This is a genomic window from Roseobacter sp. FCG-D35 (assembly GCF_033436665.1).
In the GTDB taxonomy this organism is placed as follows: Bacteria; Pseudomonadota; Alphaproteobacteria; order Rhodobacterales; family Rhodobacteraceae; genus JAWQFO01.
Genome location: NZ_JAWQFO010000001.1, coordinates 841,353 through 892,249 on the forward strand (window position 1 = coordinate 841,353; position 50,897 = coordinate 892,249).

50 protein-coding genes and 1 tRNA gene (1 of these 51 only partly in view) are annotated in these 50,897 nt (G+C 64.9%); 23 read left to right on the top strand and 28 right to left on the bottom strand.

The window, feature by feature from the left end; all coding sequences use genetic code 11:
* The 3 genes in view from R5H30_RS03895 to R5H30_RS03905 are tightly spaced (each overlapping or abutting the next) and all read left to right on the top strand, a layout consistent with a single transcriptional unit that may run on beyond the window.
* Nucleotides 1-417: the 3' portion of a bifunctional riboflavin kinase/FAD synthetase gene (locus tag R5H30_RS03895; protein WP_318326701.1), read on the top strand. 516 nt of this gene lie to the left of the window's left edge; 417 of the gene's 933 nt are visible here — the last part of the coding sequence; its start codon lies beyond the left edge, outside the window; the stop codon is at nt 415-417.
* Nucleotides 414-884, top strand: a complete 471-nt coding sequence (locus tag R5H30_RS03900; RefSeq protein WP_318326702.1) for a YcgN family cysteine cluster protein — start codon at nt 414-416, stop codon at nt 882-884. Before R5H30_RS03895 ends, R5H30_RS03900 begins: the two co-directional genes overlap by 4 nt.
* A complete protein-coding gene (locus tag R5H30_RS03905; RefSeq protein ID WP_318326703.1) occupies nt 884-1,924 on the top strand; it encodes a threonine aldolase family protein in 1,041 nt (346 codons plus the stop codon). The genes R5H30_RS03900 and R5H30_RS03905 overlap by 1 nt, the downstream gene beginning before the upstream one ends.
* On the opposite strand, the gene R5H30_RS03910 is transcribed toward R5H30_RS03905, so the two are convergent.
* Nucleotides 1,907-2,677 carry an alpha/beta fold hydrolase gene (locus R5H30_RS03910; RefSeq protein WP_318326704.1) on the bottom strand — a complete coding sequence of 257 codons (771 nt, stop codon included), beginning with the start codon at nt 2,675-2,677 and terminating at the stop codon, nt 1,907-1,909. The genes R5H30_RS03905 and R5H30_RS03910 overlap by 18 nt on opposite strands.
* 35 nt (nt 2,678-2,712) lie before the next feature.
* Nucleotides 2,713-3,312: a 2-hydroxychromene-2-carboxylate isomerase gene (locus tag R5H30_RS03915; protein ID WP_318326705.1), complete on the bottom strand. Its 600-nt coding sequence runs from the start codon at nt 3,310-3,312 to the stop codon at nt 2,713-2,715.
* Nucleotides 3,313-3,429: 117 nt separating this feature from the next.
* Here R5H30_RS03915 and R5H30_RS03920 point away from each other — a divergent pair, with 117 nt between their 5' ends.
* A complete protein-coding gene (locus R5H30_RS03920; RefSeq protein ID WP_318326706.1) occupies nt 3,430-4,452 on the top strand; it encodes a ribose-phosphate pyrophosphokinase in 1,023 nt (340 codons plus the stop codon).
* Between the two features lie 71 nt (nt 4,453-4,523).
* Here the strand turns inward: R5H30_RS03920 and efp are convergent, their stop codons facing one another.
* Nucleotides 4,524-5,087, bottom strand: a complete 564-nt coding sequence (gene efp, locus R5H30_RS03925; protein ID WP_318326707.1) for an elongation factor P — start codon at nt 5,085-5,087, stop codon at nt 4,524-4,526.
* 220 nt (nt 5,088-5,307) lie between these two features.
* On the opposite strand from efp, the gene R5H30_RS03930 reads away from it, so the two are divergent.
* A complete protein-coding gene (locus R5H30_RS03930; protein WP_318326708.1) occupies nt 5,308-5,628 on the top strand; it encodes a DUF6280 family protein in 321 nt (106 codons plus the stop codon).
* An 86-nt stretch (nt 5,629-5,714) separates the two neighbouring features.
* Entirely contained in the window at nt 5,715-7,178 is a 1,464-nt protein-coding gene (locus R5H30_RS03935) for a cobyric acid synthase (protein ID WP_318326709.1), read from the top strand.
* Between the two features lie 9 nt (nt 7,179-7,187).
* On the opposite strand, the gene R5H30_RS03940 is transcribed toward R5H30_RS03935, so the two are convergent.
* The 3 genes from R5H30_RS03940 to R5H30_RS03950 all read right to left on the bottom strand — a co-directional run bounded on the left by R5H30_RS03940 (nt 7,188) and on the right by R5H30_RS03950 (nt 10,244).
* On the bottom strand, nt 7,188-8,009 hold the full coding sequence (locus R5H30_RS03940; RefSeq protein ID WP_318326710.1) for a hypothetical protein: 822 nt from the start codon (nt 8,007-8,009) through the stop codon (nt 7,188-7,190).
* 83 nt (nt 8,010-8,092) lie between these two features.
* Entirely contained in the window at nt 8,093-9,514 is a 1,422-nt protein-coding gene (locus R5H30_RS03945; RefSeq protein ID WP_318326711.1) for a TolC family outer membrane protein, read from the bottom strand.
* Nucleotides 9,515-9,590: 76 nt separating this feature from the next.
* Complete coding sequence (locus R5H30_RS03950; protein ID WP_318326713.1) at nt 9,591-10,244, bottom strand: protein-L-isoaspartate O-methyltransferase family protein; 654 nt, start codon at nt 10,242-10,244, stop codon at nt 9,591-9,593.
* Between the two features lie 170 nt (nt 10,245-10,414).
* On the opposite strand from R5H30_RS03950, the gene R5H30_RS03955 reads away from it, so the two are divergent.
* Nucleotides 10,415-10,488 (top strand) — tRNA-Cys (locus R5H30_RS03955).
* Nucleotides 10,489-10,716: 228 nt separating this feature from the next.
* Here R5H30_RS03955 and R5H30_RS03960 read toward each other — a convergent pair.
* On the bottom strand, nt 10,717-11,796 hold the full coding sequence (locus tag R5H30_RS03960; protein WP_318326714.1) for a hypothetical protein: 1,080 nt from the start codon (nt 11,794-11,796) through the stop codon (nt 10,717-10,719).
* 350 nt (nt 11,797-12,146) lie between these two features.
* On the opposite strand from R5H30_RS03960, the gene R5H30_RS03965 reads away from it, so the two are divergent.
* On the top strand, nt 12,147-13,271 hold the full coding sequence (locus R5H30_RS03965; protein WP_318326716.1) for an efflux RND transporter periplasmic adaptor subunit: 1,125 nt from the start codon (nt 12,147-12,149) through the stop codon (nt 13,269-13,271).
* A 33-nt stretch (nt 13,272-13,304) separates the two neighbouring features.
* Nucleotides 13,305-16,445, top strand: a complete 3,141-nt coding sequence (locus tag R5H30_RS03970; RefSeq protein ID WP_318326717.1) for an efflux RND transporter permease subunit — start codon at nt 13,305-13,307, stop codon at nt 16,443-16,445.
* 49 nt (nt 16,446-16,494) lie between these two features.
* Here the strand turns inward: R5H30_RS03970 and R5H30_RS03975 are convergent, their stop codons facing one another.
* Nucleotides 16,495-17,169 (bottom strand): ankyrin repeat domain-containing protein, encoded by a 675-nt coding sequence (locus R5H30_RS03975; RefSeq protein ID WP_318326718.1) that lies wholly within the window; start codon nt 17,167-17,169, stop codon nt 16,495-16,497.
* 108 nt (nt 17,170-17,277) lie between these two features.
* Here R5H30_RS03975 and R5H30_RS03980 point away from each other — a divergent pair, with 108 nt between their 5' ends.
* The gene (locus tag R5H30_RS03980) at nt 17,278-18,228 is read left to right on the top strand and encodes an ABC transporter transmembrane domain-containing protein (RefSeq protein WP_318326719.1); all 951 of its coding nucleotides are present in this window, start codon (nt 17,278-17,280) and stop codon (nt 18,226-18,228) included.
* Nucleotides 18,229-18,237: 9 nt separating this feature from the next.
* On the opposite strand, the gene R5H30_RS03985 is transcribed toward R5H30_RS03980, so the two are convergent.
* The 5 genes from R5H30_RS03985 to R5H30_RS04005 form a co-directional block, all read right to left on the bottom strand.
* The gene (locus tag R5H30_RS03985; protein WP_318326720.1) at nt 18,238-18,921 is read right to left on the bottom strand and encodes a fumarylacetoacetate hydrolase family protein; all 684 of its coding nucleotides are present in this window, start codon (nt 18,919-18,921) and stop codon (nt 18,238-18,240) included.
* A 105-nt stretch (nt 18,922-19,026) separates the two neighbouring features.
* Nucleotides 19,027-20,229, bottom strand: a complete 1,203-nt coding sequence (locus R5H30_RS03990; protein ID WP_318326721.1) for a CaiB/BaiF CoA transferase family protein — start codon at nt 20,227-20,229, stop codon at nt 19,027-19,029.
* Nucleotides 20,226-21,002: an enoyl-CoA hydratase/isomerase family protein gene (locus tag R5H30_RS03995; protein ID WP_318326722.1), complete on the bottom strand. Its 777-nt coding sequence runs from the start codon at nt 21,000-21,002 to the stop codon at nt 20,226-20,228. The genes R5H30_RS03990 and R5H30_RS03995 overlap by 4 nt, the downstream gene beginning before the upstream one ends.
* Before the next feature lie 75 nt (nt 21,003-21,077).
* The gene (locus R5H30_RS04000; protein ID WP_318326723.1) at nt 21,078-21,770 is read right to left on the bottom strand and encodes a GntR family transcriptional regulator; all 693 of its coding nucleotides are present in this window, start codon (nt 21,768-21,770) and stop codon (nt 21,078-21,080) included.
* A 9-nt stretch (nt 21,771-21,779) separates the two neighbouring features.
* Nucleotides 21,780-24,653, bottom strand: a complete 2,874-nt coding sequence (locus R5H30_RS04005) for an FAD-binding and (Fe-S)-binding domain-containing protein (RefSeq protein WP_318326724.1) — start codon at nt 24,651-24,653, stop codon at nt 21,780-21,782.
* 137 nt (nt 24,654-24,790) lie between these two features.
* Here R5H30_RS04005 and R5H30_RS04010 point away from each other — a divergent pair, with 137 nt between their 5' ends.
* The 4 genes from R5H30_RS04010 (at nt 24,791) to R5H30_RS04025 (ending at nt 28,925) form a co-directional block, all read left to right on the top strand.
* Nucleotides 24,791-25,978: a pyridoxal-phosphate-dependent aminotransferase family protein gene (locus R5H30_RS04010; protein ID WP_318326725.1), complete on the top strand. Its 1,188-nt coding sequence runs from the start codon at nt 24,791-24,793 to the stop codon at nt 25,976-25,978.
* Between the two features lie 37 nt (nt 25,979-26,015).
* Nucleotides 26,016-26,996, top strand: coding sequence for a TRAP transporter substrate-binding protein (locus tag R5H30_RS04015; RefSeq protein ID WP_318326726.1), 981 nt, complete (start codon nt 26,016-26,018; stop codon nt 26,994-26,996).
* A 106-nt stretch (nt 26,997-27,102) separates the two neighbouring features.
* Nucleotides 27,103-27,645, top strand: a complete 543-nt coding sequence (locus R5H30_RS04020; RefSeq protein WP_318326728.1) for a TRAP transporter small permease — start codon at nt 27,103-27,105, stop codon at nt 27,643-27,645.
* A complete protein-coding gene (locus R5H30_RS04025) occupies nt 27,645-28,925 on the top strand; it encodes a TRAP transporter large permease (protein ID WP_318326729.1) in 1,281 nt (426 codons plus the stop codon). Before R5H30_RS04020 ends, R5H30_RS04025 begins: the two co-directional genes overlap by 1 nt.
* A gap of 130 nt (nt 28,926-29,055) precedes the next feature.
* On the opposite strand, the gene R5H30_RS04030 is transcribed toward R5H30_RS04025, so the two are convergent.
* On the bottom strand, nt 29,056-29,631 hold the full coding sequence (locus R5H30_RS04030; protein WP_318326730.1) for a hypothetical protein: 576 nt from the start codon (nt 29,629-29,631) through the stop codon (nt 29,056-29,058).
* Nucleotides 29,632-29,679: 48 nt separating this feature from the next.
* On the opposite strand from R5H30_RS04030, the gene R5H30_RS04035 reads away from it, so the two are divergent.
* From R5H30_RS04035 to R5H30_RS04060, 6 genes are all read left to right on the top strand, one after another.
* Nucleotides 29,680-30,336, top strand: a complete 657-nt coding sequence (locus R5H30_RS04035) for a Crp/Fnr family transcriptional regulator (protein WP_318326731.1) — start codon at nt 29,680-29,682, stop codon at nt 30,334-30,336.
* A gap of 132 nt (nt 30,337-30,468) precedes the next feature.
* The gene (cueR, locus tag R5H30_RS04040) at nt 30,469-30,870 is read left to right on the top strand and encodes a Cu(I)-responsive transcriptional regulator (protein ID WP_318326732.1); all 402 of its coding nucleotides are present in this window, start codon (nt 30,469-30,471) and stop codon (nt 30,868-30,870) included.
* Between the two features lie 23 nt (nt 30,871-30,893).
* Nucleotides 30,894-31,280 carry a c-type cytochrome gene (locus tag R5H30_RS04045; protein WP_318326733.1) on the top strand — a complete coding sequence of 129 codons (387 nt, stop codon included), beginning with the start codon at nt 30,894-30,896 and terminating at the stop codon, nt 31,278-31,280.
* Nucleotides 31,281-31,291: 11 nt separating this feature from the next.
* On the top strand, nt 31,292-31,639 hold the full coding sequence (locus R5H30_RS04050) for a copper resistance CopC family protein (RefSeq protein ID WP_318326734.1): 348 nt from the start codon (nt 31,292-31,294) through the stop codon (nt 31,637-31,639).
* Nucleotides 31,640-31,645: 6 nt separating this feature from the next.
* A complete protein-coding gene (locus tag R5H30_RS04055; protein ID WP_318326735.1) occupies nt 31,646-32,605 on the top strand; it encodes a CopD family protein in 960 nt (319 codons plus the stop codon).
* On the top strand, nt 32,602-33,990 hold the full coding sequence (locus R5H30_RS04060; protein ID WP_318326736.1) for a multicopper oxidase family protein: 1,389 nt from the start codon (nt 32,602-32,604) through the stop codon (nt 33,988-33,990). The genes R5H30_RS04055 and R5H30_RS04060 overlap by 4 nt, the downstream gene beginning before the upstream one ends.
* Before the next feature lie 231 nt (nt 33,991-34,221).
* On the opposite strand, the gene R5H30_RS04065 is transcribed toward R5H30_RS04060, so the two are convergent.
* From R5H30_RS04065 to R5H30_RS04085, 5 genes are all read right to left on the bottom strand, one after another.
* Nucleotides 34,222-35,352 (bottom strand): C45 family autoproteolytic acyltransferase/hydrolase, encoded by a 1,131-nt coding sequence (locus R5H30_RS04065; RefSeq protein WP_318326738.1) that lies wholly within the window; start codon nt 35,350-35,352, stop codon nt 34,222-34,224.
* Nucleotides 35,349-36,440 carry an extracellular catalytic domain type 1 short-chain-length polyhydroxyalkanoate depolymerase gene (locus R5H30_RS04070; RefSeq protein WP_318326739.1) on the bottom strand — a complete coding sequence of 364 codons (1,092 nt, stop codon included), beginning with the start codon at nt 36,438-36,440 and terminating at the stop codon, nt 35,349-35,351. The genes R5H30_RS04065 and R5H30_RS04070 overlap by 4 nt, the downstream gene beginning before the upstream one ends.
* Nucleotides 36,441-36,469: 29 nt before the next feature.
* Nucleotides 36,470-36,880 (bottom strand): ribbon-helix-helix domain-containing protein, encoded by a 411-nt coding sequence (locus tag R5H30_RS04075; protein ID WP_318326741.1) that lies wholly within the window; start codon nt 36,878-36,880, stop codon nt 36,470-36,472.
* Nucleotides 36,881-37,116: 236 nt separating this feature from the next.
* Nucleotides 37,117-37,779: a lipid-binding SYLF domain-containing protein gene (locus tag R5H30_RS04080; RefSeq protein ID WP_318326742.1), complete on the bottom strand. Its 663-nt coding sequence runs from the start codon at nt 37,777-37,779 to the stop codon at nt 37,117-37,119.
* 513 nt (nt 37,780-38,292) lie between these two features.
* Nucleotides 38,293-39,306, bottom strand: a complete 1,014-nt coding sequence (locus tag R5H30_RS04085; RefSeq protein ID WP_318326743.1) for a hydrogen peroxide-inducible genes activator — start codon at nt 39,304-39,306, stop codon at nt 38,293-38,295.
* Nucleotides 39,307-39,504: 198 nt separating this feature from the next.
* On the opposite strand from R5H30_RS04085, the gene R5H30_RS04090 reads away from it, so the two are divergent.
* The gene (locus R5H30_RS04090; protein WP_318326744.1) at nt 39,505-39,741 is read left to right on the top strand and encodes a YdcH family protein; all 237 of its coding nucleotides are present in this window, start codon (nt 39,505-39,507) and stop codon (nt 39,739-39,741) included.
* Between the two features lie 272 nt (nt 39,742-40,013).
* Here the strand turns inward: R5H30_RS04090 and R5H30_RS04095 are convergent, their stop codons facing one another.
* From R5H30_RS04095 to R5H30_RS04135, 9 genes are all read right to left on the bottom strand, one after another.
* Entirely contained in the window at nt 40,014-40,559 is a 546-nt protein-coding gene (locus tag R5H30_RS04095) for a YdeI/OmpD-associated family protein (protein ID WP_318326745.1), read from the bottom strand.
* 210 nt (nt 40,560-40,769) lie between these two features.
* Entirely contained in the window at nt 40,770-41,534 is a 765-nt protein-coding gene (locus R5H30_RS04100) for a hypothetical protein (RefSeq protein WP_318326746.1), read from the bottom strand.
* A gap of 11 nt (nt 41,535-41,545) precedes the next feature.
* A complete protein-coding gene (locus R5H30_RS04105; protein WP_318326747.1) occupies nt 41,546-41,926 on the bottom strand; it encodes a hypothetical protein in 381 nt (126 codons plus the stop codon).
* A gap of 85 nt (nt 41,927-42,011) precedes the next feature.
* Nucleotides 42,012-42,917 carry a dynamin family protein gene (locus tag R5H30_RS04110; RefSeq protein WP_318326748.1) on the bottom strand — a complete coding sequence of 302 codons (906 nt, stop codon included), beginning with the start codon at nt 42,915-42,917 and terminating at the stop codon, nt 42,012-42,014.
* Entirely contained in the window at nt 42,907-45,003 is a 2,097-nt protein-coding gene (locus tag R5H30_RS04115; protein WP_318326749.1) for a dynamin family protein, read from the bottom strand. The genes R5H30_RS04110 and R5H30_RS04115 overlap by 11 nt, the downstream gene beginning before the upstream one ends.
* Before the next feature lie 117 nt (nt 45,004-45,120).
* On the bottom strand, nt 45,121-46,398 hold the full coding sequence (locus tag R5H30_RS04120) for a GTPase domain-containing protein (protein WP_318326750.1): 1,278 nt from the start codon (nt 46,396-46,398) through the stop codon (nt 45,121-45,123).
* The gene (locus R5H30_RS04125) at nt 46,395-47,309 is read right to left on the bottom strand and encodes a PP2C family protein-serine/threonine phosphatase (RefSeq protein WP_318326751.1); all 915 of its coding nucleotides are present in this window, start codon (nt 47,307-47,309) and stop codon (nt 46,395-46,397) included. Before R5H30_RS04125 ends, R5H30_RS04120 begins: the two co-directional genes overlap by 4 nt.
* Nucleotides 47,302-48,549: an FHA domain-containing protein gene (locus tag R5H30_RS04130; RefSeq protein ID WP_318326752.1), complete on the bottom strand. Its 1,248-nt coding sequence runs from the start codon at nt 48,547-48,549 to the stop codon at nt 47,302-47,304. Before R5H30_RS04130 ends, R5H30_RS04125 begins: the two co-directional genes overlap by 8 nt.
* A gap of 11 nt (nt 48,550-48,560) precedes the next feature.
* Entirely contained in the window at nt 48,561-49,886 is a 1,326-nt protein-coding gene (locus R5H30_RS04135) for a serine/threonine protein kinase (protein ID WP_318326753.1), read from the bottom strand.
* Between the two features lie 513 nt (nt 49,887-50,399).
* Between R5H30_RS04135 and R5H30_RS04140 the strand changes: the two genes are divergently transcribed.
* Together R5H30_RS04140 and R5H30_RS04145 are read left to right on the top strand one after the other, a co-directional pair.
* A complete protein-coding gene (locus tag R5H30_RS04140; RefSeq protein ID WP_318326754.1) occupies nt 50,400-50,579 on the top strand; it encodes a hypothetical protein in 180 nt (59 codons plus the stop codon).
* A 120-nt stretch (nt 50,580-50,699) separates the two neighbouring features.
* A partial coding sequence (locus R5H30_RS04145) for a transposase (protein WP_318326755.1) occupies nt 50,700-50,897 on the top strand: 198 nt, incomplete at its 3' end.

The following is a 50,897-nucleotide window of genomic DNA, read 5'->3' on the forward strand; positions in this document are numbered from 1 at the left end:
GGCCGGCCACGCGACGCCGCGGACATGCTTGGCCACTGGCACCGGATCGAAGGCCCGGTGATCGGCGGCGAGCAGCGCGGGCGCACCCTTGGCTATCCCACCGCCAACATGTCGATCGAAGGACTGCACCCGCCGGCTTTCGGCGTCTACGCAGTGCTGGTCGACGTGCTCGACGGCCCGCACGAGGGCGCCTACCACGGCGTCGCCTCGCTGGGCGTGCGGCCGATGTTCGGCGAGAACCGCCCGAACATCGAGACCTTCCTGTTCGACTTTTCCGGCGACCTCTATGGCACGCACCTCTCGGTCGCGCTGGTCGCGTTCCTGCGTCCCGAGATGACCTTTGGCGACCTGCCCGCGCTGGTCGCCCAGATGGATGACGACAGCGCCCGCGCCCGAGCGATCCTGGCGGCGGCATGAGCGATCCCATCGACCGCAACGGCCTTGCTCCGCGTTTCTGGGACCGCAAGCCGCTCAAGAAGATGAACGCGCGCGAGTGGGAGGCGCTGTGTGACGGCTGCGGCAAGTGCTGTCTCAACAAGCTCGAGGACGAGGACAGCGGCGAGGTCGCTCTGACCCGCGTCGCCTGTCGCCTGCTCGACGACGCCACCTGCCGTTGCGCGCATTACGAGACGCGCCACCAGTTCGTGCCGGACTGCATCGTTCTGCGCCCGGACACCATCGAAAACCATGCCTACTGGTTGCCCCGGACCTGCGCCTACCGGCTGCTGTGGGAAGGCCGCCCCCTGCCCGACTGGCATCCGCTGATCAGCGGCACGGCGCAGAGCGTCCACGACGCCGGCGTCAGCGTGCGCGACGCGACACTCAGCGAGTTCGACGTGCCGGAAGACGAGTGGGAAGACCATATCATTGAGGAGCCGACCTGATGTTTCTTGCCTCCGACAACACCGGCCCGGTGCATCCGAATATCATGCAGGGACTGGCCGAGGCCAACGACGGCTTCGCAATGGGCTACGGAGCGGATGCGATCATGGACACGGTGCGCGCGCAGGTCCGCGAGGTCTTCGAGGCGCCCGAGGCGGCGGTCTACCTCGTCGCCACGGGAACGGCGGCGAACGCTCTGGCGCTGGCGACGCTCTGCGCGCCCTGGCAGACCATCTTCTGCACGCCGGTCGCCCACATACACGAAGACGAGTGCAACGCGCCCGAGTTCTACACCGGCGGCGCCAAGCTGACGCTGGTGCCGGGCGGCGACAAGATGACCCCCGACGCGCTGCGCCGCTCGATCTCGGGTGAGGAAACCCGCGGCGTGCACGGCCCGCAACGCGGCGCGGTCTCGATCACCCAGGTGACCGAGCGCGGCGGCGTGCATTCGCTCGACGAGTTGCGCGGCCTGACGGCGGTGGCGGAGGAATTCGGTCTGCCGGTGCATCTCGACGGCGCACGTTTCGCCAACGCGCTGGTCGCGCTCGACTGTTCGCCGGCCGAGATGACGTGGAAGCTGGGCGTCGACGCGGTCAGCTTCGGCGGCACCAAGAACGGCTGCATGGGCGTCGAGGCGGTGGTCTTCTTCGATCCGGCGAAGGCGTGGGAGTTCGAGTTGCGCCGCAAGCGCGGAGCGCATCTGTTCTCAAAGCACAGGTATCTCTCGGCACAGATGGTGGCCTATCTCGCGGACGGCCTCTGGCTCGAGACCGCGCGGCAGGCCAACGCCAGCTGCGCGCGGCTTGCCGAGGGCCTCAAGGCACGCGGCTGCAATTTCCTGCACCCTGTCGAGGCCAACATGATCTTCGCCGCCTTCCCGCGCCGGATCCACCAAAAGCTGCACGCGGCCGGGGCGCAGTATTACGTCTGGGACGGCAGCCTCGAGGGCGATGACCCGGACGAGATGCTGGCCGCGCGCCTGGTTTGCGACTGGTCGATCACCCCCGAGCGGATCGACGCCTTCCTAGCTCACTTCGAGTAGGTCAGAGATCGCCGCCGCGACGTCTTGTGGATGGGTGATCGGGGCCATGTGCCCCGCGCCCGGTATGGTCACGCGGCGCACGTCCGGAAGGCGGCGGGCAAGTGCTGCGTTGATGGCGTCCACCACGTCGATCGAGGTCTCCCCCGCGATCAGCAGCGACGGCATGGTGGCGCGGGCGAGCACGCCGGGCTTCATCAGCCCCGCGGCATCCTCGTAAAGCACCGGCACCTCGCCCGCGATTACACCCATGCGCGCGGCCATGTAGTCGCGCAGGCTTTCGGGTAGATCCGTCCAGGGCGTACCGTCGCCCCAGAGCCGGTTGAAGAGCCGTGCGGCCAGCATGTCGTCGCCCGCTTCCAGAGCGGCGCGGAAATCGGCGGCCTGCGCTTCGTAGGCGGCCAGCCGTTCCGGTGCATCAGCGATGGCCGCGGCGAAAAACACCGGTTCGATCATCGTCAGGCTGCGGACCCGTCCGGGACAGGTCACGGCCAGCCGCAGAGCGACGGTGGCGCCGAAGGAATGGCCGACGAGATCCATGCGCTCGTCCAGCAGGTCGAGCCCCATGCCTGTGGCGATGTCATGCAGGTCGAGCCCGCCGTCCCAGTCGCCGCTCCGCCCGTGCCCCGGCAGGTCGAAGGCGGTAATGGCCAGCCGATCCGACAGGGCGCCCGCCACCCCGCGCCAGGCCCCGGAATGGGCAAGCGTGCAGTGGATGGCCAGGGCCTGGCGCGGTCCCTGCCCGAACCGCGTCACATGGGTCGGAAAACCTTCAGCGGAGCCGGCCGCCTTCACAGCTTCCCGGAAAGGTGGTCGTCGAGATCGTCGATGCTGTCCTGTCCCCAGAACCGCTGGTCGTCCTCGAGCACGTAGAAAGGCGACCCGAAGACACCCGCCTCGACCGCTTCCTCGAGGTTCGCCGCGTAGGTGTCCGCACCGACCAGAAGCCCGCTGTCGGCCAGCGATGGATCGAACCCGGCCTCTTCGAGGCAGGCGCGCACCACCGCATCCTCGGCGATGTCCTTTTCGTCGGCCCAGACCGAGCGGCAGATGGCGTGCACGAGCTTGCCCATGTCGCCCCCGCCGGCCTTTTGTGCCGCGATCACCGCGTAGGCGGCCGGCGCGCCATTCGTCGGCCAGTGCGCGGGCTTGATATTGAACGGCATGTCGAGCTTCTTGGCCTTCCGGACAAGGTCCTGCGCGCGATACTCGATGCGGTTGGGATGCCGGTCCTTGGGCGGCGTGCCTCCGGTGCGCGCAAACAGCGCCATGATGTCCACCGGCTTGTAGGTGATCGTCGCGCCATGTTTTTCGGCAACCGCCTCGGCACGGGTCCCGGCCAGGTAGGCATAGGGAGATAACGTCGCGAAATACAGATCGATTTTGGCCAATTGGAACTCCCTTGGGCTACCCTGCGTCTTTGCCGATTGGTAAGGCCGTGGTAGGTGGTGTCAACATCACGAATCTGTCACATCCGCCCTCGCTGCTGCCGCCCGGGATTCCGCCACATGCCCCATATCGAAGAACCGAAGCTCATCTCGGGTAATGCGAACCTGCCGCTTGCGCGCGCCATCGCCCGGAGGATGACGATGCACCGGGGCCGGGCCGTCAATCTGGTGGATGCGCGGGTCGAGCGGTTCAATGACGGAGAGATTTTCGTCGAGGTCTACGAGAACGTGCGCGGCGAGGACATGTTCATCGTCCAGCCGACGTCGAACCCGGCCAACGACAACCTGATGGAACTGCTGATCATGGCCGACGCGCTGCGGCGGTCGTCGGCGGCGCGCATCACCGCGGTCCTGCCCTATTTCGGCTACGCGCGGCAGGACCGCCGCACCAAGGCGCGCACGCCGATCTCGGCCAAGCTGGTTGCCAACATGCTGGTCGGCGCCGGGATCGAGCGCATCCTGACGATGGACCTGCACGCGGCCCAAATCCAGGGCTTCTTCGACATCCCGGTCGACAACCTTTATGCCTCGCCGGTCTTTGCGCTCGACATCCGCAGCCAATTCCCCGAGCGGATGGGCGAGATCACCATCGTTTCACCAGATGTCGGCGGCGTCGCCCGCGCACGCGAACTGGCCAAGCGCATCAACTCGCCCCTCGCCATCGTCGACAAGCGCCGCGAGAAACCCGGCGAAGTGGCCGAGATGACGATCATCGGCGACGTGAAGGAAAAGATCTGCCTTGTCGTCGACGACATGTGCGACACCGCGGGCACGCTCTGCAAGGCCGCCGAGGTGCTGCTGGAGAACGGCGCGAAGGAGGTTCACTCCTACATCACCCACGGCGTGATGTCCGGTCCGGCGGTCGAGCGCGTGACCAACTCGGTGATGAAGTCGCTGGTGATCACCGACACGATCGAGGCCACCGAAGCTGTGAAGTCCGCGCCCAACATCCGGATCGTCCCGACCGCGCCGATCTTCGCCCAGGCGATCCTTAACATCTGGAACGGCACGTCGGTCTCGTCGCTCTTCGACACCGAAACGCTGAGCCCGATCTACGACGGTATGTACGCCGCCGCCGAGTAAGCCCCGAGCGCAAGAACAGAAAGGGCCGAAGCCTTGCGGCGCCAGCCTTCTGTCCAATCGTCTACGCTCGATCAGGCGCGTTCGGAATATTCCATGGTCTCGGTATTGACCACGATGTCCTCGTCCTGCGCGATGAAGGGCGGCACCATGACCTTGACACCGTTGTCCAGCAGCGCGGGCTTGAACGAGTTTGCCGCAGTCTGACCTTTCACCACCGGCTCGGTCTCGACCACCTTGCAGGTGACCTTCTGCGGCAACTGGGCGTTCAGGGCCTCGGCATCGTAGAATTCGACCACGATGGTCATGCCGTCCTGCAGAAACGGCCGCCGCTCGCCCAGAAGTTCGGAGGGCAGTTGCACCTGCTCGTAGGTTTCGGTGTCCATAACCACCAGCATCCCGTCATCCTCGTAAAGGAACTGCTGGTCCTTCTGCTCGAGGCGCACACGCTCGACCTTGTCGGCGCTGCGGAAACGTTCATTGAGCTTTGACCCGTTGCGCAGGTTGCGCATCTCGACCTGGGCGAAGGCGCCGCCTTTTCCGGGCTTTACGTGGTCGACCTTGACCGCCGCCCAGAGGCCGCCGTTGTGTTCCAGAACGTTACCCGGACGAATTTCGTTACCATTGATTTTAGGCATGTGACAAAACCTTGGCGAAAGGTTGATGAAGGATTGGCGCCCCCTATATCTGGGTGGATGGAGCCTGACAAGACAACGATATCTCGTGTGCAACCCTTCCTGAGACATGCACCAAGCGCATAGATGCTATGCGAATTCGGGGTACCCGAATCGAGTCTGATCCGTCATAAGAAGCTTCACGCCGAAAATAACAAGAGCAAGAATAACGAAAGGACGACGAATGAAAGATTTCGTTGACGGCACCGCCTTTAACAATGAGCAAGGCAACCGTGCCCGCAAACTCTTCGCGGCCGTCGTACTGGCTGCACTGGACGACGCAATCGCGGACGACAAGAAATACGGTAACGGCCCAGAGCAGATCGCCCGCTGGGCGCGCTCGCGCGACGGGCGCGAGGTGCTGACCTGCGCCGGGATCGATCCCAACGAGCGCGTGGTTTCGGGCCTCATGGAATTCGTCGGCAAGGGTGTCCGGACCTCCGTTGCGCTCTCGCGCGAGGAATCCGAGCGCCGCAACGCGGCGCAACAGGCCGAAGCCGCCTGACCGGTACCATCATCAGTTTCTGAAAATGCGCGCCTTCGGGGGCGCATTTTCCGTTTCGGGCACAGATTTCCGCACGGGACCGCGCCATGACCAAGGCCATCATGCTCCAGGGCACGGGCAGCAACGTCGGAAAATCCATGATCGTGGCCGGCCTCGCCCGCGCCTATGCCCGGCGCGGGCTGAACGTGCGACCCTTCAAGCCGCAGAACATGTCCAACAATGCCGCCGTGACCGTGGATGGCGGCGAGATCGGGCGGGCACAGGCCTTGCAGGCCCGCGCCGCCGGAGTTGCGCCACACACCGACATGAACCCGGTGCTGCTCAAGCCGCAATCCGAGACCGGCGCGCAGGTCGTGGTGCAGGGCAAGGTGCGCGGCACGCAGGACGCGCGCAGCTACGGTCGCCGCAAGGACGAGTTGCTGCCGGCGGTGCTGGACAGCTTCGCACGCCTTGGCAGGGAGTGCGACCTCGTGCTGGTCGAGGGGGCGGGAAGTCCGGCGGAGACCAACCTGCGCCGCGGTGACATCGCCAACATGGGCTTTGCACGCGCGGCCGGGGTGCCGGTGATCCTGATGGGGGATATCGAGCGTGGCGGCGTGATCGCGCAGCTTGTCGGCACCCAGACCGTGATCGATCCGCAGGATGCCGCGATGATCCGGGGCTTTGCCGTCAATAAGTTCCGCGGCGACCTCACCCTTTTCGACGCCGGACGCGACGACATCGCTGCCCGCACGGGCTGGCCCTGTTTGGGAGTGCTGCCGTGGTTCGACGGCGCGCGCCGCCTGCCCGCCGAGGACGTGATGGACCTGCCCGCGCGGGCCCGGTCCGAGGGTTCGGGCTGCCGCATCATCGTGCCACGCCTGCCGCGGATCGCCAATTTCGACGATCTCGACCCGCTGGCCGCCGAACCCGGCGTCGAGCTTGTCGTGATCGAACCGGGCCGTCCCCTTCCCTTGGGTGCCGACCTGATCCTGCTGCCGGGCAGCAAGGCCACGCTGTCCGACCTCGCCGCGCTGCGCGCCGAGGGCTGGGACATCGACATCGCCGCGCACCTGCGCCAGGGCGGTCACCTGCTGGGCCTGTGCGGCGGCTACCAGATGCTTGGAACATGGGTGCGCGATCCCGAGGGCATCGAAGGCCCGGCGGGCGAAGCCCCGGGTCTGGCTCATCTCGAGGTCGAGACGGTGCTGGCTCCGCTCAAGGAGCTGTCGCTGCGCGAGGGAGGCCACCCGTCCAGTGGCAGCACGGTCCACGGCTACGAGATCCACATGGGCCGCACGACCGGTCCGGACTGCGCCCGTGGCTGGCTGGAGATGGGCGGAGAAACGGTTGGCGCCGCTTCGCCGGACGGGCGCGTGCAGGGCTGCTACCTGCACGGGCTGTTTGCGTCCGACGCGTTTCGCGCCGCCTACCTCGCATCGCTCGGGCAGGTCTCGGGGATCTTCTACGACACGCTCGTGGACGACACGCTCGATGCGCTCGCAGAGCATGTGGAACGTCACATGGACCTCGACGCCATCCTGTCGATGGCGGGCAGCCTCGAGGCCTGAGCGTTAGGCCTAGCCGAGATCCTGCGCGGCCAGTGCGCGCTGGATCTCGCGGCGGACCAGCTTGCGCACGTTGCGGGTGATGCGCTCTCCCAGCGGTCCCTGAAGCTCGGACCGGACGATATCGGCCACGAGCTGGCGCAGCATGTCCTCGTCGATCAGATCTTCCTCAGCCACCCTGTCCTGCAGCAACAGCGGCGCGTTCTCGGGGGCGGGATCAGCGCGGTCCTCTGACGCAGACGGCTCGGACCAGTGCATCGGTGGCGCGTCGGTCCCGGCATAGGCGTCGCGTCCGGTATCGTCGGGTTCCCACTGCTGCGGAATCTTCTGGATCGCCGTCTCGAGCGCGGCGATCTTGTCGCTCAACGTGCGCTGGTCCGGGCCGGGCGGCGCATCGGCCTCCCGCTCGAACTCCGGCGCATCAGGAACGGTGTCGGATTCCGCTTCGGCGTCACTCTCGGCTTCGAGATCTTCTCTTCGCGGCGGCACGTAGCCGAACACGAGCGACTCCGCGAACAACGCGCCGCGCGAACCTTGCTCCGGCGGCGTTTCTTCCACCTCAACCGCATCCGCAGCGTCGATTTTCGCCCGGTTGCCTCCAGCCTCTGTCACGGGTTCGCTCTGGCGACCGGCATCGCCGTCGACCGCCGTCGTCGGGCGGACACCCTCCTGCGCCGGTGACGCCGTCGGTGCCGCGTCATCCTCAACGCGCAGCGCGGGCGTCAGCAGAAGCCGGCCCGCGCCGGTATCCTTCCCGTCCGCCTTGGGGGCTCTGTCGTCACTTACCAACCTGCGCACCGAAGACAGCACGTCTTCGATGTCGTTGTTCGTCACTGGGTCTGACATTATTCAACCGCTCTTGCCTTGAAGCGAGGCTAGCCTACCCCGGCTCTCCGCACAACGCCCGGTTAAATTCGTCACCGTTTTTGCAGGCTCTCCAGGACCCTGTCGAGCGCCTGACCGTGCTTGGACTTGCGGACCGGCGCGTCCTTGGCGAGGTTGTAATAGGCCGCCGGGTCGTATTGCGGCAGATTCAGGCGCAGATCGCGCACGGTCAGCTGCCCGGTCGCCGCCAGCACACCATAGGCCGCGACATAAAGCTGGGTCTGAACCTCGATCCGCGTGTTCACGGCATCCAGCAGATCCTGCTCGGCGTTGAGCACGTCGAGCGTGGTCCGCGCACCCAGTGTGGCCTCTTCGCGCACCCCCTCGAAGGCGATGGTCGAGGCCTCGATGCCGCGTTCGGCGGCCGCGACACTGGCTCGAGCGGCGGCGAGCTCGGCATAGGCCGTGCCTACGTTCTGGGCCACGTCGAGTTGCACGGTGTAGAGATTGGCGCGCTCGGAATCACGCAGCGCCATCGCACGGCGCACGTTCGAGGCCAGCGCGCCGCCCTGGTAGATCGGACCGCTCAGGTTCAGCCCGATCGAGCCGCCTCGCGTGAACGCGTCGGAATCGACGCGCTCGGAATATCCCAGCCGGCCGCCTCCGCGCAGGCTGGGCGAGATCTGCGCCTTGGCCCGCAGGATCGCCAACTCCGCCGCCGCGACCTGGTGCTGGGCTGCGCGGATATTGGGGTGCACACGGAGCGCGCCGGCCTTTGCGGCCTCGACGTTGCCTTCGAGGTTCGGGATCGAGGGTGGAACCTCGACGCGCCCAGGCTCGCGCCCGACGGCGTTGCGATATTCCTCGCGCGCGCTGATCAGGTTGCCCTGCGCCTGCGCGAGACCGCTGCGCGCCTGCGCCTGCGCCGCCTCTGCGAGCGCCACGTCGGTCCGCGTGACCTCGCCAACCTCGAACCGATCTTGCGCCGCGCGAAGTTCCTCGGTCAGAAGCCGCAGATTGTTCTGGCGGACGTCGACGAACTCGATGGCGGCGCGCAGATCCATGAAGGCCTGCACCGCCCGGAACAGCACCTGCTGTTCGACCGAGACCAGGTTCTGCCGCGTGGCAAGCACGGTCTCCTTGGCCACGTCGACCCCGAGCCGCGTCGCCCCGTTGTCCCACAACAGCATGTCGAGGGTCAGGTTGATCGCCGCGGTCGTGGCCTCAAGCCCGCGGGTCTGAAAATCGTTCGAGGTCAGTGTATCGCCGAAGTCCCGGGTCAGATCGGCCGACCAGTTCAGGATCGGACGCAAGAGCGCCGTCGCCCCGGCCACGTCCTCGTCAGCGGCGCGCAGAAGCGCCCTGTTCTGGTCCAGAAGCCCGCTGTTGATATAGGCGCCGACCAGCGCGTCGGCCAGCGTGTCGGCGCGCACCGGGGTCCAAGCCGCAAGCGTTCCGAAGAGAACCGCCGTCACCGTGCGGCGCAATCCGCGCCCTCTTGTCACTGCCTTCATGTCACCACCCTTGTTGACCTGCCTGCCCCCGGAGCCGCGACCGTTCAGTTCTTGTTTTCGGCCTGCGCGGGCTTTTTCAGAGTTTGAATGCCAGTTCCTTCTCGAAGCCCGGCAGCACCGGAGCACCTGCGTTGAACGCCTGGCGCCAGGAGATGTGGCCGTCGCGCTTGTAGCCGATGCGCACCTCGCCCAGCGCGCCGATCATAAACAGGCAGGCGATGCGCCCGCCGTCCTTGACCTGATCGGCGATCGTTTGAGGAAATTCCGCAACGCCGCCCTCGATCAGCACGACGTCGTAGGGTCCGTGCTGCGCGGCGCCCTCGGCCAGCGGCCCGGTGTGGACCATGACATTGTCGGCGCCGGCGCCGGTCAGCGCCTCGCCGGCTTCGCGCGCGAGGTCCTCGTTCTCCTCGACCGCAACGACGGCTTCGGCCATGCGCGCAATCACGGCGGCACTGTAGCCCTGCCCCGCACCGATGTGCAGAACCAGCTCGTCATCGGAAATGTCCAGCGCATCCAGCATCTTGGCCAGAGTGCGCGGTTCCAGAAGCACCCGGCCATCGCCAAGGTCGAGGTTTTCGCCGAGATAGGCCGCCTCGCGCTTGGCGACCGGCACGAAATCCTCGCGCGGCACGCTCAGCATGGCGTCGATGATGGGGAACTTCGTCACATCCGAGGGCCGCACCTGGGTGTCCACCATCATCGTGCGGCGCGCCGCGAAGTCAGTCATGGGTCTAAACTCATCCGTTCAGATTTATCGCTTCCAGATGTGCCACAACTTACCCCCAGCGGCAACGACGCGTTTGCCGTTTTTGCCCGGGCTGTGGCATGCCCGCGCCGCGCGCGCCGGCTCTTGCGGCTGGGATACAGATCATATAGCACTTCGCGCACACCATGAGCGGCGAGTTGGCGGAGTGGTGACGCAGCGGATTGCAAATCCGTGTACACCGGTTCGATTCCGGTACTCGCCTCCATGTTGCACTTCCGGAAGCACCCGATCACGTGCCGCTGAAGCGCGTGCGACGCTTGTGGCGGAGACACGTTCGTTTTCCGGTCGCGGGCGCTACGGATCGGCAACGGCTCCAGCACCATTGCAATTGAAGACGCCCGGCAACCTGGAAAGCTGCCGGGCGCGGGTCTTCGGCCGGTCTTCGCGAACCCGCGCGTGTCGCGCACCGGATCCGACGGAGCCGTTCAGCCGGTCAGACGATCGCCAGGTCGTCGGCCGCGAACCCGTAGGCGGTCGCTCCGTCGAGCGTATGCACGTTGTCGAAGATGATGTAGTCGACTGCCGGACCTCCGGTATCGAGGGCAATGGTGAAGCTGTCGTTGTCCATCCCCACCAGTTCGACTCTATCCAGACCGTTGGACCCCGGATTGCCCCAGCTTCCGCCGGACGTGATGGCCTCGAAAATGCTCAGGACCTCGGATTTGTTGAGCTGGCTGCCCGCCACGAGGTCGTTGAATTCGTCCGACACGATCGACTTGTCGCTCGCCCCTCCCCCGAGGAAGAACGTGCTGTCCGCACGCGTGACGTCGAAATAGCCGACCTGCGTCTTGTTGTTCTTGATGTCGATATGCTCGTCCGCAACTGACACGATCGCGTCGGCGGCATCCGCGCCCTTGAAAATGATCGTGTCGCGGGTCGGTCCCGCCGCATCAATCGTCAGCGTGAACTCGTCATCAGTCAGCGTCAGCAGTTCTACGCCGCCAAGCCCATGTGCGTCGGGGTTGGTCCAGCTCGACCCGCTGGTGGCTGCGGCCAAGAGACCTTCCACCTCGTGGTCGTGGATCCGCGACCCTCCCGTAATCTCCGCGAATTCCTCTCCGACGAGATTGCGCGCGTCGCTCTTGCCGCCACCGATCCAGATGCTCGAGACGGCATCGGTATCGAAGATCGCGACCTGGCTCTTGCTGTTCTTGATGTCGATATGGCCGCCGGAAATGGAGGCGATGGCGGTTGCCGCGGCGTCGCCGGTGAAGGTGTAGTAGTCCTTGCTGCCACCGCTTCCGTCGATCGCGATCGTGAAGGACTCGCTGGTCAGCGAGACGATCTCGACGCCGTCGAGACCGGGCACGTCGGACCAGCCGCGGCTGGTCAGGGCTGCGGACAGGATGTCGTCGAGTTCGCCGTTGTCGATGTGTGTTCCGCCCGTGATGTCGGCGAATTCCGCGCCCACGATTGACGCTGCATCGGACATGCCACCGCCGATCCAGATTTTCGAAACCAGATCGGTATCGACAAAGGTAAATTGCGTTTTGGGATTCTTAATATCGCCCATGAGTTCGTCGGCTCCAAATGTTGACACTGGGGCCGCGCGCATCGCGAAGATGCAACAGTTCCAGCCCCGCGCCGACTATGAGGCGCCCCTCCGACTTGGCAATCAGAAAATGAAAAAGGACACAATAATACATTTTTGAGTTGAATCCGACGCATTTGGATGCGCAGCCGATGACCGGCGGCGATGTCGTGCTCAACCGCAGGCAGGACCCGAACACATGCGCGTCGCAACGCGCAACCCGACCAGCGACTAGGCGATTACGGGTCGTTTTCTTCATTCGACAAACGACTTCCGCGACGTAAGTTGTCGTCAGGCGATAGTCCTGTGTGCTGCACAGAAGGAGAACGGGAATGCTTGTGGCCGGGTGGGTTCGAACTGCGGTGACGGTCATCATGCTGTTTCCACTCTGCGCGGCAGCCCAGGATGCACCGCCTCCCACGGTTCTGACGATAGAGGTCGCGCGTGACAGCATCCGGCCGGAATTCGAGCATCCGGCACGGATCGAGGCCGTCCAGACCGCGTCGGTCAGGCCGATCGTCAGCGGCCAGATCACCGCCCTGCACTTCACCGCCGGAGAGATCGTCGACAAGGACACCCTGCTGATCGAGCTCGACGACACCGACTTTCGCATCGCCGTCGCCGAGGCCGAGGCCAATCTCAAGCAGGCCGAGGCCGCCGTGGTGAAGGCCGACGCCGACCTCGACCGGGCCCAGCAGCTGGTCGAGCGCGAGACCGTGTCCGAGCGGGATGTCGAGTTCGCGCAGGCCGACTCCGACGTGGCCCACGCCCAGCGCGAGGTCGCGAGGGCAAGGCTGGACCAAGCGAAAAAGAATCTCGATGACACCAAGATCGCGGCGCCTTTCACCGGGCGCATCGGCGCGCCGAATTATGCGGTGGGCGACCTGTTCGCGATCGGTGATCCGACCCAACCTCCGGCGGTCGCCACGATCGTCTCGCTCGATCCGATCTATGCCGTCGGGCTCGTCGATCAGACCAACTACTTCGATTACATCGCGCGCCGGCTCCGGCTTGACGCGGCCGGGGTCTCGATCCCGCCGCTCGAGCTCAGCCTGGTTCTGCCGGGCGACAGCATCTACGCCGAGACCGGCAAGTTCGAAAATTGGGACAACACCGCCGCCGCGAGCACCGGCACCATCGCGGCGCGCGTGCTGTTTCCCAATCCCGACGGGCTGCTCTTGCCGGGCGAGAACGTGACCCTGCGGGGAGAATTGATCGAGCCGGTCGAGGCCGTCGTCGTGCCGCAGCGCGCTGTCGGATACGACCAGCTTGGGCATTTCGTCTGGATCGTGGGCGCGGACGGCGCGGCGCAGCGGCGCGATGTCGAGGTCGGGATCCGCACCGGCAGCAACTGGACGATCGCGACAGGGCTCGACGGGCAGGAAACAGTGATCGTCGAAGGGCTGCAGAAGGTCCGCGAAGGCGCGCCGGTCACCAGCGAGGCCTGGGAGGGCTGAACGCCACGACTTGCCCGAGGGGGATAACTTGAAATGGGTCCAGCATTCTTCATAGGCCGGCCGAAGTTCGCGCTGGTGATCTCGATGCTGATCACGCTGTTCGGGCTTCTGGCCGTTCAGGTCATGCCCGTCGACCAGTACCCGGACATCTCCTCGCCCAAGGTCGTAGTACGCGCGAACTATCCCGGCGCTTCCTCCGAGACCGTTCTGCAGGCGGTCGGCAGCCTCATCGAGGATCAAGTGAACGGGGCCGAGGGCATGGTCTACATGTCCTCGAAGGCCGCCAGCGACGGCAGCTACACCCTGACCGTGACTTTCGAGGTCGGCACCGACCCGGATCTCGCGCAGGTCGACGTCCAGAACCGCGTGGCGCTGGCCGAACCCGGCCTGCCGCCCGAGGTGCGACAACGCGGGGTCATGGTGCGCAAGCGAAACCCCGACATCCTGATGATCGTCAACCTCTACACGCCTGACGACCGGTTCGACCGGGTGTTCCTGTCGAACTACGCCTCGATCAACGTCGAGGGCGAACTGGCCCGCATCCCCGGCGTCGGCGAGGCGTCGATCATCGGGGCGCTGGACTATGGGCTGCGCGCCTGGCTCGACCCCGTTGCCATGGCCAACCGCAACATCACCGTCGATCAGATCGTGGCGGCGGTGCGCGAGCAGAACGTGCAGGCCGCCGTCGGCCAGCTCGGCGCGGCCCCGAGTCCGGAGGCGACCGAGTTCCAGTACGTGCTGACCACCAAGGGCCGGGTCGAGAACGAGGAGGAATTCGGCGACATCATCCTGAACGCCGACGATGCGGGCTCGGTGATCCGCCTGCGCGACGTCGCCCGGATCGAACTCGGGGCCGAGGTCTACAAGGGCTATGGCGAATTCAACAACGGCCCCGGCGTGTTGATGGCGATCTACAAGCTGAGCGAGGCCAACTCGCTGGCCGTCGCCGAGGCCGTGCGCGACAAGATGGACGAGCTGTCGCAGGGTTTCCCGGAAGGCGTCGCCCACGAGATCGGGCACGACACGACACTCTTCATCAGCGCCTCGCTGGAAGAGACGGTGATCACGATGGGCTTCACCATCGTGCTGGTGATCGCGGTCACCTACATCTTCCTGGGCACCGTCCGCGCCACGCTGATCCCGACCATCGCGGTCCCCGTGTCGATCATCGGCACGCTTGCCGTGCTCTATGCCTTCGGCATGTCGATCAACACCGTGACGCTTTTTGCGCTGATCCTCGCCATCGCGCTCGTCGTGGACGATGCGATCATCGTGGTCGAGAACGTCGAGCGCATCCTGCACGAGAACCACGACATGACCCCGGCCGAGGCCACCAAGGCGGCGATGGACGAGGTGACCGGCCCGATCGTGGCGACGTCGCTGGTGTTGGCCGCCGTCTTCGGACCCACGATGCTGTTGCCCGGCATCACGGGGCGCATGTTTGGCCAGTTCGGCGCCACGCTGACGGTCTCGGTGCTGATCTCGATGGTCAACGCGCTGACCCTCAGCCCGGCGCTGGCGCGCCTGCTGATGAAACCCGGCATGAAGCCGAACCCGGTGATCCGGGTCTTCAACGCGGGCTTCGACCGGCTGACCAGTGGTTACGTGCGTCTGGTCGATCTGCTCTGCCGGGCGCTCTGGCTGTCGCTGCCGCTGATCGGCGGACTGATCTTCCTGCTCTACACGCTTTTCACACAGGTGCCGCAAAGCTTCATCCCCGAAGAGGACAAGGGGTTCTTCATCGTCGACGTGCAGTTGCCTGCGGGGGCCGCGTTGAACCGCACCGAAGAGGTCATGGACGAGATCACCGAGACACTCGGCCAGGACGAGGCCATCGAGAACGTGCTGTCGGTCAACGGCTACAGCATTCTCAACACCGCGTTGCAATCCAACACCGGCATGGTCATCGCCAAGCTCAAACCCTGGGAGGAGCGGCCCGACGAGGAGCAGCATCAGGCGTTCCTGATGCAGAAGTACCAGCAGCTTTTCAACCAGATGCCCGAGGCGCAGACGATCATCTTCGGCGCGCCCGCGATCCCGGGCCTCGGCACTGTGGCGGGTTTCTCCTTCGTGCTCGAGGACACCCAGGGCCGCAGCCCCGCCGAGCTCGAGGCGGCCCTCGGGGCGCTGGTGGCGGGCGCAAACCAGCAGGAGGCGATCGCGCGGGCCTTCTCGACCTACAACGCCTCGTCGCCGCAGCTGAACCTCGACATCGACCGGCTGCGCGCGAAAACGCTGGGCGTGCCGGTGACGTCGGTGTTCCAGACGCTGCAAACGCAGCTTGGCGGTCTTTACGTCAACGACTTCACCCTCTTCGGCCAGACCTACAAGGTGATGCTGCAGGCCGACGCCGAGTTCCGTCAGAGCGAGCGCGACCTCGACCGCTTCTTCGTGCGCAACCGCTCGGGCGAGATGGTGCCGATCAGCGCCGTGGTCACGCCCGGACCCTCGCTGGGGCCCGATGTCATGTACCGTTACAACACCTACAATTCGGCGACGATCACGGGCGTCGCCAATGCGGCAGGGGGGTTCAGTTCCGGCGATGCGATGAACGCGATGGAGGCGGTCGCGGCCGAGCAGATGGGGCCAGGCTACCGTTACGAGTGGACCGATTCGAGCTTCGAGGAACGCGCCTCGGGCAACGCCGTACCGATCGCTCTGGCGCTGTCGCTGGTCTTTACCTACCTCTTTCTCGCCGCGCTCTACGAAAGCTTCCTGACGCCGGTGGCGGTGCTGGTCTGCGTGCCGTTCGCCATCCTCGGGGCGGTCCTGTCCCTGCTGATCGCGGGCGAACCGCTCAGTCTTTACGGCCAGATCGGGCTGTTGATGCTGATCGGGCTCGCCGCCAAGACAGCGATCCTGATCGTCGAGTTCGGCAAGCAGCAGCGCGAGGTCGCGGGGCTGGGGCTGCACGAGGCGGCATTGCAGACCGCGCGCCTGCGCTTTCGCCCGGTGATGATGACCGTTCTGGCCTTCGTCGTCGGGGTCTATCCGCTGGTCATCGCCGAGGGCGCAGGCGCGGCAAGCCGCGTGTCTCTTGGCCTGACCGTCTTCGGCGGTGCCATCGCCGCGGCGGTTGCCGGCACGATCTTCGGCCCGGTGTTGTTCAAGGCGATCCAGGGTCTGCGCGAAAAGATCCACCCTGCCTCGAAGGCCGAGACCCCGGCGGAATAGGCGGAGTTCGGGTTGCCCTGATAACGAAGACACTCCGCCGGGCGATGTATCAGTCGGGACGTTCCAGGCGCCGGACCATCGCGTCATATCCGCGCCGCTGCGCATGTTCGAGCGGTGTCACCCCATCCCTGTCGGCCAGGGTGCGGTCGGCCCCCGCGGCCAGAAGCGCGTCGAGCACGGCGAGGTGGTCCGGCCCGCCGTCGCCGAGCACCACCGCTTCCATCACGGCGGTCCAGTGCAGATTGTTGACATGATCGAGCGGCGCGCCGGCGGCGATGAGGCGGCGCACGACCTCGGCATGGCCGAGGTGAGCCGCGGCTATGAGGGCCGTTCCCTCGTAGGGGCTGGTCACCAGCCCGGGATCGTTGCCGAGACGGATCGCGAGCGACAGAAGTTCGGGATCGTCCGCCACCGCCGCGATTGTGACGGCATCGTAGGCTTGCGCATCGAGGGCGTTCATGTCGGCACCTGCCTCCGCCAGTGCTTGCAGCGCGGCGTCTTGCGACGCGAAGGCGGCGACGTGGACCGGCGTGCGCCCGTTGCGGTCGCGTCGCTCCAGCCGGGCACCGGCTGCGACAAGCCGCCCGATCGTTTCGGCGTCTCCCTCCTGCGCGGCGCGGAAGAGCCCCTCGTAATTCGCGATCTCTCGCGGCGACGGCGGTGTCTGGGCAACCGCGGCGGCGGCGCTGATCAGGGCCGCGAACAGCCCGACGCGAACATGCATGATCCGTCTCCTCAGATTGTGCGCCCATCGCGCCACTGACAGGCAGCAGTTTACGCCGGACGGCTTCAGCCGCTATCCCTGTCGCGACGAAACAACCGGGGGCTGCAGGTGTTCGAACTCTACCGTGCGATCTGGACCATCAGCGGCAGGCGCCAGATCGTGCTGATCGTGCTGTCGGCCATGATCGCGGCACTGGCCGCGGCGCCGCTCAAATTTCAGCAGGAGATCATCAATCACCTCGCGGACGGCACGGCAGAGGCCGGTCGTCTGTTCCTGCTGGGCGGCGGCATGATGGCTGTGGTGGTGCTGAGCCTCGGGCTCAAATGGGTCGCCGGCTACCGCTCGCAGGTGCTTGGCGAAGACGTGATCCGGCTGATCCGGACGCGCCTGATCGCGCGTGCCTCGGACGGGGTGGCCGAGTCCTCGGATGTCCGCACCGGTGCGCTGACGACAGCCGTGTCCTCGGAGGCCGAGGATCTGGGCAAGTTCGCCGGCGACGCTCTGGCCGCGCCTGTTCTGCAGATCGGCACGCTGATCAGCGTCATCGCCTTCATTGCCGCGACCCAGCCGCGCCTTGGCCTGATTGCCGTGTCGATCATCGTACCGCAGGTCATCCTCGTGCTGATGACCCAGCGCAAGGTCAACACGCTGGTCGCCGAGCGCATCCGGATCCTGCGGGCGGCGACCGATCAGATCACCGCGCGGAACGTCGCCTCGGCGGCCACCTCCATCACCGCCGAGTTCGACGAGATCTTCGCGCTGCGCAAGTCGATGTTCCGATGGAAACTTTCGACGAAGTTCCTGCTCAGCCTGATCAACGGTGCGGGCGTGGTCGGCGTGCTGATGCTTGGCGGGTGGCTGGTGCTGAAGGGGCAGTCGGACGTCGGGACGGTTGTCGCCGCCACGGTCGGGTTGGGCCGGCTCCAGGGGCCGACGACCTTCCTGATCGCCTTCTATCGGCAGGTGAGCGCAAACCGCGTCAAGTTCGAGTTGCTGCGCAGCCTCGTGCTGTTCCGACCAGCGGAGCCCGCCTCAGGCCCCGCGACATCCGCACCTTAGCCTGCCCGCTCAAGTCACCTTTACACGCAGCGATCCCACACCCTCGATCGTGGCCTCCATCACGTCGCCGCGCACAACCGCCGCAACGCCGGCGGGCGTTCCGGACATGATGACGTCACCCGGTGCCAGCGTGAAGTACTCGGAAAGGTAGGCGATCATCTCGGGCACCTTCCAGATCATCTGGTTGAGGTCGCCTTCCTGCCGCGGCTCGCCATTCACGTTCAGCGCGATGCGTCCCTGGTCCGGGTGACCGATGTCGGCGGCAGGAACCAGCGGCGCGACCGGCCCCGAGCGCTCGAAGGCCTTGCCGATTTCCCACGGGCGCCCGGCCTTCTTCATCTGCCCCTGAAGGTCGCGGCGGGTCATGTCGAGCGACACGGCGTATCCCCAGACGTGATCCAGCGCGTTTTCCAGCGCGATGTTGCTGCCGCCGGATTTCAGCGCCACCAGCAACTCGACCTCGTGATGCACGTCGGATGAGTTCGGCGGGTAGGGAAAGTCTCCAGAGGCATCGAGGTTGTCGGGGTTCTTCTGGAAGAAGAATGGATCCTCGCGGTCGGGGTCATGCCCCATCTCGACCGCGTGGGCGGCGAAGTTGCGCCCGACGCAATAGACGCGCCGCACAGGAAACGTGCCGCCGTCGCGGGTGGGAATGCTGGGCACCTGCGGTGCCGGTATGACGTGGTCTGGCATGGCCGTCCTCCAAGGTCGGGTCTATCGCGTCGCTGCTTGCGCGTCTCGCGACAGGTATCCGCGGGTTTCGCATCCGATTGCAAGAGCAGGCGGGTCGCGCAGCCGTCAGCCGACGACCAGCGCGCCCTGCCGTTCGAGGTCGTCGATCGCAGCGCCCGAGTAGCCGAGTTCGGCCAGGACCTCGGCCCCGTGCTGGCCCAATGTCGGCGCGGGCCGCAGGACGGCCCCGGGCGTCGCGCCGAACTTGATCGGCAGGCCAATGGCCTTGACCGGACCGGCCACGGGGTGATCGGTCTCAACGATCATGTCGCGCGCCTTTGCCTGCGGATCTTCATGCATCTCGCAGATGTCCATGACCGGCCCCGCCGGAAGACCGGCGGCATCCATGCGCGCCAGCCAATCCTTCGTGTCGCGAGTCTGCAGATGCTGCTCGAGAAGCGGCACCAGCTCCGCAAGGTTGGTCATCCTGTCGCGGTTGGTCGCGAAACGCGGGACCTGCCCAAGCTCTGGTGCTTCGATCACCTCCAGCAGACGCTCCCAGTTGCGCTGGTTGGCGGCACCGATGTTGATCCAGCCGTCCCGGGTTCGGAAGGACTGGTACGGCGCGTTGAGCGGATGGGCGGAACCCAACGCGCCCGGCGCCTGACCGGTGGCGAAGGCGATCGCGGACTGCCAGTAGGTCAGCGAGATGCCCGCCTCGAACAGTGACGTGTCGACGATCTGCCCCTCGCCGCTGGATTGCGCGCGCGCATAGGCCGCGACGCAGCCCAGTGCGGCGAGAAACCCCGCGGTGATATCGGCGATGGGCGCGCCCGGCTTGACCGGCGGACGGCCCGGCCCTTCCCCGGTGATCGACATCAGCCCCGACATGCCCTGTGCGATGAGGTCGAACCCACCGCGCTCGGCATAAGGCCCCGTCCGGCCGAACCCGGAGATCGCGCAGTAGACAAGGCGCGGATTGCTCTGGCGCAGGGTCTTGTAGCCCAGCCCGAGCCGGTCCATCGTATCGTGCCGGTAGTTCTCGATCACGACATCGGCGGTATCGAGAAGCCGGCGCAGCACGGCGACGGCGTCCGGATCCTTGAGGTTCAGCGCAATGCCGCGCTTGTTGCGGTTCATCATCATGAAGGCGGCGCTCTCGCCTTTGATGTCGGGCGGAAGAAAGCGGCGGCTGTCGTCGCCGTCCGGTTTTTCGACCTTGATCACGTCTGCGCCCATGTCGGCCAGCATCATGCCGCAGGCAGGACCGGCCATAATATGGGCAAGCTCGACGACCCTCATGCCCGCCAGCGGGCCCTGCCCGCTCATCTGCCGCTCCATTCGGGTTTCGATTTCGACAGGAACGCTTCGAGCCCGTGTTTGAAATCGGCGCTCATGTAGCACGAAGTGATCAGGTCGCTGTCATCGACGGAGACCGCCTCGCGGTTGCGGCGCATGGCCTCCTTGGTGGCCCGCAGCGTCAGCGGGGCCATGCCGGCCAGCTGATCGGCCAGCGCTTCCGCGCGCGCCAGAACCGCAGCCTCGTCCGGCAGGACCTCGGACACCAGCCCGCAGGCCAGAGCCTCGTCCGCGCCCATCAGTCTCGCCGTGAAGATCACCTCGCGCACCCGGCCCGCGCCCATGAGCTCGGTCAGGCGGGCGATGTTCCCGGCGTTCAGGCAGTTGCCGAGCGTGCGGGCGATGGGAAAGCCGAATTTCAGCTGCGCACTTGCGATCCGGATGTCGCAGGCCGCCGCAATCGACGCGCCGCCGCCGGTGCAGGCGCCGTGGACCGCCGCCACCGTTGGCACCGGGCATCGCTCGACCGCCGTCAGCACGCGGGTGATCTCGTCCTCGTAGTCGAGCGCATCCTGCGCAGTCTCGAACCCGCGAAACTGGGTCATATCCGTGCCCGCTGCGAAGGCCTTGCCCCCGGCGCCGGCGATCACCACCGCGCGGACATCGCCATCCACGGCGAGACCCGAACAGAGCGCCGCGAGTTCCTCGTACATCGCGAAGGTCAGCGCATTGCGCGCCTCAGGCCGGTTGAAGGTGATCCAGAGGGTGCTGTCGGCCTGTCGGGACAGGAGTTCGCTTGCCATGTTCAGGGGTCTCCGGTTGAAACTGTGCTCTGGCTCCGCCGCGCAGTTTGCACCCCGGCGCGGCTTATCGCCGGGTCAGGGATCCGGCGTGTCGCCGGACGCAGGGTCCACCGCGTCGAGCGCCTTCATGTGCGCGGCGTGCTTGTTCATCATGTGACGCTTCATGATCCGGCCGAGCGCCTTGCCGTCGCGCTGCCGCAGCTTTTCCATCATCGACTCGTGCTCGGCGATGGCCTGCGCCCAGCGGTCTTCCGACAGGTTGGCCATGAACCGCGCCCGACGGACCCGCGCGGCCAGCAGCTTGTGATGATTTTCGAGAATGGGGTTGCGCGCCGCCCGGATCAGGGCCTGGTGAATATCCTGATTGGCGTGGAAGTATTCCTGCCGGTCCCGCGCGGCATAGGCCGCCAGCATTTCGGCGTGCCGCCCTTCGATCGCCGCCAGTTCCTCGGGGTCGAGATAGTTGCAGGCCTGCTCTCCGGCAAGCTGTTCGAGCGCCGCGATCACCGGAAAGGTGTTCTCGAGCTCTTCCCGCGTCACCTCGGCCACGCGCGCGCCGCGATTGGCATGCAGGACCACGAACCCTTCCGAGGCGAGCACCTTGAGCGCCTCGCGCAAGGGCGTGCGCGAGACACCGAAGCTTTCGCACAACTCCTTTTCGGGCACCTTCTCACCGGGTTTCAGCGCATCCTCGACGACGAGGTTGCGGAGGCGCTCGACCAGTTCCTCGTGCAGCGTCGGACGCTTGATGGTCTCCATGAGGTTCATGCCTGCATCCTATCCATCGAGAAGCTGGTCCAACAAGCGCGCGACATGGATCGCCCGTCGCGGCGTACCGTCGGCGATCTGGTGACGACAGGAGGTGCCGTCGGCGACGATGATCGCGTCCTGCGGGGCCGCCGCCAGCGCCGGGAAGAGATCGAGGTTCGCCATCTTCAGCGAGACGTCGATGGTGTCGGGCGCATAGCCGAAGGCTCCGGCCATGCCGCAGCATCCGCTGTCGATCAGGGTGACGCTGGCTTTGGGAATACGTTCCAGCAGCGCGATCATCGGCGACACGGCATCATGCGCCTTCTGGTGGCAATGGCCGTGAACATGAATGGGCTGCCGGACGGGTTTCAGCGGCAGATCGGGTTGCTGGGACAGAAACTCCTCGAAGGTCATCGTCGCCTTGGCCAGCGCCTCGGCCTCCGGGCCGGGACAAAGTGCCAGAAATTCGTCCCGGAAGGTCAGGATCGACGAGGGTTCAAGGCCGATCACCGGCACCCCGCGCGCGACTGCATCCCGTGTCGCGTCGATGACGCGCCAAGCCTCCGCGCGGGCCTCCTCGACGCAGCCGACCGCCAGCAGCGTCCGACCGCAGTCGAGCGCCCGGCCCGACCCGTCCCGCGCCACGACGATGCGCAGCCCGGCGGCGCGCAGAACGCGCAGGGCCGCGCGCAGGTTCTCGGGCTCGAAATGCCGGTTGAAGACGTCCGCGAACAGCAGCACGTCCGGGATGTCGTCCTGCGCCTCGGCGTCGCGGAACGGATCGGGCGACCAAACCGGCAGGCTGCGCCGGCGCGAAACGCCGATGGGTCTTTCGGCAAGTGCGCGCAGCGATCCGATCCGGTTGCGCAGGTTCATCATCCCAGCGACCTTCGCCGCATAGGGTGCATAGCGCGGAAGGTACCCCACCAGCTTCTCGGCCAGCGTTAGCCCGGATGCCTTACGCCGCGCCGCCAGCACCTCGATCTTCATCCGCGCCATGTCGACGCCGGTCGGACACTCGCGGCGGCAGGCCTTGCAGGAGACGCAGAGCTTCATCGTCTCGGCCATCGCGTCTGAGGCCAGCCCGCCCGGGATCTGACCGCTGATGACAAAACGCAGCGTGTTAGCCCGTCCGCGGGTCACGTCGCGTTCGTTCCGTGTCGCCCGGAAAGACGGGCACATCACACCGCTCTTCAGCTTCCGGCAGGCGCCGTTGTTGTTGCACATCTCGACCGCACCCTGGAAACCGCCTGCGGCACCGGGCCAGGCCGACCAGTCGAGCGCGGTCTCGAACTCGGGCACCGCGTAATCCGGCCCGTACCGGAACAGCCGTCGATCATCCATCGCCGGCGCCCGCACGATCTTGCCCGGGTTCATAAGGCCCTGCGGGTCGAAGCGGTCCTTGACCTCTTCGAAGGCCCGGACGACGCGCGGCCCGAACATCGTTTCGTGAAACTCCGACCGCACGATGCCGTCGCCATGCTCGCCGGAATGCGAGCCCTTGTAGCGCCGGACCAGCTCGAACGCCTCTTCGGCGATCGCCCGCATCGTGCGCACATCCTTGTCCTGACGCATGTTCAGGACCGGGCGCACATGCAGGCAGCCCACCGAGGCATGGGCGTACCAGGTGCCCTTGGTGCCATGCCGCGCGAAAATGTCGGTCAGGCCTTGCGTGTATTCGGCGAGGTCAGGCAGCGCGACGGCGCAATCCTCGACGAAGGAGATCGGCTTGCCTGCCTCTTTCATCGACATCATCACGTTCAGGCCGGACTTGCGATACTCCGCGATTGCCGCTTGCAACGCATCGTCGATCACGGGCACGACGCCGCCCCAACGGTCGCCGGTCTTGTCGAAATCGAATCCGAGATCACCCATGAGCAGCGCAAGCGCCGCCAGCTTCGCCGCGTTCGCGGGCTGGCTGCCTTCGGCGAATTCGACCAGCAGCAGCGCGGCCGGGTCGCCCTGAACAAAGGCTTCTATGGTCTTGCGGAACAGCGGGATGTCGCGGCCCAGCGCGATCATCGTATCGTCGATCAGCTCGACGGCCTGCGGGTTCAGCGTCACGAGGTGCTGCGCGGCATCCATCGCGGCGTAGAAGTTCGGGAAATGGCAGATGCCGGTCACCTTCTCGCCCGGCAGCCGCGCGAGGCTCAGTTCCAGCTCGGTGAAATAGGCCAGCGTGCCTTCGGATCCCACGAGAAGCTGCGCCATGTTCACGTCGTTGCCGGTCAGCGCGTCGATGTTGTATCCGCCCACGCGCCGCAGAACCTTGGGAAACCGCGCGTCGATCTCCTCGGCCTCCCGGCGACCCAGGGCGCGCATGTCCGAAACCAGTTCGGCATAAGGCCCCGGTTCGGGATCATCACCGTTGAATCGCGCCCGGCTGCCGTCGGGCAGGATCGCCGAGATCGCCCTGACGTTGTCGCGCATGATTCCGTACCGCAAAGATTTTCCGCCTGAAGAGTTGTTTGCCGCCATCCCGCCCAGCGTGCAGCGCGAGGCGGTGGAGGGATCGACGGGAAACCACAGCCCATGCGGCTTCAAGGCCCGGTTCAGCTCGTCCAGAACAAGGCCCGGTTCGACCCGTGCGGTCATCGCTTCGGGATCGACCTCGAGGATCCGGTTGAAGTGGCGCGTGTTGTCCAGCACCACGGCCCGGTTCACGGTCTGCCCGCATTGCGAGGTTCCGCCGCCGCGCGGCAGCACCGGCGTTCCGGTTTCGCGGGCGACGCCCATCGCAGCCTCGACGTCCTCGACCGAACGCGGAAGGACCACCGCCTCCGGCACCATCTGGTAGATCGACGCGTCGGTTGCGTATCGCGCGCGCGAGGCATCGTCGGACAGCACGTCCCCTGCCAACGCGGACACCAGACGCGCGCCAAGGTCGGCATTTTGCTGCATGGTTGCGTGCCCCCTCGCCCGGTTCGGACCTCGCATCGGCGGTCGGGATTTCCTGTTGACTGAGTTATGAATTCATAATTACGTTTTGACAACGCCAAATGTCGCCGGGGCGGAGTCCCGGGAAAGGACCGAACACGATGCGCCAGGCAGGCCGACACTTCTTGCAGATCCCGGGACCGAGCGCCGTTCCCGACCGCATCCTGAAAGCCATCGGCCAGCAGACCATCGACCACCGCGGGCCCGACTTCGCGGCGGTGGGGTTAAAGGCGCTGGAGGGCATGAAGACGATCTTCAAGACCGATCAGCATGTCGTCATCTACCCCTCGTCCGGGACGGGCGCCTGGGAGGCGGCGCTGGTCAACACCCTGTCGCCGGGCGAAAAGGTGCTGATGTTCGAGACCGGACATTTCGCGACGCTCTGGAACAAGATGGCACGCCGGATCGGGCTGGAGCCGGAGTTCCTTGAAGGCGACTGGCGCGGCGGCGCGGAACCCGACCGGATCGAGGCGCGCCTGCGCGAGGACAAGAATCACGCGATCAAGGCGGTTTGCGTGGTACACAACGAAACCTCGACCGGATCCGTCTCGCCCATCGCCGAGGTGCGCAAGGCGATCGACGCCGCCGGTCACCCGGCCCTGCTGATGGTCGATTCGATCTCGGGCCTCGCCTCGATCGACTTCCGCTTCGACGAGTGGGGCGTCGATGTTTGTGTCGCCGGCTCGCAGAAGGGCCTCATGCTGCCGCCCGGCCTGGGGTTCAACGCCGTCAGCGACAAGGCGCTGGAACACGCGAAATCCGTGACCATGCCGCGCAGCTACTGGGACTGGCAGGACATGGTCGGTCCGAATGCCAAGAGGTATTTTCCCTACACGCCCGCCACCAACCTGCTTTACGGTCTCAACGAGGCCGTCGACATGCTGCACGAAGAAGGGCTCGACAACGTCTTTGCGCGCCATGCCCGGCACGGCGCCGCGACCCGCGCGGCTGTGCGGGCCTGGGGGCTCGACGTGCTCTGCGCCCGGCAGGGCCAGGAATCGGGCGTGTTGACTGCCGTCGTCATGCCCGAGGGCCACTCCGCCGACGCCTTCCGGGCGACCACGCTCGAGCATTACGACATCTCGCTCGGCAACGGCCTGTCGAAGGTGGCCGACAAGGTGTTCCGCATCGGGCACCTCGGCGATTTCAACGACCTGATGCTGATGGCGACGCTCTCGGGCGTCGAGATGGGCCTGGCACAGGCCGGCGTGCCTCACGACGCGGGTGGCGCACAGGCGGCAATGGAGCATCTGATAAAGACATCGCAAGAGCGGTTCGCCGCTGAGTAACGCCTCCGGGAGGGAGGCACAGAGGGAGGAAGAACCAATGACACTGAGAGCGACGCTACTGGCCAGCGCGGCCGCGATCGCCCTGCCGCTGACGGCAACTGCAGCCGACCTGACGCTGCGCTTCGGGCATGTCGGCAACCCGGGCTCGCTGTTCGAGGCCTCGGTCGATGCCTTCGCCGAATGCGCGAACGGCAAACTCGGCGACCGGGCCGAGGTACAGACCTTCGGGTCGAGCCAGCTCGGCAACGACCGCGAATTGCTGCAGAAGCTCAAGCTTGGACAGGTCGACTTCGCCCTGCCCTCCTCGGTGATGTCCTCGGTCGCGCCAGAGTTCGGCGTCTTCGAGATGCCCTATATCGTTCAGGACCGCGACCACATGCGCCGGATCCAGGAAGAGCTGGGCGACACCTTCCAGGAAGCCGCCCAGAGCCAGGGCTACCGGATCATCGGTTACTTCGAGAACGGCTTCCGCCATATCACCAACAATACCAGGGCCATCAACGTGCCCGCCGATCTCGAGGGCATCAAGCTGCGCACACCCAACGGCGAGTGGCGCGTGAAGATGTTCCAGCTCTATGGCGCGAACCCGACGCCGATGGCGTTCTCGGAGGTGTTCACGGCACTGCAGACCAAGGTGATCGACGGGCAGGAAAACCCCTACGCCCAGATCGCCTCGGCCAAATTCCAGGAGGTGCAGGAGTATCTCTCGGTCACCGGTCACGTCTACACGCCGGCCTACATCCTCGTTGGCGAGAACCAGTGGCAGAAACTGCCCGAGGACGTCCGCGCCGATCTGGAAGCCTGCGGATCGGAGACCCAGGACTTTGTCTACGATCATGCCGCCAAGCTCGAGACCGACCTGCTCGAGGTGATCCGCGAGGCCGGTGTCGAGGTCAACGAGGCCGACAAGCAGGCCTTCATCGACGCCTCCGCGCCGATTTACGAGGAGTTCTCGAACACCGTCGAGGGCGGTGCCGAACTTATCGAGCGCATGCAGAGCGCCGCCTCCGGGTCCTGATCACTCCAGCGCAGGGGGCCGCAAACGGCCCCCTGCCCGCCTCGGCCCCGCCGCAGATGCCGGGCTGCATGACCACCGCGGGCCGCTTGCCCGGCAGAGACCCGACATGCTCGACACAGTGCGCAGGTTCTTCGAGGGCGTCCTCGAAAATTTCGTGATCTTCCTGATGGTCATCCTCACGGCGGTCGTGGTGGTGGCCGTGATCTACCGCCTGATCGGCTCCAGCCTCGCATGGTACGACGAGGTCGCGGCGATCCTGCTGGCGTGGATCACCTACTACGGCTCGGCGCTGGCGGTCTTGCGGCGCCGGCACATCGGCTTTGACTCCGTGCTGCTGTCGATCCGCATGCCATTGCGGATGTGGGCGGTGGCCCTGGCCGAGGCGATCACCGCCGGCTTCTTCGTGCTGCTGGCCTGGGCCGGCTACACCGTGATGACAATCCTGGGCGGCATGTCGCTGGTGTCGATCACCTGGGTGCCGGTCAGCTTCACCCAATCGGTCATCCCGATCGGGGCGACGCTCTTCGTGATCTGCCAGGTCCTCAGCCTGCCCGAATACTGGCGCAAGACCGCGCGCGGCGTGTCGCTGGAGCACGCCGAGATCGAGGAAGAGGTCGAGACCGAGATGAAGAAAGCGGGGAACGCCTGATGCTGATGCTGGGCATCTTCGTCGCCATGGTCGTGATGATCTGTCTCAACGTGCCGATCGCCGTTGCGCTCGCCGTCTCCGCGATCCTCGGCCTGCTGGCGCTGGAAGGGTCGGGATCGCTGGTGAACGTCGCACTCGACATGTACGGCGGCGCCACCAAGTTCTCGCTGATCGCGATCCCGATGTTCGTGCTGGCCGGCGCGATCATGAATGCCGGCGGCATCACCGACAGGCTGATCAACTTCGTCGCGGCGCTCATCGGCTTCGTCCGCGGCGGGCTTGCCCATGTCAACATCGGTGTTTCGCTGTTTTTCGCCGAGATCTCCGGCTCGGCCGTGGCCGACGTCGCAGCGATGGGTTCGGTGATGATCCCGCAGATGAAGAAACGCGGCTACTCCGGCGCGCTGTCGGCGGCGGTCACGTCGTCCTCGGCCTCGCTTGCCATCATCATCCCGCCCTCGATCCCGATGATCCTCTATGCCACCTCCGCCAATGTCTCGGTCGAGCAACTGTTCGTCGCCGGCGTGATCCCGGGGCTGATGGGCGCTGCGGGTCTGATGGGGGTCGCCTACTACTTTGCCGTGCGCTACGACCTGCCGCGCGAAGAGGCGTTCTCGGGCCGGCGCCTGTGGACTGCTTTCGTCGACGCGCTGCCGACCTTCGCGCTGCCGGTGATCATCCTGGGCGGCATCTTCGGCGGCTACGTGACCGCGACCGAAGCGGCAGGCCTTGCCGTGCTGGCCGCCATCGCGATCAGCCTGTGGTACCGGCAGGTCGACCTGAAGCACCTGCGTCAGTCGATGCTCGACGGCGGAATGCAGACCGCGGTGGTGATGCTGCTGGTCGCGGCCTCGGTCGTCATGGGCGGGTTCCTGACCCGGGCGCAATATCCCCAGGAACTTGCCGCTGGCATCCTGTCGATCACCGAGAACAAGTGGCTGATCCTGCTGATCCTCAACTTCTTCTTCCTCGTGATCGGCTTTTTCCTGCACTCGGCCGCTGCCATCATCCTCGTGGTGCCGATCGTCATTCCGCTGATCGACGCGGCGGGCATCAACCCGATCCACTTCGGCCTCGTGGTGACGCTCAACCTCGCCATCGGCCAGCAGACCCCGCCCGTGGCCAGCGTCCTGATCACCGCCTGCGCGGTGGCGCGCGCCAACATCTGGGACGTAACCAAGGTCAACATCTACTTCATCGCGGTCCTGCTGACCGTTCTGCTGATGTGTACCTATATCCCCGCAATCCCGCTATTCCTGGTCGACTACTTCTACAACTGAGCGGCACGGCGCGGCTTTCGTCGCGAACGGGCTTGAACAAGCTGACCCTAACGGCGCGAGTGCGGGGGTTGCAGTTGCGCCGGACCAGTGCAACGCCGGCGCCGGGCGCGATACGGGACCGGAGCGACGGTCAGTGCGTTCTGTCGCCCCTGGCCATTGCTATGTGGTGCATCCGATGGTGATCGCCGGTCGCCATCAGCCCGAAAAACCCGAGCGCCTGAATGCGCGCGACCGCTTCCGCGTCGGGGGCAGTGACGATCCAGACGATATCGTCCGCAGCGCGTGACACGTCCGAAGACCAGCCCGTTTCGGCCGCCATGAACGGACCGTGCGCGGGAACCATGCGGGACGCGGCCGCGCCGGCGCGCCCTTTCGTGCCGATCCGCATCCTGATGCCGTTCGGTAAAAGCTCGGAGCGCACGTCGGCACCGATGACAAGCTTGTTCATGTCGACCAGGTGCGTGCGCAGACCATCGATGTCGACGCGGCTCCAGTCGGTCGCGGGATCGTCGGACAATATCGCGACGATCTCGATGATCGCGGCGAAGGTGCCGTCTCCGGGCTCGGATGGGATGTTCGACGTCTCCCGCTCTGCCACCGGGTGACCGGCAAGGCCTTCATGGGTCGCGTGCTGCGCAGCCGAGGGCGCCGGCATCAGGGAAATGAGTCCCATCGCCAGTGCAAGCAGTTGAGAGAAATTGCGCATCGAGCACTCCTTTCGGAACAATCTAGCCAAACTGGCGTCGCGCCGAATATGATCGCGATCATGTCGGCATTGGAATTTTTCGAGCGCCTCGAACGCGCTTGCCCACCGGGCGCCCTCCGCCTCGTCACGCTTGAGCCGGGCCAGGCTCTGTTCCGCCAGGGTGACGCGGCCCCCGGGCTCCCGCTACTGACCGATGGTCGGGTCGATCTCCTCCGCCACACGGAAACCGGGCGCAGTGTCCGGATCCACGTGGCGCACAAGGGCGAGACATTTGCGGAGGCCTCGATCTTCGTCGAACGCTGCCATTGCGATGCCGTCGCGGCGGCAGCATCCCGGGTGCGCATTCTGCCGAAACGCTTCGTCCGCAGCGCTATCGAGGCGCAGCCGGATCTTGGCGAGGTCTTCAGCCTGCATCTCGCGCGATCCTTGATGACGGCCCGACGCCTCCTCGAGTTGCGGGCGATCACGCCTCTCACCGAACGCGCCCTCGCCCGGATGAGCGATCTCGCGGATGCGACCGGCGCCTTGCCGCGCACGACAAGTCTGACGTCGATCGCGGCTGATCTCGACGTCACGCCGCCCGCGCTATACCGCGCCATCGCGGCACTCGAGAAACGCGGCATTCTCAGCAGGCCGGACCGCGGACGGGTCTGTCTGATCCTTGCGTCGGAACATGAGACACCTGAGCCCGAGGATCCAACGTGACACCCGGCGCAGCTACGTTCGCGCCGTTCTTCATGGGACAGCGCCCTCGCACACCATCACGTCGAAAGGTCATCCGCCCTTGACCTTCCAGCGGCTGGAAGCCTCATATGGTAGTTTAGGAGGGTCTCGTTGATGAATATCGGAGAGGTCTCGCGCGCCAGCGGGCTACCGGCGAAGACGATCAGGTACTACGAGGACATCGGCCTTGTGCGACCGGCGCGCGGCGCCAACGGCTATCGCGATTTCAGCGATCAGGATGCGCACAAGCTGGCGTTTCTGGGCCGGTCCCGGTCGCTCGGGTTCTCGATCGAGGAATGCCGCACGCTCCTGTCGCTCTATGAGGACCGGGACCGCGCCAGCGCGGATGTGAAAGCGCTGGCCGCCGAACATCTCGACCGTATCGCGCAAAAGATCGACGAGCTGCAGGCGCTGAAATCCACGCTAGAGACCCTCGTCACACGCTGCCACGGCGACGACCGCCCCGACTGCCCGATCCTGGACGATCTCGCCGGGCGGGATGCCCTGACGGCGTGAGGCGCGTGCAGTCGACATACGCCGTGATCGGCGCCGTCGTCATTCTCGGGGCCGGCTTGTATGCGCTGTCCGAGAACGATGGCGGCTCTGCACCGACGGACACCGGCGCAGTGATCGTGCCAAACCTGACTCCTCAACAGCAGGCTGGCAATGTCCTTTACGATGCGAATTGCGCGGCATGCCACGGGCCCAATGCATCGGGCTCGGACCAGGGCCCGCCGCTGGTGCACCCGATCTACGAGCCGAGCCATCACGGAGACATCGCTTTCCAGCTGGCGGCGCGCCAGGGCGTGCGCGCCCATCACTGGAAATTCGGAAACATGCCGGCCGTCGGCAACGTGTCTGACGACGACGTCGCTCAGATCACGGATTATGTCCGCGCCCTGCAACGGGCGAACGGGATAGATTGAAGGAGGTGGCCATGAAATCGCACCTGGCCCTTGCAGTCGTCGCATCGCTTCTGAGCGGTGCGGTCCTTGCGCATTCCAGAAGCGAAAGTACCACGCCGACCGACGGCGCGAAGATCGCCGAGACGCCACAGATGATCCGCATGATCTTCGACGATCCCATGCGCATCACCACGGTACGTCTGGTGAATGCCGACGGTACCGAGATGCGGCTGGACGGCGGTACGGGATTGGAACCGTCGCTCGAATTTATCGCCGAACCCGCACCGCTGGCGCCCGGCAGCTACAGGGTGGAGTGGCGCGGGCTGGCCTCTGACGGGCACGCGATGAAGGGCAGCTTTTCCTTCGAAGTGACTGATTGAGCCGGGATGCTTGCCGCGCTCAGCCAGGCCGATGCCGTCACGTGGTTTTCGATCGTCGTGAAAGCCCTTGCCTACGCGGCGACGCTCGGCTCGGTCGGCAGCGTTCTGGTGCTTGCGACGTTGCGCAAGTTGAGCGAGGGCGGCCGTGACGCGCTGCGTCTGACGGCGGTCTTCTTGGCCGTCGCGTCGGCCGTTTTCACGGCGCTGCGGCTGCCTGTGCGGGCAAGTTTCCTCATGGGCGGGACCCTGGACGGTGCCACGGATCCCTTGATACTCGGCATGGTGACGCAGAGCCCGCTTGGAACAAGCGCAATCCTTCGCCTGACCGGCCTCGCGCTCATTTGCTGCGTGCTCTGGCGGACCAGACCTGGCCTGATTCTCGCCCTGCTCGGCGCGATCCTGGCGTCTGCTTCCTTTGCTCTGCGCGGTCATGCGCTCGGTGAACCGCAGATGATCCTCGGCACGCTCATCACCTTGCACATCCTCTGCCTCGCCTTCTGGGTTGGCGCCTTTGCGCCGCTGGCACGCGCAGCGCGAACCGACCCTCCCGTACGAGCCGGGGCGCTGGCGCACGAGTTCGGCAGTCGTGCGCTTTGGGCCGTCAGCATTGTCGTGCTTGCCGGAGGGGGCGCCCTGGGCCTTCTGGGCGCCGCCACACCGTCCGCCTTGTTCACCCCCTACGGCCAGATGTTCGCACTCAAGCTCGTCCTCTTTGCCGGAGTTCTCGCGCTGGCCGGCCTCAACAAGCTGACGCTGACCCCGGCCTTACTGGCCTCCGCACCGGGTGCCGGGGCGCGGCTTCGCCGCTCGATCGGCATCGAGGCGGGGCTGGTCGCGGGGATCCTTGTTACCACGGCGGCACTTACGACGCTCTTTTCACCGGCGGGCACCGATGACAGCCGGACGGCCGCTTCAGACATGCACCCTCACAGGACGGCGCATCAGACGATCGGAGACGTTCCATGACCGAACTGACACGCAGGCAATTCCATAGATCGGCGATCGGCGCAGCGGCGGTCGCCGCCCTTCCGGCCATCGCACGCCCTGCCACGGCACCGATCCTGCAGGCGCGGGAAGGCAACGTGCGTTTGGCGCCGGAGGATTATCCGGAAACACGGATCTGGGGCTATGACGGCACGGTACCGGGCCCCGTCCTGCGCGCAAGGCAGGGGGAGCGGATGACGCAAATGTTCCGGAACGATCTTCCGCAGGCGTCGACTGTCCACTGGCACGGGATCCGGATCGCCAACGACATGGACGGCGCAGCCGGGCTGACACAGCCGGCCGTCCCGCCGGGGAGCGACTTTTTCTACGATTTCGTGCTGCCGGACGCGGGCACCTATTGGTACCATCCGCACAACCGGACCTTCGAGCAGATGGCGCGGGGGCTTTACGGCGCCTTGATCGTCGAAGAAGAAACCGGTGCCCCTGAGGTCGATATCGACGAGGTGCTTCTTCTCGACGACTGGCGCCTCACGGACAAGGCGCAGATTGCGGAAGACTTCGGCAACATGCACGACCGGGCGCACGCCGGGCGGATCGGCAACTGGATCACCGTGAACGCCGAAGGCGACTGGTCGCGCGCGGTTCCCCGTCACAGCCGCATGCGGTTGCGCCTCGTGAACACGGCGAATGCGCGCATTTTCAGCCTTGAGGCGCGTGGGCTGGACGGCTGGGTCGTTGCGCTGGACGGGATGCCTCTCGAGGCGTCGCAGCCTCTGGGCCGGATCACGCTCGCCCCGGCGCAACGGGTCGATCTCGTGGTCGACGTGGTGGCGGACGAAGGTGCGGAAGCGTTTCTTGTCAGCTTCGAGGCTGACGGCGGATACGCCATCGCCGCTTTCCCGGTCGCAGGCACCGCCCGGGATGCCCGTCTTGCAGCGCCGGGCGCCTTGCCGGCAAACCCCGTCCCCGCCCTCGGGCCACTCGATACCGCGATCCGCACCGAGTTGCTGATGGAAGGCGGTGCCATGGGCGGCTTGCGCGGCGCCAAGCTGGACGGTCGCAGCATGGACATCCGCGACATGGCCGCGGCCGGGAAAGCCTGGGCTTTCAACGGCATGGCGGACATGGGTGAAACCCCGCTGCTGGAGGCCGGCATCGGCGACACCGTGCGGATCGTCATGAAAAACGACACCGCTTGGTCACACGGGATGCATTTGCACGGGCACCACTTCCGGCAGATCGCGGCGGACGGTACGACTGGCCCGCTGCGCGACACCGTTCTTATGGGCAGCGGCGAGACCGTCGAAATCGCCTTTGTCGCGGACAACCCCGGCGACTGGCTTTTGCATTGTCACATGCTCGAGCACTCGGCCGGCGGGATGATGACCTGGCTGCGCGTCTCGTGACACCGCGCTTCGGGTTGCCCACCCGCAGCGGCCGCCTGATCGGAACGGCCGCGGCGAAAGGTGATGCTGCGGCGCGACGTGTGCGGAAAAAGACAGACACCGTTTCGGACGCCGTCTCTGCATGATCGGCATTCCGGTGTCCGACAAATCGCCGCTTTCCGGCAACCAGCCTGGTGTTCTGCGGGCCCAAACGCTGAGACCGGTCGCGTCGCCTGCCCGACCCCTGCCGCGTCAGCAGCGGCCAGGGGCGTCTGGCCATGCCCTCGGGGCAGCGCGATGCCCGCAGGACCACGTCGCCATCTTCAAGCCATAGGCGATCCACGCTGCGGCATCCCCGGCGGCGACAGGTGGCACCCAGAAAGCATCTTTCGAAGTGACCGGGACCGGACCCGCGTCGTAGTTGATCGTACGCCGACCTTCGGTGAAAGCGTCCAGGCTTTGCCCCCATGCCTCTTCGGGCCAGTGCAAAGCCACGCTTCTGCGGGCCGGGTCGTAATCCGCGGTGAAGAGCGTCCCGAAACCCTGCGCATGTCCGCGCTGATAGAGCGGAGGCGCGAGGAAAGCCTCGTGAAGAGCGGACGGCCGCATGTCTTCGGAAAGCATTTGTGCGAGGTGGATTCGCCGTTCGATGGTGCGGGTGAACCCCGGCCGCTCGGCGGGCTCGGTGCCATGCTGGTGATTGGTTGCGATGGCGCGATCCATCCGCCGCACACCGCCTCCCGGCGCCAGCTCGAGCGAGGCAACACGTCCCGATGCATCAGCGAGAACGAGATTGTAGGCCATGTGCGAAGGCAGCCGCGCAAGTGTCGCCTCGGCCGCCCCGACCGTGTCGCAGGTCTCGAGAAGATAGCGCACGATATGGGTGATCCCGAAGCCGCGCCCTGCCGTTCCCCGCCCGCCAAAGGCCAGCGCGACCGCCAGACCGGCATCGTTGATGCCATCCGACAAGCCCCAGAGAAACTCGACCATGCCCATGACCGGACGCCGCCATGCGCTTTTCAGCAAGAACCCTTCGTTGAGGTCGGGTGAGAGGTCGTAGTTGCGCACGAGGCGGACTTCACCACCCTTTGCATGAGCCGCCAGCGAGCAGCCGCCGAGATAGGCCGGCGGACACCACCCCGACAGGAACCGCGCGGCCCGGTCCTCGGTCCCCACCAGCGCCGTCAGTTCCGCATGGATCGGAACGAGTTCCGGCATGTGTCGACGGAGCGCCGCCTCGCACTCGGCCCGCGACGGTCCGCGGTCTCCGCCCCGTGCGGTGAACCACGCCTCGTAGTCCGGCCAGGACCAGTTCCAGCGCCGCAGCCACTTGCGGCCAGGGCGTGCCTCGTCGACCGCCTCGAAGGTCAGCGCGCCGCTCACTTTCCCTCCTCCGCCGCGCCTTCGAGGAAGAACCGCGTCATTTCCGCCGTAGCGTCCGGACCGGTCGGATCGGTATAGCTGCCTTCGGCCGCGCCTCCTGACCACGCGTGGGCAACGCCGGCCAGCGACCATTTCTCCGCCACCGTCACGCCGCTCTGATCCTTGTAGAGCGTGACCCTCGCACCGACCGTAGCGCCGTCCTCGACCTCCGAATAGCGTCCTGTCCCGAGAGCCCCGGCAATCACCGCATCGGCGTTCGCCGGCGCTACGGTGTGATCGGCCTCACCGTGAAAGACGATGCTGCGCACCGGCACCGGGTTGCGTCCGGCCCCGGATCGCGTGGAACCGCGCATGGCCGCGAAAGCGCTCGTCAGGTCGCTGGCCGCACCGGGCGCCAGTCCGGAATGCACGCCCACGGCCGAGAAGACATCGGGATGCGTGCGCCCGAGAATGGCTGCCATGGCACCGCCTGCCGAAAGTCCCGCGGCGAATATCCGCTTTTCGAGACCGCCGAATTCCTCGGCCATCTGCAGGGCGAGGTCGGCCAGCAAGGCGGGCTCGCCCGATTGGCGCGACTGATGTTCGGGCAGAAACCAGTTCCAGCACCCCATCTGGTTCGCCTGCCGGCTTTGATCGACATAGACCACGACAAGGTTCTGTGCCTCGGCCTCGAAGTTCATCTGCGTGCCCACGGCGAAATCGTCGGCATTTTGCGTGCAACCATGCAGCATCAGCAAAAGACCCGATGGCACGGTCTGTCGCGCGGACGGAACGAAAAGTCGAAACTCCCGCGCTCCGAAGGCCGAAGAATGCGTTCTTGCCTCGTAGCGCGCGCCATCCGGGATGGCTGGTGCAACTTGGGGTCTTCGGAGGTTATCCGGCCGAAGCCCAGCGCGTCCTGAAAGCGTGTCGACAACCTCTTTCAGACTTTTCCTGGACTTGGGTCTGGTCGCGGTATCGTCCTGCATCGTCGCGGCCTGCTCGGTGCCACGAAGCGTTCTCTGGATGTGACGCGTGGCTTCCATGGTGGAGCCGGCGCGCGTGAGTTCGAGCGCCCGGCACATGGCCGACGCAAGCTGATCGTTCATGAAAATTTCCTTTCAGACGAGGCACAGCCTCAAATGATGCGGTCCTTAAGGGCCGCCTTGACCGCGCTTGGCGCCTGCAGGGCGCCAAGTACATGGATAGAGCCGATCGTCGCCAGCGCGAGGTCAGCCGGGACATCCGCGGCGATCCGCGCGAGGCCGACTACCCGGATATCAAGCTTCTCGTTTTCCGCGCGCGCCGCCTCCAGATCGTCCCGGGTCAGATCGAGCAGGCCGACCTCCAGCCGTTGCCGTTTGACGGAGCGCGAGACCTGCTCCTGTTGCGCGGTCAGCTGGTTTCGGATGGCCGTGCGAATAAAGTCCGTGCGGTTGGAATAGAACCCGTCCCGCACCAAGAGGTCGATCCGGCCGAGATCGACATGCCCGAGGTTGATCGTGATCTTCTCGTTGTCCGCAGGACGCAGTTGGTGAACCTTCGCCATTCAAATCTCCATCTACATGGATGGTATGTAGATGGCATATTTGTGAGGTTCAAGCCATGAGAGCGCAGCCGGCTCGCGAGGCTTTGCTTTATCGGCACCCGCACTGTCGCGTCGGCGCAGAGGCTCGCCTCACCTAAACCGCAACGTTCGCGCGCTGTCGCCCGGTGACGAACTAGCAACGAACCGTCGCCGCCTGTGCAATTCTGCACCGGAGGCCCATCAGCGACAGTTCGCCGTCAGTTCAGATCGGCGTCTTTCCAGTACCGCGTGCCGGATGCATTGGCATTTATACGCCAGCCCGTCTTGCTCAGAACGAAGAACGAACGCCCGGCGGTGAACTGAACTTCCGATCGCGTTCGGTCCTCGCCCTGCATCACGCCTGCGTCCATCGAAGCATCGTAGCCGTTTTCAACGAACCGTTCGAAATCGGTCGGTGTTTCGAACATGATGACGAACTGCGATTCGAACCCGCCGATCCCGAAGGCCGCTCCGGCGCCGCCCGTTCCCATCTGCATGTAGGTCCGCGCCCCGTCGGGGATCGATACCGCAACGCCACGCCCATAACCGGCCGACAGCGGGAACACCGAGATCCGGCGCATGTCGAAAACCGCGTACCCCGCGCTTGCCGCGAAGGTCTCGGCCGCCACCTGGTTCTCGGCAAGCAGCCGTGCCAGAACCTCATCCGCGATCCGGTCCAGCTTCGCGCGTGTCGCGTCGGGCGTCTCTTCGTCGCGCACAAGCTCCCCGGTTGACTGTACCGCGTCCTCGACCGCGTCGGCGCCCTTGCGCGCAACCTCTCCGGCTTTTCGAGCGCCCTGCTTGATATTGTCGAGCAGCCCCTGCGCGGACGCGGGCGCCGCAAGCGTCGCGCATGTCGCCAACAAGAAAATGATCTTCATCTGTCGCCTCGCATGATCGTCCCCGGTTCGACCCGGCGCTTGAAGCGTCCAGTGACCGGCCTCAGGGAGGAGTCTGGTCCGAAAAGACCGACCGCGCCAGAAAAATGAGGCTGGTTCCAGGTATCCGCGCGTCTGCGTGGGTGCGCATCGTTTGAGACCTGAAGGAATACGAGACTGATCGCACCCAGGCGCGGGCTGCCAAAATCGAAGCGCTGGGCTCTGTTGGTCGACTACCCGGCACGGGACGCAAGGCACTGGGCGACAGGCCGGATCTTGACCTCCTAGCCGCACCATGGAGAGCATCCACTACCTCCGACGTCTCGATGGTTCGCAGCACGTGGAACAGCGCTGACGGTTGCTTTGGCAGGGTGCAGGCATTGTATGCGGCCTTCGATCGCCTCGAGCCGCCCTGCTCTCTTTCAAAGGTTACTTTGAAGCACCGCCGGCAAATTCAGGTGCCCGTCGCGCCCTCGCAATGCAGACGTCTCGGATTAACACCGCACAGCGTGCCGCCTACTCGACCTTCACGATTGACCTGAAACGCTCCTCGGCAACCGTGCGCGCAATGCGGCCGATCAGGTCGATCACCTTCCTGTGCGATGCGCGCCGTCGCCAGACCAGGCCAATCGACCGTGTCACCCGGTCTCCTCGAAACGGCAGTATGGCCACATCGCCATCGTCCTTGGAGACTTCGGACTGAACGTAGAGTGCCGGAAGAAAGCTCAGGCCCATGTCGAGGGCTGTCATCTGCCGCAAAGCGTCCAGGCTCGTTCCCTCGTAATCCTGCCGAAGATTGGCCCCGAGTTGCTGGCAAAGGTCGACGATCTGGTTGTGCAGAAGGTACGTCTCGGAAAGCGCCAGAACGTCCTGCCCGGCGAGGTCCGCATCCCGTATCGCCGACGCCGACGCGAAACGGTGGTCCTGCGCGACGGCAAGTTTCAGCGGTTCGCGAAACAGCCTGCGGACTTCGACATCCGCGGAACTGACCGGAAGCTGCGTCAGGATCAAATCATGCCGCCCGTTCAAGAGTTCGTCCTGCAGGACCCGTGGCGCCGCATCGCGTACCACGATCTTCAACGATGGATGCTCGCGATGCAGATGCCGCATCACGTAGGGCAGAAAATATGGTCCGATCGTTGGCGTCGAACCCATCCTTATCGTCCCACCGATCCCGCCCTTCGCCTCGTCGACCAGCTCACGCAGCACGTCGACTTCGGACAGCACCTTGCGGGCCTGCGCGAGAACTGCGCGTCCGTTCGGAGTCAGAACGGCACCGCGCTGGCCGCGCTCCACGAGGTCGAGGCCAAGCACCCCTTCCAGTCCGAGGATCTGCTGGCTGAGTGACGGCTGGCTGATGCCGACGCGCTCGGCGGCCTTGCGGTAGTGCTTGGTATCCGCCAGCGCGACGAAGTAGAGAAGCTGTTTGAGGGTGAGGTCGCCGGGCATCTCGGATCCTGGTTTTGCACGCAAATTAAATTGGATTTTCCAATCGACTTTGCAATGGCACTCGGACAACGCGACCGGCACAAAAAAACTCTGCGCCTATGCGGGCCGGTCGTGCGCGGTTGCCCGAGGTATCGCACGAAGATGGTCAAAATTTGATTGGCAAAACCTATCCAGTTTTCTGGCGAGCCCATCTTCATCGGCACGCGTCGGTGTCCATATCCGTGGGGCAGACCTGACACGGCATGCGATATCAACGATCAGCACATGAGGAGAAAACACGTGACTTCGAGAGCCCGGATCAAGCCCTTTTCTGTCGAGACAAGACTGGCCAAGCTGCGTGCGCGGCATCAGGAACTGAAGGCGCGTATCAATCAAGAGCGTCAGCGTCCGGCCCCGTGCAGCATCTCGTTGCAGACGCTCAAGCGGAAACGGCTGATCATCAAGGACGAGATCGCCCGCTTTGACGGTCTGCTGCGCACGATCGGCGCCTCCCGCGCCCCGCATGTCAGCGCGTAGGGGGATCACGATGTTCTTTCGTTTTTTCTTCCTGAATTCGGGCTTGCGCCGGTTTCACAGCACCGATTTGGGCGACATGCGCCGCGCGATCCTGGAAGAGGATCAAGACGGGCCGGATGGCGGCAGCGCGGATATCTCCAGATAACCCGAACAAGGGCGACGGTCATGACGTCGCCCATCTGGATTGGAGGCAGAAACGCGCGGACGGGTCGCACGCTTTTCAGACACGGCGGATATTTCGCTTCCAACACAGCCTCCGCGCTTAAGCCACCTCACATCTGCGGAAGCTTTCTTTGCTCGCGCGTCGCGGCTGCGACGGTGTCGATGCGCTTGGAGCGTGTCGCGGGGGTTTTGGCAAGCTTGATCCATCGCAACACATTGCGCCGGTATGACGGGGCAAGAGCCTCCCATTTTTCCAGTTCGACCGCAGACGCAAGATCGTCCGGCACGATCAGCGCATCGACGTCGTCGTAGAAGTCCCAAAGACCCGACGCGCGACCCTGTTCTATCGCGGCCTCGCCGGCCTCGTGCATGCGGCCTTCGCGGCGCAGGCGTTCGGCACGCTCCTTGTATGTCTTGGACCATGCCTGCTGTTTGCGCGGTGAAATGAGCTGTGCCGTGCGATCATCGTCCACGACAAACCTGCGACCGTCGATCCAGCCGTGCGCAATCAGCGCGTCCAGCACGTCTTCGCGCCCGACAAACTTGTCTCGATGCGCGGCTTTCCATGTGACCAGACGCACGCTTTCGCGTGTACGATGGTTTTCGGCCAGCCAGGACCATAGCTGTTCGGAAGCAATGATTTCAAGCGTGCGCATAACCCGGAGTTAGCGACCGCGTGGTGGAAGTCATCTATCAAACCACGCGGCGGAGGACCGTGAGGGGTCGGCGTTTCCCGCGGTGCTGGACGCGGGAGTCTTGCGTGTGCAGCGCGCCTTCGAGCTGACGGCCCGCATCCAGGCACGCTTGAATATGTTGGGCCTCCTGAAGTGGCTGGCGTCTGCCTGCACCCTGCCGCAGGTGCCCTTTCAGCGGGAGGTCTGCCAGGTCGAAATGGCTCTCAGCCCCTCCGATCGCGGAACGACGCAGACAAACCCCTGCCCCTCGGACGTACCCGCCACGATCGCGTGCGCCTCGTCTATCGGGACCGCGATGCCCTTGACCTCTCGGTCGAAGGTGCCCCTGCCGGAACCTACCGGTTTCCCGCCCTCGTGCAGATTGCGTGCGCAGTACTCGAGGATGTGGCGCCAGGTATCGGCGCCGCGAAACGCCTGTGCGTCGCCGCCGCGGTGCCAGTCCACCTTGGCAAGCGTCAACGGATCCAGCGCCAGCACGAGCGCTTCGAACGCGCAGATCTCTTCGCCAGTCTCGAGTTCGGCGCGCAGTGACGAGACCGAGCAGCTGTCGACGGACTGGCATTCCGGGCCGTTTTCGCCCAGCGCCTCGACAGAGACCGATGTCGCCTGCCCGACCGCTTGCGAAAAGGCCGCGGCAAGCGAGGCAATGTCGCTGTTCTCGCGACTGATGGCGCGCGACGGGTCGTCCTCCGGACGAAGCTGGTAGAGACGCCGGTTTCCGGCAAAGAGTGTCGCGACAACCTTCGCGCCGGAGGTCAGGGTGATCCGCCGGGGCAGGATGGTCTCGTCGATTTCGCGGAGCAGGCAGTCGATCTTGGCCCGCGAAGATGCGGGCAGGCTTCCGCGTTCATCCGCGAGGTGTTGCGGCGGGCTCCCCAGCCTGCGGACGACATCCGCCAGGTTGGAAGACGGGGCTTCTGTGCGACGCCTGTTCAAGCCGGACGGTCTCATCGGACGTCTTTTGCCATCTCGGTCGCCACCCGTTCGATACAAGTGATGGCGTGGGCAATGTCCTGACCCGCCTCGATGAGCGCACAGTACATGTCTCCCTGTTCGGGATCGTGCCGCCCGCATACGAGGGTCTTCTCTGCCGTGAAGCTCAGTGCGGTTCGGCATGCATCGCCTTTTCCGCCTGCGTCGCCGGACCTGGCATCGCCAAGTGCGAAGGCTTGCATAGCGTCGACGCAGATCTGGTCGAGTTCCTCCCTTGCACGCCGCGCTTCGGAGCTCGACCGTAGGATCAGGCCGGAGGACAGATCGCCGAATGCCGTAAGGTGACAGCCCGGCAGGTTTCTGCGGAGATCGTCCAGGGACTTCTGTATCGTCATAGGCTTGGTTCCCCTAGTCCCGGCGCCTTTCGGCAGGGACCTTCTTGGCCGTGGACCGAGGCATCGCGTGTCGTGGTCGCGCCCATCACCGCCCCTGCAGGCTGCCGCCTTCGTGGTCCGGTCGTTGCCGGCGCGACCGTGCCGGGTTCGAGACGACCCGTCGCGGCACGACGCGACCCGCGCTGTCTTCCGGTTTCGGATGTGCCGGCTCCTGCATTTGCACGGCGGCTGCATCGCGGATGCCGGCGTCCATGACACCCGGCGCGGCCCCCGGCAGGAAAGGCAGCTTGCCTTTGCGCTGCATCAGGAACTGGACCACATGCTCGGAAAGCGCGGCGGCGCCGCTTTCTTCCCAAGCCTCCGCATCATCTCCGGCATTCATGGCCTCCAGAAGCGACACGGGATAAACGGCCGCGAAAAGGCCTGCCGTCTCCCGTTCGACCCGCTTCAGGACCCGTTCCCTGTCCCGTTCGTTCTGCAACTTGTCGAACTGGGTAATCAGCAGCAGGTTCTCGCCCGAAGTGCCGTGCCTCAGGATCTCCCAGATCGCTGCCTCCGACTGCCGCCAGGCCTGCGTGGCATGGGTACACCAGATCACCCTATCGTTCGCCTCGATAACATCCTCCCACATGTCTTGCGGCATGTTGGGATCGGAAATGCCGGGCATATCGAGCAGGTCGCACAGTTGCAGCACGTCGGACTGCATCCGGATGTCGACCATCGCGGTTTCGTCCAGCGAGATCGATTCCATGTCTTCCAGCTCAATCTCCTGCCGACCGCCATCCTTGCCGACCGCATAGGCGGCCGGCTCGCCATAGCTAAGCCGCACCGGCGGCAGGCGCGTCGCCGTCACCCGCATGGGAAGCGGCGCCCCATCCAGAAGGATGTTCGTGAGCGTGCTCTTGCCCGCGCTGAACTCGCCCATCAGCACAAGACGCGGCTTGGCGTCTTCGGCGTCCGGCTTGGTTTCCATCACGTCGTCACTGCTCATCGTATCTTCCTTCCCAATTCGTTGGACCCATCCTCGACTTCAGGCTCCGGACAAGGTCTTCGACCTGCTCGTTCCGTTCGTACTCGTCCTTGCCGAGGCATATCCGCTGCAGCCCGTCCGAGGAGGCGCGAGATGTGCTGATTTCGATCATGATGTCGCGGTTCTGGGCGAAGAACGCGTCGATCGTCTGCGCCAGAAGCTCCTGGATATGGATGGTCTGGATGGTCTGCAGCTGGGTCATGAAGTCCTCGGTCTCCGCAGACACGAGCGCGTGGAACTGCTTGGCGAAGGCCTTGTATCCCCGTGTCCGGCGCCACCAGGACACCCACCAGCTGTCGTTGAAGTCGAGCGCGATGGTCTGCGCGATGGCGACAGGCTCGGGAAACTCCGGTACCTCGGGAACCATGAGTTCGATGCCCTCCACCGCGCTGCCGAAGGCCTCGCAATATAGCTCCGCGATATCGACCACGGCGGCCTCGTACCGCTTCCTGGCAAGGGTCTGCGCGCGCGAGGCAAACACCGAATAGGCGGACTTGAGCAGCATCCGCAGCCCCGTTGGATCGTAGCTCCAGACATGGTCGTCGCCATTGGTCTCGAGGTGCGTGATCAGGCTGTGCGTGGCGCGCTCCACGAAATTGGCATGCGCGCGGCTGGCTCGGGCCTGGAAACTGCCGATGATTTCATCGGTTTCCCTGAGCAGATCGTCGTGATGGCGTTTGGCAAGGGTCGTCAGTTCGTCACGGACGTCGTGCATGGACATCGACCCGGACGTGTGCTCGCCCTCGATACGGACCTTGTTCGCAACCTGCTGGCCGGTCGCGATGCTGACGGCGGACTTCGCGATCTCCTCGAGAAACGGATCGCCGAGCTTGGCCACCACCCTCTCGGATATCATCCGGTTCAGCTTGGGCAGGCCGGACAGATGCCAGACCATATCCGCTGGCGAACCGTCGAGGTCGCGTTCCTCCCGCGGCGTCTCCGCCCATTTCAGCAGGGTCTCGGAGCTTTGCTTGCCCATGCGCTCGAGATCACCGGCCAGGACGTAATTCGCCCAGAGAGCGCTGCCGAACACGATCTGCGCGTCCTCGGGCCCGTTGTGATCGGCCAGGACCTGACGGATGCTCGCCTCGATCTCGGGCACCTGGGCCACTGGGTCGCGCAGTTCGTCGATCCGGTTCACGAAGATGAACACATCGCGCGACTTCAGACTCGAGATCATGCGGATGAGCGCCATGTCCACCGAGGTCAGCGCCTGGTGGGCAGAGAGCACAATCACGCAGATCTTGCTGGACCGGATCGCGTTGATGGTGACCTGCTCGCGCATCATGAACGTGTCGTTCACGCCGGGCGTATCCCGCAGGCACATCCGCAAGGGGGCGCTGCCGCTTGTCAGGTAAAGGTCCGCAGAACGCGTTATATCGGCGAACCGGCCCTGCGTCTGGGACGTGGCTGCCTCCTCGTCCTCGTAGAAGTCATCGCCGATGCAGATATAGCGTTCGAGCAGGTTCTTGTCGAAGTAACCGTATTCATGCTCCTGTCCGAGCAGCATCTCGAATTTCCGGCCCAGCCGCCGACGCGACTTCTCTTTCAGCATCTCGATCTGGCTACGGATACTTTCGAGCTCGCCCTCCGAGCCGGCCCGGTTGGCCAGTTCGCCCAATCGGCCGCCCTTGTGAACGAGCCGGTCCCATTCGCCTTCCTCCATGAAGCGGAAGCGCGCACCGATATCGCTTCTGTCGTCGCCCGGCGTCAGGTGGAGCGATGTGACGACCGACGTCCAGGGGTTCACGTCGGCGGGCAGCAGATCGGCCCAGCCCGCCATCGCGTTCACCAGCGTGGTTTTTCCCGATTTGACCTGGCCCAGAAAGGTGATCGCAGGTTCGAATTCGTCCAGCTGCTTGCTGAGTCGGGCCACGGCCTTGGTCGCCGCCGAGCCGGTGAGATCTTCGAGCTTCGCGATCAGTCCGCCAACCTCCGACGCGCGCTTCGCGAAGGCCTGCAAGGGTTCGAGGCCTGCAGTCAGACTGGCCGTGCCGTCGGCGGTGCTGTCGGTACTTTCCAACTTGAATTTGGTATCGATGATCATGTTACGTCCGATGTCCTCTCAGCGCCGCGCGGCAGGTCTTTACGGGCGACGTCGTTCTGCATCCCCGGCGAGCGCATCTGCGCTGGCGAAGGCCGGTTTGCGAGGCAGGCGACGGCATCATCCACAGGCGACCTCCGCGAGATCCTTTTTCACCTGCAGCAGGGCCGTGGCGGCGTCGCATGCTGCGGAGTCCGTGCCTTCGAGTTGCAACAGCAGAAACATCTGCTCGCATTCGACGATGTCGTCCCGCAGGACGTTGAGTATGGGATCGTCCGAGCCCGTATCCATCAGCAGTGTCGCCATCGCCTGCGCCGCCTGCATCGACTGATCCAGAACGGCCAGCGCCGAGGGCCTGCCGGAGTCGTCACAGCCTGCGGATATGTCGTCGGCGCAGGTCTGCAGGATCGAAAGCGCGGTTTCGACGGTGTCGCGGCGATCCATCGGTCCGACTGGTCGGGAGGGCTCCGGAGCGCCGGCTGCTGCGGGCCGGGCTCCGGGCGCGGCGGACGTCGGAGCCGGAGCGTTCTTCGCGCGCGCAGCGTTTGGTTGGGTGCCGCCGGCATGGTCTCGGGAGCGCCGGGCGCTTCTTGCCAGCAGCATGTCCGCATAGTCGAGATCGGCGGTCTTTCCGGTCTCGACAAGCCGGTCCAGCGCCTCAAGCAGAGGCTTCGCGCCACTTGTTTTCCAAAGGGCGACATCTCTGATCTCGCTGCCCTGGACCGCGGAAAAGGCCTGTTTCGTCGCAACAGGATAAAGTCCGAGGAATTCATCGGAAAACTGCTGCTCGAAACGTTCGGTCCGCTTGCCGAGTTCACCCTTCATGTAGAGCTGATCCGATTTGGTCAGCGCGAGAAAGCTGTGATCCTTGAGCTTGTCGGGCATCACCGACCAGATCGCGAGTTCCTCGTCATCGAGGTCCTGCGAACACCAGATCACCACGTCCGAGCATCCTGCGACCCAGCTTAGAACCGCCTCGCGCTTGGCCGGATTCGTCGGCAGATCGATCTCCGCGAAGCGTCTTTCGCGCAGCGCGGGCAGCGGCATTTCCTGGACGACGCGAAAGGTACCCTCCTTCAGGTTTGCCTGCGCAACCAGACCATCCGCGGGGCTGGTTTGGCCGGAAACGCTTTCGACCCTGAAACGCGGCTGCGCGCCGTAGACAAGCTCGACGATGCTGACCCCGTCGAGAACCGGCATCGCAGCGTTTTTGAGGATCAGGTTAAGAAGGCTCGTCTTTCCGGCCCCTCTGGGCCCGAGCAGGGCCACGCGCGCCGGCCGCACCAGATGTGCGACGAGCGTCTTGGCCACGCTCATGAGATCGTCCGGCAATTCCCCGGTCTCGAGCAGCTGCCGCAGACGGCTCGCCTTTTCGCGCGGATCGGCGGTGCTTGTCATTGGCCGAGCGCCTGACGGTTTCCGGACGGCTGCTGTACGCCGGTATGCGTCGCGCTTTCGATCTTTTGCAACGGTACGCAGGAGGCCAGGTTCGCGACTTCGGAAAACGGCGTCTCGATCTCTCGCTTGCTGATCTTCAGCACGCACAGCGACACATTGTCCTGGTCCGGATCATCAAGATCGTAAACGGACTGGAGCAGGCGCTTGCCGATCTCTGCACTGGGCAGGTCGCGGGCCTCGAAGGCGATCCGAGCGATCTGCCATTCGCCGATGAACTGTAGTCCGTCGCTTGCGGCGATGACGATATCATTTTCGCGCAGCTCGACGGCCTGGGAGCGGCAATCTATCTCGGGTATCGCTTGGCCGCCGAGGACCGAGGTCAGGCAGTTCCGGTCGGGATGTTGTTCGGCGACCTCCGGGTCGAGTTGTCCCTTCGCGACGAGCTTGCTCATGCGGCTTGCGAAAGAATGTTCTTCGTTCAGGCGGAAGAGTCGGCTCCCGCGCAGGAGGTAGAGCGGGGAATCTCCCACCGAGATCCAGTACAGGCGATTGTCGAACACGACCGGCGCGATCAGCGTCGCCCCCATCCCGCGCGACCCGGGACTGTCTTGCGCGATCCGCGCGACGCACTCGTTCGCCGCCGCAACCGCCTTGCGAAGGATGCGGTCGAAATTCCGCTCCAGCAGTTCCGGCTGGTCCGCGAGCATTTTCAGCTCGCTGAACACTTCGGTCACGACGATCTTGCTGGCGACGTCACCGGCCGAATGACCGCCCATACCATCGGCCAGAACGATGAACCCGAAATCGGCGCCCTCGGCGAAGTCCATCGCGATCGCGTCTTCTTGCTGCTCGCGTCCGCCGACGCAGATCGCAGGCGACGCGTCATAGGAGTATCGCTGTCTTTCACGCACGCCGTACCGCCTTTGGATCAGCCATGTTCCAGCCGAAATCGCCGTCGCAGAAGGCGATGAAGCGCAATGTCGTCTCGCCGAGCCGGATCAGGTCTTTCGAGTTCAGCTCCTCGGTGCTGAGCAGCGGAACGTTGTTCAGGCGCACGAGGTTGGTCTTGCCGCTGTGGCCGATATAGAACTTGTTCTGCTCCGCGTCGTAGGCGATCGAGGCGTGGTTCGTCCGGGACACGCTGTTGTCGCCGAAATCGAGGCATACGGTCTGTTCCGCGTCGCGTCCGATTGTCGAAACCCCATCATGCAGTGCGAAGGAAGCACCGCGTCCGACCTCGGAGACGACGACCAGCCAGCCGACCGGGAATTCGCTGCCCGAGGCGGACTTCTTGGCAAAGGGATCGTCATCCTCCATTTCCGAGGCAGAGAAGCCGAGCAGACGCGTTTTCACGCGGCCGGACCGGTTCGCCCCGCGGCCTATGGCCGGCGAAGGCATTGTCACCGGGTCCGGCTCGAGGGCGTCGGCGAGTGCCGTCATGCCACCGAACGCGGGATCGTCGTCTTCTGCCGGATGTGGCAGGTCCGGTTCCCGCAAAACGGGCTCCCGCGGGGCCGGTTCTTGCGCCATCGGCTCCACCTTCGCAGTCGAGGATGACGCCGCGGACCGGAACGGGCTGACCGAAGGCTTTCTCGGGAAACTTCGGTCCTGTTCGAACAACAGCTTGCCGAATGCGTCCGGCTGGACGTCATGCAGGTCGTCGTCCTCGTCGCCCGCATCGTCGAGATCTTCCAGATGATCGTCCGATGCTTCGAGATAATCGACCTCTTCAGCCTCGGTGAGGCCGGCATCCGCTCCACGGACCTGCTGTGCGACGTCCGACATCATGTTCTGCCAGGCGTCGTCGTCCTGCTCTTCCTCGTCGTCCTCGCCTTCCTCGAGCCCAGCCTCCGCCCGAACGGCGTCGAGGTCGCCCGTGAGGTAGAAGTCGTGATCGTCCTCTTCCTCTTCGAAGAACTCGTCTTGTGTGGCAGCGCCTTCGGTAGCGTCGTCCCACTCGCTGCTGTCGAGGTGGGCGTTCGTATCCGACCGGATGGTCGCGCCGGTTCCTTCGTTCTCGTCTGGAAGGATCGGCGATTTCAGCAGCAGAGGTTCGGACCGGGATGCGCCGGCTTCGAAGGCCTCGTGCCCGGGATCGCCGCCTCCGGGCGCGCTGCGTTTTTCCTGGATGATGTCGCGGATGAATCTCATGAACTGGCTCCCTAGGTATCCGTTGATTTCAGGTTCAGGCCATCTTGCCGGGGCACGCATCGGGCGAAGAGGTCAGCCAGGAACCTGGCTTTCGATCCGCTTCGGGGCTTTTCGGCCAATCGTCGCTTCGCGCCGTCATCTTCCGGAGACGTCACGGCATGCTTGGCATTGCGTTCGCGAAGCTCGGCTTCCTGTTGTTCCTGCCAGGCCTCGATGTCGATGATCTCGTTGCCGAAGACGTCGAAGACCTTCCGTTTCGGTTGCGGAGCCGCGGCGGCCTGCTCGGCCTTGACCTCGGCCGCCGATTTCCGCCGGGGCGCCTGACCCACGCCGTCAAGAAGCGAATTGGTCTGGCGCACCATCTGCGCGATGTCCTTTTCGAAGGCGGCATCGAACGCCGGAACCGGCGGTTGGGCTGGGCGCTGTCGGGGGGTCGCCGCAAGCATGTCCCGCCAGTCGCCAACGCTCTGGAAACGTTCTGCCTGGCGCAGGCTCAATGCCCGGTCGATCGTCACGAGTATGTCGTTGTCCGCCGACCAGTCTCCCGATGACAAGGGTGTGTAGGGGTCGCTGCCCCCGTTCTCGATCTCCAGCAGTCGCTGGTCGCTGTCGGGCGGGGCGCTCCCCGTGACGATGAAATGCAGCGTCGCGCCGAGCGAATAGAGATCGCTCGAATACCCCAGTTCGGCCCCGGCGCGGTACATTTCGTGAGGCGAGTAGCCGTCCTTGACCATGTAGGGCGATGCACGGGTGGTTGCGTCGCGTTCGCGCGCGGCGCCGAAGTCGATCAGGGACAGGTGCCCCCGTTCATCAACCATGATGTTGTCCGGCGAAATATCGCGATGCAGCAACTTGCGGTCGTGGATGAAGCCAATGGCGGTCAGGCACTGGTCAAGCACGCTGCGGACGAACTCGCCTGTGATCCGCTCGGGCTGCCGCTCGACGATGTCGAAGAAATCCATGCCCCGGATCAGGTCCAGCGCCATGTAGGCCGTGTTGTTTTCCTCGAACACCTGATGGACGGCCACGATATTGGGATGAACCAGCTTGGCCATCTGGCGCGCCTCGCGCACGAAGTGGCTCTTGAGGATCGCGAACTGCTTTTGCAGCTTGGCGGACCGCGGCAACACCTGCCCGTTCCGTCGCACGCAGATCTCGGCGGGAAAGCACTCCTTGATGACGACCTGCCGTTCCAGACTGTCGGTCGCAATGAAAATCATCGCAAAGCCGCCACCGCCGAGCCTCGAACGGATCACATACTGCCCGTTGAGCAGCGAGGATCCGGCAGCGATGCCGTCGGTCTGCCTGTCTTGCCTGTCTGTAAGCACCTGACCCATCTGCCCCTGCTTAAGTGCCTATCCCGCGACACACCCCGAGTATCCGAATGCAAGGTTTAACTTTCGTTCCGATTGCGCTGAAAAAGTGGCGGCCATCCGGCAGACCTGTGTCTTTTTCAACCTTGGGTGCATCAAAATGCTCTTAAACTTGCAGCAGTTCGAGACCATGGGTTGCGGCGACGGGCCGGGTGGTTCCATGCGGGAATCCACGTGTCTCGGCATCCCGCTAACAGGGTGATCCCGGGATGGAACTGGCGCGACCCGCCAATGGCAACGGTGGACCGAGGCTGGTCTCAGGCTTAGGCAGAATCAACCTTCCTGATCGGACTGGTTTTAAACAAGTGGGTTGAGAAACGGCTGAAGCAATGCAGACGGCGGACCCGCGACGCGCCTAAACAACCGTTTGGTTCGAGCCACAAGTGTATCCACGGAGCATCCTTACGGCGTCAGGGTCAGGACACATTGATCAGCTGAAGTCCTTGTGATTCACCGCCGCCAAAAACGAGCGGTGACATGAGAAATCTCTACTGGCTGACGGACATGCAGATGGCGCGTCTTGAAGCCGTTTTCCCGGAATTCCACGGCAGACCAAAAAACGACCTGCACAGTGAAATTCGAGAGGCGATATCCGATCTTCGACCTGCTCTAGGCTCTGGACCCATTGATTTGGTTGCAGTCGGTGCATCGGGCTGATTCAAGCTCCTGAACATCAGGNCTTGCCCGCTTCCAGGAACTCCTTAGGCTCTGGACCCATTGATTTGGTTGCAGTCGGTGCATCGGGCTGATTCAAGCTCCTGAACATCAGGAGGCGTGATGAGCAACTTGTTCTGGTTATCCGACGAGCAGATGGCTCGGTTGAAACCGTATTTTCCCAAGAGCCATGGCAAGCCGCGTGTCGATGATCGGCGGGTACTGAGTGGGATTATCTTCATCAATCGCAATGGCTTAAGATGGTCGGATGCTCCAAGGGAGTACGGCTCACCCAAGACTCTGTACAACCGCTGGAAACGA

Bases quoted from the DNA above. Each gene is read 5' to 3' on its own strand.
- R5H30_RS04030 (WP_318326730.1), bottom strand. From the start codon at position 29,631: ATGCGCAATTTCTCTCAACTGCTTGCACTGGCGATGGGACTCATTTCC.
- R5H30_RS04035 (WP_318326731.1), top strand. From the start codon at position 29,680: ATGATCGCGATCATGTCGGCATTGGAATTTTTCGAGCGCCTCGAACGC.
- R5H30_RS03965 (WP_318326716.1), top strand. From the start codon at position 12,147: ATGCTTGTGGCCGGGTGGGTTCGAACTGCGGTGACGGTCATCATGCTG.
- R5H30_RS04060 (WP_318326736.1), top strand. From the start codon at position 32,602: ATGACCGAACTGACACGCAGGCAATTCCATAGATCGGCGATCGGCGCA.
- R5H30_RS04080 (WP_318326742.1), bottom strand. From the start codon at position 37,779: ATGAAGATCATTTTCTTGTTGGCGACATGCGCGACGCTTGCGGCGCCC.
- R5H30_RS03900 (WP_318326702.1), top strand. From the start codon at position 414: ATGAGCGATCCCATCGACCGCAACGGCCTTGCTCCGCGTTTCTGGGAC.
- R5H30_RS04110 (WP_318326748.1), bottom strand. From the start codon at position 42,917: ATGAGCAGTGACGACGTGATGGAAACCAAGCCGGACGCCGAAGACGCC.
- efp (WP_318326707.1), bottom strand. From the start codon at position 5,087: ATGCCTAAAATCAATGGTAACGAAATTCGTCCGGGTAACGTTCTGGAA.
- R5H30_RS04000 (WP_318326723.1), bottom strand. From the start codon at position 21,770: ATGAACCTCATGGAGACCATCAAGCGTCCGACGCTGCACGAGGAACTG.
- R5H30_RS03985 (WP_318326720.1), bottom strand. From the start codon at position 18,921: ATGCCAGACCACGTCATACCGGCACCGCAGGTGCCCAGCATTCCCACC.
- R5H30_RS03945 (WP_318326711.1), bottom strand. From the start codon at position 9,514: ATGAAGGCAGTGACAAGAGGGCGCGGATTGCGCCGCACGGTGACGGCG.
- R5H30_RS03930 (WP_318326708.1), top strand. From the start codon at position 5,308: ATGAAAGATTTCGTTGACGGCACCGCCTTTAACAATGAGCAAGGCAAC.
- R5H30_RS04075 (WP_318326741.1), bottom strand. From the start codon at position 36,880: ATGGCGAAGGTTCACCAACTGCGTCCTGCGGACAACGAGAAGATCACG.
- R5H30_RS04005 (WP_318326724.1), bottom strand. From the start codon at position 24,653: ATGCAGCAAAATGCCGACCTTGGCGCGCGTCTGGTGTCCGCGTTGGCA.
- R5H30_RS04015 (WP_318326726.1), top strand. From the start codon at position 26,016: ATGACACTGAGAGCGACGCTACTGGCCAGCGCGGCCGCGATCGCCCTG.
- R5H30_RS03935 (WP_318326709.1), top strand. From the start codon at position 5,715: ATGACCAAGGCCATCATGCTCCAGGGCACGGGCAGCAACGTCGGAAAA.
- R5H30_RS04020 (WP_318326728.1), top strand. From the start codon at position 27,103: ATGCTCGACACAGTGCGCAGGTTCTTCGAGGGCGTCCTCGAAAATTTC.
- R5H30_RS04010 (WP_318326725.1), top strand. From the start codon at position 24,791: ATGCGCCAGGCAGGCCGACACTTCTTGCAGATCCCGGGACCGAGCGCC.
- R5H30_RS04120 (WP_318326750.1), bottom strand. From the start codon at position 46,398: ATGACAAGCACCGCCGATCCGCGCGAAAAGGCGAGCCGTCTGCGGCAG.
- R5H30_RS03990 (WP_318326721.1), bottom strand. From the start codon at position 20,229: ATGAGCGGGCAGGGCCCGCTGGCGGGCATGAGGGTCGTCGAGCTTGCC.
- R5H30_RS03950 (WP_318326713.1), bottom strand. From the start codon at position 10,244: ATGACTGACTTCGCGGCGCGCCGCACGATGATGGTGGACACCCAGGTG.
- R5H30_RS04025 (WP_318326729.1), top strand. From the start codon at position 27,645: ATGCTGATGCTGGGCATCTTCGTCGCCATGGTCGTGATGATCTGTCTC.
- cueR (WP_318326732.1), top strand. From the start codon at position 30,469: ATGAATATCGGAGAGGTCTCGCGCGCCAGCGGGCTACCGGCGAAGACG.
- R5H30_RS04135 (WP_318326753.1), bottom strand. From the start codon at position 49,886: ATGGGTCAGGTGCTTACAGACAGGCAAGACAGGCAGACCGACGGCATC.
- R5H30_RS03960 (WP_318326714.1), bottom strand. From the start codon at position 11,796: ATGGGCGATATTAAGAATCCCAAAACGCAATTTACCTTTGTCGATACC.
- R5H30_RS03905 (WP_318326703.1), top strand. From the start codon at position 884: ATGTTTCTTGCCTCCGACAACACCGGCCCGGTGCATCCGAATATCATG.
- R5H30_RS04050 (WP_318326734.1), top strand. From the start codon at position 31,292: ATGAAATCGCACCTGGCCCTTGCAGTCGTCGCATCGCTTCTGAGCGGT.
- R5H30_RS04095 (WP_318326745.1), bottom strand. From the start codon at position 40,559: ATGCGCACGCTTGAAATCATTGCTTCCGAACAGCTATGGTCCTGGCTG.
- R5H30_RS03995 (WP_318326722.1), bottom strand. From the start codon at position 21,002: ATGGCAAGCGAACTCCTGTCCCGACAGGCCGACAGCACCCTCTGGATC.
- R5H30_RS03920 (WP_318326706.1), top strand. From the start codon at position 3,430: ATGCCCCATATCGAAGAACCGAAGCTCATCTCGGGTAATGCGAACCTG.
- R5H30_RS03970 (WP_318326717.1), top strand. From the start codon at position 13,305: ATGGGTCCAGCATTCTTCATAGGCCGGCCGAAGTTCGCGCTGGTGATC.
- R5H30_RS04070 (WP_318326739.1), bottom strand. From the start codon at position 36,440: ATGAACGATCAGCTTGCGTCGGCCATGTGCCGGGCGCTCGAACTCACG.
- R5H30_RS04115 (WP_318326749.1), bottom strand. From the start codon at position 45,003: ATGATCATCGATACCAAATTCAAGTTGGAAAGTACCGACAGCACCGCC.
- R5H30_RS04140 (WP_318326754.1), top strand. From the start codon at position 50,400: ATGAGAAATCTCTACTGGCTGACGGACATGCAGATGGCGCGTCTTGAA.
- R5H30_RS04105 (WP_318326747.1), bottom strand. From the start codon at position 41,926: ATGACGATACAGAAGTCCCTGGACGATCTCCGCAGAAACCTGCCGGGC.
- R5H30_RS04130 (WP_318326752.1), bottom strand. From the start codon at position 48,549: ATGAGATTCATCCGCGACATCATCCAGGAAAAACGCAGCGCGCCCGGA.
- R5H30_RS03975 (WP_318326718.1), bottom strand. From the start codon at position 17,169: ATGCATGTTCGCGTCGGGCTGTTCGCGGCCCTGATCAGCGCCGCCGCC.
- R5H30_RS04055 (WP_318326735.1), top strand. From the start codon at position 31,646: ATGCTTGCCGCGCTCAGCCAGGCCGATGCCGTCACGTGGTTTTCGATC.